This is a genomic window from Pseudomonas sp. IT-P253, from assembly GCF_949768125.1.
Lineage (GTDB): Bacteria > Pseudomonadota > Gammaproteobacteria > Pseudomonadales > Pseudomonadaceae > Aquipseudomonas.
Genome location: NZ_CATKPT010000022.1, coordinates 344,505 through 402,175 on the forward strand (window position 1 = coordinate 344,505; position 57,671 = coordinate 402,175).

The following is a 57,671-nucleotide window of genomic DNA, read 5'->3' on the forward strand; positions in this document are numbered from 1 at the left end:
GCAATACGCCACATGAGCGGGGCCCGGATAAATGCCCCAGACAGATGATGTGTTGACGATTGCGGCGCCCGGGCGATTTTTCATGTGCGGTATCGCGGCACGACAGATGAAGAACACCGCATTCAGGTTTACGCCCATGGCGTCAAACCACATGTCGTCAGTGGTTTCCTCAATCGTGCCGCGAGGAATGATGCCCGCATTGTTCAATACGATGTCGATTCCCGAAAAAATATCGACGGCAGTTTGGACAATCGCTTCGCAATATTCTTTTCGGCGTAAATCGCCGGCCAAGTAGTGCACTTCGGCGCCCAAATCACGAACTTTTTCTGAGATTGATTTGCAACCGGCTTCGTCAAGATCAGATAAAACAAGCTTTGCGCCTTCTCGGGCGAACAATAATGCTAACGCCTGTCCGACACCGCCGGCAGCGCCGGTAATGACCACTACTTTATTATTGAATTTCATATGGCAACCTGCCTGGTAGTTTTTTGGCGTAGCCATTATTTAATTTCAACTGACCGCAGCGTCTAGCAACTTTTTTACTGGGCCAAAGATAACGTGGCGTTATCAAAAAATTCTGAATCGAGCTTTTGGAGTCACGCTCGGCAGGTCGGCGTGGGGCAAAATGTAGTTTCGCCACCAGCCAAAACTTGCGAAAACATTGATCATTTTAATGGGGGGCAGTACGACGGAACGCCAGCCGCTCATAACGTGAAGTCATCATTTATGTATCTAAAATATCATTATGGTCAGGGGGTGCCAGCTGCTAAGGTTTTCTATAAGAGGGAAGCTACAAGTTTGCAGTTTGCAGTTTGCAAGCCTCATTATTATTACTGGTAACACTTGATGCGTTGAATGCCCAGGGTTTAAACGCCTGATGAATAAGAAAAAACAAACGCCAGTGAAACTTTTTCGTTTGCGCGCAGCAAACAATCTATTGGCAAATCCGCCGACAAATAAAAATCGAAGACAGGTTGCATAACTGCCATACGCTGGCGGCGTTTATAAGCTGTCAGGCGGCCGTACTTACACAAGTTTTGACTCCACGATAGTGTGTATTCGCACAGATACTGGCCTTGTAGGCTGGGGGGAGTCGACGCCTTTTGGCCCGAACTACATTGCAGCGCACGCCTTGGGGGGGAGAGCGGGTATCGCGGAAATGGCAGATATGCTCATCGGTCGGGATCCCCGACAGGCGGCATGTTGAAGCTGCTGCCAACCGGGCTGGACTTCGTGCTTGAGGCGCCGTGCGCCACCTGGGCAGAACACATGTCCCTGCGTCAGCGAACCAATGTTCCATTGATCATGGACGAACTGGCGACGGATGGAGCTTCGGTGATGCAACTGATCAGCGAGAAGGCTGCAGACGGTATTGGTCTGAAAGTTTCCAAACTTGGCGGCCTGACCAGAGCCCGACGTCTGCGCGACATGTGCATGACATCCGGCTTGACGATGAGCGTCCAGGAGACCGCTGGCTCACAGGTCGCGTTCGCTGCGCTGACTCACCTCGGGCAATCTATCCCACACCGAAATCTGCGCTGCGTACTTGATACGCGCGATATGTATCCACCGATCACGGCGCACGTCGACATTCCCGTGGTGGATGGCCGTATCCGTGCCCCGCAGACCCCAGGATTAGGCCTCACGATCAATCGGGACGTTATCGGTGAACCCGTAGCGGTATATCGCTGAGTTGATCTCCAGCAGCGCGGCGCATGAAGTACTTCGTGCGCCGCGTTTTTTTGTGTGGAATCTGCTTTTTTGACTAGCGAATTGATTCGGGTCTATTGCTGGTGTGCTCACTTGAGTTGGCGAACGAACGTCTTGAAAATGTACGTTAGTGTACATGCCGTGTACGCCACAGATCCTGGGGTGTACAGTGACGAGGAATTTTCAAAGAAAGGTCAACCCGAATGTCACAGACAGGAAGGGCGAAAACCAAAGCGCAGGACGCAGGCTGGCGAGGCTCCGTCGATGGTTGGCTGGATGCCGCTTACGATGCTCTTAAAGAGTCGGGTGTGGATGCTGTGCGGGTGATGCCGCTGGCCAAACGCTTGAATTTGTCTCGTACCAGCTTCTATTGGTTCTATGAAGATCGGGAACAGCTGCTAGCGGCGCTCCTCGCTCGATGGCGGGACAAGAACACCGGCGGTATGGTCAGCCAATGTGAGAGTTATGCAGAAAGTATTTCTGAAGCGATTCTCAACGTCTTCGAGTGCTGGGTGAACCTTGAGCTGTTCGACTCGCAGTTCGAATTTGCAGTGCGCAGTTGGGCGCTGCAATCGGACGAGGTCAAAGCTGAAATCGCTTTAGCCGATGAGGTGCGGATGAATGCCCTGACCGCGATGTTCCGACGCTTTGGCTACGACGCTGAGGGGGCCGATGTTCGGGCCAGGACCATCTACCTCACGCAGATCGGCTACATCTCCATGAAAACCAATGAAGATATCGTCGTTCGATTTCGACGGATTCCTCAGTACGTGAGTGTGTTTACCGGCAAAGTACCGAAGAGGCGCGAGCTGGATCGCTTTTATGGAAAGTTCGGCTACGCAGAAAAAGAGCCTGGCGTTTTCGTTCCCTTGGTCGAAACATTCGAGGAGTCCACTGCCGATGGAGAATAGAACTCTGGGCATCATCGGAGGCACCGGCTGGCTCGGGCGCGCAATCGCCGAGGCGGTGCTCGATAGCGGGTTCATCGGGCCTGACCGTTTGTTAATCTCGAACCGCTCCGGCTCCAGTACCTTCGAGCCTGGCGTGAGACTGTTGGCCGACAACCAGCAGTTGGTGGACCTCAGCGATATTGTCGTGTTGTCCATCCGGCCAGAGCAGTTTCGCGAACTGCGGATCAACGCCCGCGGCAAGCTGGTGATTTCCCTGATGGCTGGAGTTCCGGCGGCAGCCATCATCGCGGCAACCGGTGCGGATGTAATAGTGCGGGCCATGCCGAATGCGGCCGTGGAAATCAGGCAGTCGTTCACGCCCTGGTACTGTGTCGGAAACCTTGTTGAACGCGACCGCCAGTGGGTGCAGCGACTGTTTGAGCGCGTAGGTTCGGCGGACGAACTGCCTGATGAAGACTGTATTGATTACCTCAGCGCGTTGTCCGGGACTGGGCCGGCCTTCCCGGCAATGCTGCAAATGGCGCTGACTAATCAGGCGGTGGCTGCGGGAATTCCCCTTGCCATCGCGCAGCGCGCTGCACAAGGCGTGGTGGTGGGGGGCGGCCAGATGCTTGCCAGCCGCGATCCGCGGCAAATGATTGAGTCGTTGATGGCTTACCGTGGCGTGACGGCGGCAGCGCTGCAGTCGATGGCCGATCAGAACATCGAATCCATTGTGGGGCGGGCAGTAAAGGCTGGCGCTGAGGTTGCGCGACGGGGAATGTAGTCAGGGCAGGGGATATACAGTGAAGGCCCGCTGAAGGGCCTTCACTGTAAAAGGCGTCAGCCGGTTGCGATTATTCGGCCTTGAAGCAATAGACAGCCAGTTTGTTGCCATCAAGGTCCCGAGCGTAAGCGGCATAGGCATTTTCAGCCCAGTTACGCGAACCCGGTTGGCCTTCACAGATGCCACCAGCCGCGAGAGCGGTTTCGTGGAATGCATGTACCGCAGCGCGATTAGGCGCTTCGAAGCTGACAGTCACGCCATTGCCAACGTTGGCAGGATTGCCATTGGCGGGTTTGAGCACGAAGAACGACGGTTTATCCACGCCCCAGATGGAGCCGGATTCATCGAGGTCGGCAACACGGTTAAGACCAATTTCTTTGAGAACGTCATCATAGAAGGTCCGTGCTTTGGCAAGGTCATTGGTACCGACAGTGACATGGGTAAAAACAGACATTTTGATTTCCTTTGGGTTGTGATGCGGGTGTGCGCGCTGGCCGATATCACGGCAGTGCCTTGGTCAGAAATGAATGACAGTGCGAATGCTTTGCCCGGCATGCATCAATTCGAAAGCCTTGTTGATGTCCTCAAGGCCAAGGTTATGAGTGATGAAGGTTTCCAGCGGAATTTCGCCGGTGCTCGCTTTCTCGACGTAGCTGGGAAGCTCCGTGCGGCCCTTGACCCCGCCAAACGCACTGCCGCGCCAGACGCGCCCGGTCACCAGTTGGAAAGGACGGGTACTGATTTCCTGGCCCGCACCGGCGACACCGATGATGATCGATTCACCCCAGCCTTTGTGGCAGCACTCCAGAGCAGCTCGCATCAATTTGACGTTGCCGACACATTCAAACGAATAGTCCACGCCACCGTCGGAGAGCTCGACAATCACGTCCTGGATAGGTTTGTCATAGTCCATGGGATTTATGAAGTCGGTCGCTCCAAGCGATAGGGCGACGTCCCGCTTGGCCGGGTTGATATCAATGGCGATGACTCGCCCGGCGTTGGCCATTTTCGCGCCGATGATGGCCGCCAGCCCGATCCCGCCGAGCCCGAATATCGCAACGCTTGCCCCAGCCTCGACCTTGGCAGTATTGAGTACGGCACCAATGCCTGTGGTCACGCCACAGCCCAACAAGCACACCTGTTCTAGCGGCGCATCTTTGGGGATTTTGGCCAGGGAGATCTCCGGCAGTACCGTGTACTCGGAGAAGGTCGAACAGCCCATGTAGTGGAACACCGGCTGGCCCTGAAAGGAGAAACGCGATGTTCCGTCAGGCATCAGGCCCTTGCCCTGTGTCGCTCTGACTGCCTGGCACAGGTTGGTCTTGCCCGATAGGCAGAATTTGCATTGCCGGCACTCGGCCGTGTACAGCGGAATCACGTGGTCGCCGACCGACAATGACGTAACGCCTTCGCCGATCGACTCGACGATCCCGCCGCCCTCATGACCCAGCACGGCAGGAAAGATCCCCTCGGGATCGTCGCCCGACAGGGTAAAAGCATCCGTGTGGCAGACACCGGTTGCCACGATTCGTACCCGTACTTCGCCAGCCTTGGGCGGTGCGACATCGATGTCCACCAGCTGTAACGGCTGTCCTGGGCCGAACGCGACTGCCGCCTTCGATTTAATGGTCACTGCTGACATGGTTTCCCTCTTGTTCATGGCCAGCCTCCGTTCCAACAGGAATGGAGGTTGGGATTCAGATTTCTTTCACCAGGCGCAAAGCGTCGTAGATGGCCGCGTGGGTGTTGCGGGCAGACACGGCGTCGCCGATCCGGAACAGCTGGAAGCGGCCCTCGGGATTGGTGACGATGTTCTGTGCCGTGCCGGCGATCAGGTCATGCTGTTCTACCGCGCCGCCATTGGTGGAGAGAGGACGCAGGTCGAAGTACAAGTCGTCCAGGGGAAGGGTGCCGTGGTTGACGACCACCTGATCGACCACGCGCTGCTTGTGAACCTGCCCATAATCGCTACTAAAGGTTGCAACGAGCCCGCCATCACGTTTTTCCACTGTTTCGACCCGGTAGGTGACGGTGAAGGTGACGTCCAGGTCCTGCAGGCTGCGCATGTAGGGCACCAGGTTCATGGCCATGACTTCAGGTGCAAACGAGCGGTCAGGGGTGACGATCTCCACGGTCGCACCGCTTTGCGCGATGACCTCGGCAGCCTGCAGGGCGGCATGATCCCCAGCATCGTCGAAGATCAGTACGTTGCGCCCGGGCTTGATGTCACCGGAAATGATGTCCCAAGTTGAAACCACGAGTTCGTTGCCTTCGCGGAGCACCTCGGTATCAGGGAGGCCGCCGGTCGCAACGATGACCACGTCAGGCTCGAAGGCTTGCACAGTGTCGGCTTCGGCCCAGGTGTTGAAGTGAAACTTCACCCCCAACCGTTCGCATTGCGCCATGCGCCAATCAATGATGCCGATCATCTCGCGACGACGCTCGCTCAACGCAGTCAGACGAATCTGCCCGCCAGGTTGGTCAGCCGCCTCAAGCACCGTTACATCATGGCCGCGCTCACCGGCGACCCGCGCCGCTTCCAGCCCAGCAGGGCCGGTACCGACCACCAGCACTTTGCGCTTGACGGCGGCTTTTGGAATGTCATGAGGCATGGTGGTTTCCCGCCCCGTCGCTGCGTTGTGGATACAGTAGGCCGCGCCGCCCTGGTAGATGCGATCCAGACAATAGTTGGCGCCCACGCACGGGCGAATGTCTTCTTCGCGCTTCTCGATGATTTTGCGCACGATGTGCGGATCGGTCATGTGCGCGCGAGTCATACCCACCATATCCACTTTGCCTGACGCGATCGCGTAGCGCGCCGTGGCTACGTCTGGAATCTTCGCAGCGTGGAAGGTCGGGAAGCCTGTCGACGAGCGGATCTCGCCAGCGAAATCGAGATGGGGCGAGTTGCGCATACCCTGAATCGGGATGACATCGGTCAGCCCTGCATCCGTATCGATGTGACCGCGCACGACGTTCAGGAAGTCGACCAGTCCGCTGTCCTTGAGCATGTGAGAAACCTGCATGCCCTCACTGGCAGTGAAGCCACCGGGCAGTTCTTCATCACCGGTGTAGCGAACCCCGAGCAGAAAATCTTCGCCGACCCGCTGGCGGATGCCACGCAGTATGTCGAAGGTAAATCGCATGCGGTTTTCCAGCGAGCCGCCGTAAGGGCCGTCGAGGTCATTGGTCAACGGCGACCAGAACTGGTCCATCAAATGCCCGTAAGCCTGAAGCTCCAGGCCATCGAGACCTGCCGCCTTCATGCGCTCCGCGGCGTCTACATAGTCCTTGATGATCCGCTCGATGTCCCATTCCTCCATTTTCTTCGGGAAGGAGCGGTGTGAAGCCTCGCGACGGTGTGACGGTGACACCACCGGTAACCAGTCGGCCTTATCCCAGCGGGTGCGACGACCCAGGTGAGTCAACTGGATCATCACTGCCGCGCCATGTTCGTGACATTCATCGGTCAGGTCCTTCAACCATCCGACTACTTCGTCCTTGTAGGCGAGCACATTGTTGAACACCGGCGGGCTGTCTCGGGATACAGCGGCTGAACCGGCAGTCATGGTCAGGGCGACACCGGCTTTGGCGCGCTCCACGTGGTAGGCGCGGTAGAGATCCTTGGGCATGCCGTCCACAGGGTAGGCCGGTTCATGGGAAGTGGTCATGATCCGGTTTCTGAGGGTCAGATTCTTGATTTTATAGGGTTGCAGCAAGGGATCGCTGGACATCGTGGTGCGCTCCAAAGTGGGCTTCATCAGGCTCGGTGACTTAAAACTAGGATAAATGTACACCTGTGTCAATCGTTGACGACATAGGTGTACATTTTGCTTGCGTGCCAAAAAAACCAGGATTAACATCCGTCAAACCCGGGCTGATTTGACTCGTACGCGTCTGGCTTCCATCGCATTGAGTGGTCATTGCCCGCGGCGTAATGAAAGTGCGCGCAGCGGCAAACCGCACTCGTTGAGGCGGACGTGAAAGTGGGTGTTATAGGTGACGGTTCAGGTGTGACTCATTGGAATTGAAGAGGGCACAGTCGTGCTTTTTAATCTTCTGCCTCATTGATATTTTGGAAAGGAGAGAATAGGTGACAGAGTTATTTGATATTCGCTTGGCTAGCAAACAAACAGCTTTCACTGAAATCCCAGTCATAGATATATCGTCGCTCATAAATGGCGAAGATCCGCTGAAGGTGGCAAGCCAAATAGGTGATGCATGCGAAAAAGTGGGTTTTTTTTATATAAAAGACCATGGCATTGACCAGCAGTTAATAGATGAGATGTATGCGCTTACCAAAAGTTTTTTCAAGCTTCCTTATGAGGAGAAGAATAAGCTTAATATCGTGAATTCCGGGCTCACGCTACGTGGTTATATACCGATGTACGCGGAAAACGTCGATCCTGCTAATACCCGAGATTTCAAAGAGTGTTTTGATTGCGGAGCTCATTATGATGAAGTCTCTCCATTTTTTGGTCCTAATCAAATGCCGTCTGTACTGCCGCAATTTGAGAGGGTTGCCGAAGATTACCATTCCTCTGTATTGGCACTCGCGCGAATGCTTATTGGCGGGATCGCGCTGAGCTTGGGTTTACCACAAGATTACTTTGAACATCTTCAGCGTAAGCCCATCACTATTCAGCGAATTTTGCGTTACCCGCCCCAGATCGGAAAGGTTTCCCTAGAGGAGATCGGTATTGGGGCACACACGGACTATGGTTTCTTGACGGTCCTATCCCAAGATGCAGTTGGCGGTTTGCAAGTCAGGAACCGTGCAGGGGAGTGGGTTACCGCCCCACCAGTTGAAGGCACTTTTATCGTCAATATTGGTGATCTAGTTCAAACCCTCACCAACGATCGCTACACCTCGACAATGCATCGCGTCATAAATACTAGCGGTCTAGAGCGCTATTCAATACCTTTCTTTATTGATTTGGATTTCGATGCGGTTGTTGAGCCTGTGCCAACCTGCGTGAGTGAGGCTCTACCTGCGAAGTACGAAGCGTACACTTGTGGTCAACACAAATTTAAGCGTTTCGTAGATAGCTATGCGCATCTGAAAGGCGAATAGGGAGTTTTCGATGTGCATCCTATACATGGCCGACCCAGGACGCGCCGCGCTTGATCGCCTTCAGCCATTGGGATTTCAGCTCAGTGGCTGGAATCGTTCTTCGAAGGAGGTGCCAGGTGGTCGCTGTTACGTCGGCCCGGACGAATTAGAGGAATTTTTAGGGCAGTGCGACATCCATGTGAACATGTTGCCGCTGACTCCCCTTTCTGCGTTGGATAAAGGTCATCTGGGAGGTGCTGTACTGGATGTTTTGGTACAAGAGCCTCCCGCTCAAGACAACCCACTCTGGAAACACCCTCGAGTGCTCCTGACTCCTCATATTGCAAGCGATGTGCAGATTGAAGGTGGTGTGGCGGTGAGTGTTGAGAATCTCCAAAGAGAGTGTGAGGGAATTTTCGAATGGAAGTGAGGGAAACGCTCTGTGGCTGGTAGTGCGGTTGCGATAGCGCGCTCAAAGGGGGACGAGATGATTAGGTCGGGCGCGGACGTGATGGATTCGGCAAACGCTCGAGCTTGAAGCTGGCCTTTTTCAGTCAGCGGTATTGAGTCCGGTGCTGTCGTGGCGAGACCCGCATTTGCGGCGCTCTCAGCATGGCGGATCAACCTTACGCGTTTCATTGCGGGCCCTCCGTAGATGTGAAGGAAATTCCTCATTTGTCCTGGGCGCTTCCATGCTGTTCGCCATTCCACGCGTCAGTGAGTTCGTCTATACGATCTGCAATCTGAGGAGTTTTTGATAGGACTAGGCATCGCGTGTTACCGACAAATTCTTCAATCAGATACACGGCGTCGCCGACATCCAATTCCAGCTCTTGCAGTGCCTCATCGGGAATCCGGATTGCACCGTCACCATCCCATTCTTCGATGATGATTTTCATGGGTGGCTGTCTCACGTGTGGTCTCCATTGCTTTGAGTTGGCAATGGTAACGTGCTTTTGCTTAAAGGCTCAGAGCGCTGCGAGCAAACGTTCGAGCTGTTCACGCTCCCAGGCACCCAACAGTTCAACAGGATCGGCTCCGTCACTTTGGCATAACCCAAGTGTCCCGACTCAGCCATCAGGCGACCTGCAGTACTCGCAGTAGCCCAGGGTGTCACAGTCATTGAAGAGTGTGAGCTGCCAGCCATCAATCTCTACGGGTAGGCTGCATCCGGGGCATTGTGAAGAGGCGCCCAACCACGGCTGGGCGCCATTTGACTCAGCCAGTGTGGTGACTCTCGGCAAGGCCATAGACGGATGTGTCGATGCCTTCGAAGCGCGCTTTTAGCTGCAGCGCCAGATACAGCGAATAATGCCGTGACTGATGCAGGTTGCCACCGTGGAACCAGAGGTTTTCCTGCTGTGTTGGCTTCCACATGTTCCGCAGTTCGCCCTCGTACGGGCCAGGATCATTCGTGGTTCCAGAACCCAAGCCCCAGCAGCGGCCGACCTTGTCAGCTACTTCCTGGGAAATCAGCTTCGCCGCCCAACCATTCATTGAGCCATAGCCCGTGGCATAGACGATCAGATCCGCCGGTAGTCGGCTGCCATCGTTGAGTACGACGGCATCTGCTTCGATGCGTTCGACACCCAGGCCAGGCGCGCTCTTGAGCTTGATCGTGCCGTTAGCGATCAGTTCGGAGGCGCCGACGTCGATGTAGTAACCAGAACCACGGCGTACATACTTCATGAAAAGGCCAGACTCGTCGTCACCGAAATCGAGCATGAAGCCGGCCTTGGCCAAGCGCTCGTAGAAGTCCTTGTCACGCTCCTTGATCGCGTCAAAGATGGGTTGATGAAAGCTTGGCATAACCTTGTAGGGGATCGAGGCGAACAGCATGTCGGCCTTGTCCGTGGTCAAACCCGTCTCCAGGGCGTCTTCAGAGTAGAGCCCGCCGAAGACGAGATCCATTAAACTGTCGGAACGCACGATGTGGGTGCTGGAGCGTTGCACCATGGTCACCTCGGCGCCGTTCTCCACCAAGTCGGCGCAGATATCGTGAGCCGAATTGTTCGCACCGATGACCACCGCGCGCTTGCCGCTCCAGGCGTCTCCTCCGGGATGGCGGCTGGAATGATGCTGCTGGCCATTGAAAACCTCGGCACCCGGATAACTGGGAACATTGGGTACGCCAGACATGCCGGTGGCCAGGATCAACTGGGTAGGCTGTAAAGTCACACGCTCGCCCTCGCGCTGCACTTCAACCTTCCAGGTGCCACTTTGCTCGTCAAAGCTGGCGCTCACGCATTCTGTACGCGGCCAATAATTGAGCTCCATGACTTTGGTGTACATTTCCAGCCAGTCGCCAATTTGGTCTTTTGGGGTGAAGACAGGCCAGTGATCGGGGAAGGGCAGGTAGGGCATATGGTCGTACCAGACAGGGTCGTGCAGGCACAGCGACTTGTAGCGACCGCGCCACTGATCGCCAGGACGTTCGGCTTTGTCGACGATCAAAGTTGGCACGCCCATTCGCTTGAGCCGCGCAGCGAGCCCCAGCCCACCCTGGCCGCCGCCCACGATCAGGCAGTAAGGTTGGGTGGTGATGCCTAGCGAAGCTTCTTCATCGCGACGGCGCTCTAGCCAGTTGCGTTTGTCGGCGTGGGCGTGACCATGACTGGCACCCATTGGACGACGGCGGCCACGGGGTTCTTCAAAGCCTTTGAGCTCGCGCATGGTCGTCAACAGCGTCCAGCACAGGCCCTCCTTTAGGCGCACGTAGCCTTTACCTCGCGCCGCATCGGTTTCCAGGCTGATCCAGCCTTCGAGCACACCATTATTCAGCGTCGCCTCACCTTCCAGTTTCCATAGCTCAGGACGAGTCTGGTCTAGGCGTGTTTCAAGCATGTCTCGGATGGCAGGCTTGCCTTCCAAGGTCACTAAGTTCCAGCTGAAAAGTAGTAGGTCACGCCAGTGACACTCTTCGGCAAACAGTTCCAGTGCGCCGTTCAAATCACGTTGGGCGAGACGCTCGCCGAGGTTTTCGATCCAAGCCGCGAGCTGAGCAGTTGGCGTGTGCAGGGGTGTTTCAACAGCGATGTTCATGGGGCTTCTCCGATCTTGTTGTTTTTGTACAATTTGCCCCAGAGCAAGGCTCGGGCCACCTTCGCGAAAGCCCCATTGCAGAGCGGCTGCTGCAGTATTGCTCAGGCCTGGATTCGGAGATCTGTCACTATTCTGGAAATGGTGGATGACAGAGTGTCACTCGGTGCAAAAAGCGCTGGTTGCGATCTTTTCATATAAGCTGCGAACAGACCCGTGTCCTGACCGTAACGGAGAACAAGAATAATGAAGCCGGCCTTGATCAACGCCCATGCACAGCAAGTGCTGCAAGCCGTGCAGGGCACTGACGCCAATCACGGCCCTATTACTGACCGTGCCATCACACGATCTTGGCGCCGGTGCCTGGATCAGTATCAGCTCGATCCTGCCAGTCGCCGCGCACCTAACGTGGTTGAGCATCCACGCTTGCAGGATCACCGCGCGCCACTGGAACACATCATCGCTGTAGCGCATTGGCAGATGAGTAACTTGCACCAACAACTCGGACGTGATGGCCACGTGGTGCTACTCACCGATGCTTTCGGTGTGGCGATCGACAGTGTGTTTAACGAATCCGAACGAGCCGAATTTCAGCGTTCCGGGCTGTGGCTCGGCTCGGTATGGAGTGAAGATTGCGAAGGTACCAACGGTGTCGGCACCTGCTTGGTCGAGCGACAGCACGTAACCATCCGTCGTGATGAGCATTTCCGTGGCAAGCACGTCGGTCTGACCTGTTCGGCTAGCCCGATATTTGATGCGAGTGGAGAGTTACTAGCCGTGCTCAACCTCTCTTCTGTAAGGGATGACCAGAGCCTTCAGCAACACTTCCAGGCCATGGCATTGACCAACCTGTCAGCCAAGTTAATAGAGAGCTGTTTTTTCTTGGGACATGATCCGCAGCGATATTTGCTGCGCTTCCACCCAGAGGCAGGCTTCGTTGGGCTGCTGGGTGAAGGTCTGCTCAGTTTCGACGAGAGTGCCCGTATTTGCTCAGTCAATCATGCTGCGCTGGATCTGTTTGGCCTCAGCCGTGATCAAGTGATCGGCCAGTCTCTAACAATGCTGTTGGAAACACCTATTGAGCAGGTGATGAGTCAGGCCAGTTCTCAGCCGAGTGTCTGTTGGCCAGTGCGGCTGGTGGACGGACGCCAGTTCTACGGGCAACTGCGAGAACCCGCGCACCAGGCGCCCTTGGTCATTCCCGCGACTCCCAAAATCAACGACGTGCACGTGTGCTTGGAAGACCCACGCCTGCAACGCGGCTTTGCTCGCGCATTACGTGTTTTGGAGCGTGACGTTCCGGTGTTTTTACAGGGCGAAACCGGTACCGGCAAAGAAGCTTTTGCTGCGGCTCTGCACCGCGCCAGCACCCGAGCGAACCAGCCGTTTGTGGCGATCAATTGCGCAGCCATTCCAGAAACGCTGATCGAAAGCGAGCTGTTCGGCTATCGCGGCGGCAGCTTCACCGGTGCACGTAAAGACGGGATGATCGGTAAGCTGGAACAGGCCCACGGCGGCATACTATTTCTTGATGAGATCGCCGATATGCCACTGGCTTTACAGACTCGCCTGCTGCGCGTGTTGGAGGAGCGTCAGGTGGTGCCCTTAGGCGGCTCGACGACACGTCCGCTCGATGTTCGCCTCATCAGTGCCAGCCACCAGGATCTGCACGCCTGCGTGGCCGAAGGGCGCTTGCGCGAGGATCTGTTCTACCGCGTTGCCGGGTTCGCCGTGCAGCTCCCACCGCTGCGTGAACGATCAGACAAGGGGCATTTGCTCGACCTATTGCTGCGCGAGGAGGCAGCAGGGATCAGGATTCGGCTAGAGGCGGGCGTCAGAGAGCGCTTGCTGGCGCAGCCTTGGCCGGGCAATGTCCGGCAGCTGCGTACGTGTCTGCGCACACTGGTAGCGTTGGCGTTGGAGGGGCGTGTCACTTTAGACGACTTGACGGAGTTGCTGCCGGCAGCGCCAGCGACAGCCGCGCTGGCCGAAAATCCGTTGGGCGTATCCGAGCGGCAGACGCTGCTCACGTTGATTGAGGCGGAACACTGGCATATCGCCCATGTTGCCGCTCGCCTGGGGATCAGCCGCAATACCCTCTATCGCAAACTGCGTCATCACGGTATTTCACGACCTGGTTGAATGCAGAATGACATCGTCGCGTTTCCTGCCTCTGTGGACTTGGACTGAGGGTAGACACGACAAGTGTTCTCGACCTTATCGGTTGACCGGAGAGGGAAGGGCTCGCTTGAGCTTCGTTGCGTGCCTCAGTCAGCGGTAGCACCTGATGTTGATTGTTGTAATCGCTCATTCGGGCAAGGCCCGGCTTGATGGTAGCGCTTTAGCTTCATACGGATCGGCGCTACAAGCATAAAACCAGCCCCAGCCGGTGATTTAAAACCAGTTCGTGCAACTGAAACACTGACGAAACATTCCGGCCATATGATTCGCGTCGTCATAGAGCTAAACAGAAAGGACTTGTACCAAGGCGCGCCAAACCGCCCGCGCGCGAGTCAACCTCGAGCCATGCTAGCGGGGCAAGTGGCTATGCGCCGCACTGCGACTAAAGATACGGTCACTGGCTGCGTAGCGGTGCCGGCTACCCAACGGTGGCGAGCTCTTCGGTTTGACAAGGCTGGAGGCCGGCTGCAGAAAGCTGAGTAAGGCCTGCTGGGTATCGTGCCAGGCCGTCTGGTGCTCCATATCGAGGAAGTGCCCGGCGTTCTTGATTGTATGGAACTGGGACTGACGGGCATGACCGGCAAAAAGGCGGGCATCTTCCACCGAGGTGTACTCATCCCATTCGCCGTTGACAAACAGCAGCGGGACTTCGATAGCTGCGGCACAGGCGACGTAGCAGTGGGTGTCCTGGGTCAGCACCTCATTGACGTGGAAATGCATCTGCCTGTATTCGTGTTCGGCCAGGCTGCTGACATGGCGGTAATTAAAACGTTTGAACAACGATGGCAGGTGCTTGCCGATAGTGCTGTTGATCAAGCGTCCGACATTGAGGCGATCGCAGGCCTGGAGAAAATTCAGGCCGCTCTCCAGATAATCGCGCATCGGCGTATTGATCCGCGCTGCGAATGAATTGATCACCGCCTTCTCGATTCGTCGTGGCCGCTGGGCCAGTGCCAGCAAGGTAGCCGCCCCGCCCCAGGAAAAGGACAGCACATGGTGCACGGAAAAGTGTTCGATCAATTCCAGCAGTATCTCTGCTTCGTCTTCCTTTCGGATCGGTTTGCCATGGAGGTTGTGTAGTCTCGACTCACCGGCGTAGGGCTGGTCGTAGAGAACCACATTGAATCGAGGCTGCAGGTAACGCACCGTTTGGGCAAAGGATGCGGTAGTTGCCAGCGAGCCGTTGACCAGAATGATGGTCTTGTCAGCGGCGGCGTTGAGATAGTGCTCGGTATAAACCTTGTACTTTTTGCATATCTCGACGATGGCAGTTTTCGGCATCATGTCATTTTCTTCCTTGAAAAAATTGGACTAAGCGCACAGCGCGAGCGACTGCCCATAGGGCTTTATCGCAGAAAGCAGAACACGTGGGCCTGACAGTGAAGTGCCAGGCAAATACCTTAATAACTTAAGGCGATTTTCATGCGTCAACGCACAAGGTTCCTCCGGTACAGCCTGCTGACAGCACAGACAATAATGGTGCGAGGACGCCAATACGGGTGCAGTGACTAATGAGTCACTGACTGACCAGAGGTTCAGAGTTAAGCAGGTGATCTCCCACATGCAAGTGCGCAAACGTGCTATTCCGACGAGCTGTGACTATGCCCATGAGGTTGGACTGCGAGCCATCGATCTCAACCGGCATAAGGCCGTTGTAGATCTCACCACGAACATTGCCAGTAACCTTCGCTGAACCACGTTGTTCGACCCACGGCGTGAGCTCCCACAATCGCAGTTTCGAGGGCTAGCTGGTTCTGATTGATCTTGAAGAGAGGGGAACGGAGTAAGTCTGCATTCGACATAGTGATTCGTCCGTGGAGGAGGGCAGCGTATGGTCTGACACAGGCGGGCACCGCTTTCCACCATTCGTTCAGTCGATAGTTATCATCAAGGAATGCAAGTTCTGTTTTGCCGGAAAAGGCGGAGGATGGCGCTATACCGAAGCCGCTTCTGAAGGAACTGCGCGATGAGAATTTCAACCTGGCTTGCCCTTGTCGCGGTATTGACCGCCGGTTTTGCCGTCACCGCACCGGCCTATGCTGGCGACCCGCAGTCCTGCCATTTTTTGCCGATGGCGGATAGCACCACTGGCCTGCAGCATGCCCAATCGGTGGGCGTGCTCTACAGCGAAAACACCGTCAACACTCTCGAATACCTGGAGCAGTACCACTCTGTAGCGCTTAACGGCGCGAAGAACCCCGCACTGGATTCGCGCATCGGCAACGCCTTCGTCAACAGCTCCGATCCGAAACTGGCGATCAACTGGCTCATGGGTTCGCTACAGAAAGAGTTCGCCTCGGTGACCGTCTACAACAACCTCGATGCGCTGGTGCAAGCGCATCCTGACGTGGTGGTGATGTTGGACACGTACAGCCGTCTGGTGTCGAAGCGCAACAACCAGGTTGAAGCGCGATTCATGGCCAAGTTCTACGACTCGAACCTGCAATACATCGGCAAGGCTGAAGGTTCGCGTGAACAACAAATGCCTTCGGTCTGGGTTCATGGCAAAGCGGCTCCGGAGATTGCCGCACAAATTGACCAGCAACGTGACTTGCAAGTAGATGCCCTGAAACAATTCGATGCGTCGCTGAAAACGCTAGTTACGTCCAGCGAAGTGGCTCAGCTCGCAACCAACTGATGGCGTGGCCCCTAGGCGGCCGCATCCGAGAAATACATGAGCCGACGTCAACGAGTCCAAGTCGCTGTGAGAAATACCTGATTATACAAGTGGGCGATGTCAGATGTTCATAGGCAGCTCACGAGGCGGAGATTACCGGCTCAGTGTTCCCGAAATGAACGCAACTGTTCATAGATTGATGTTCATAGATCTAGTTTCCCCGCGGTCCTCAGTTGCCTCATCCCCCGACCTGTGACGGTCCCAGTCCAGAAGGTGATGGATGCTGGTTTTCAAAAATCCATGCTTTGGGATCTGGTTGGAAATCGGGTAGAACCTGACAGGCTCAGAATTGAACAGTGTGGTTTGTCCCGGAGCTGGTTGCTCATGGCACCTTCTAATAGCCTCAATTGTGAAGCTCGGAGGTCTCTAGGGAAGCGGGGTCTGTTCAATCTGGCAGCTTCGGAGGCGCTGAGAGCGTGTCTCTGTATGGCTGTACTGTGATGAGCTACTGCCTTTGGTAGTAGGGATCTCCTGAACCGACTGAGCATGATGGTACGTGGCTATGCGGCTAGGCGACTTGTTGGGCTGCGGAGCTAAAGCTACTTTGCCTATCGCTCCTTCGGGCTTAAGCCCGGTTCGACTCCAAGTATTCACATGCCCTGGGCGAGTCACTCCACAGTCGGCCCGCCACGATTGATTCAAGAACATGACCTGTATCAAAAGGCGCCCCTATCGCCACGTTACTATCCGTGCGAGACCCATTCCAAGGCGCGCAACATGACCAATCCCTATCAACTGCTCGGTGGCGCAGCCGGCGTACGCGCGCTGTGCGAGGCGTTCTACGCAATCATGGACACGCAGCCAGAGGCTGCCGATATCCGCCGCATGCACGGCAGCGATCTCGGGCCCATCAAGGAAAAGCTGTACGAATACCTGTCCGGCTGGATGGGCGGGCCGCCTTTGTATCAGCTGCGTCACGGCACAATGTGCATGACCAAGTCGCACCAACCCTATGCCATCGGTTCGCGCGAGCGCGATCAATGGCTACTGTGTATGGATCTTGCCCTGGAGCACATCGGCGCCAGCGCAGAAGTCAAGGCGATGTTGCAAGGCCCGATGGCGCGCATTGCCGATGCTGTGCGCAACCGCAACAGCAGCGCGATCGAACCCGAGGCTGCCCAAGCCAGCGGGTGATCCAGCGAGGCATCCAGGTTGATGGAGAAGGTATGAGTTATCTGTTGTTGAAGTTCATTCATTTGACGGCGGCGGCTTTCTTCATTGGCGGCGTGTTCTTCGAGGTGATGATCCTCTATCCTGCAGCCCGCCAGCTGGATCAGGCGCCTCGCGAGCTGCTGTCGAAGGCTTTGGGCGTACGGGCGCGCCGTGTCATGCACTGGGTAGTGCTGGCGCTATTCGGCGCAGGCTTGGGATTGGCATGGCAGTATCGAGCGGTGCTGCACGATCCTTTGGCCAGCAGCTTTGGCACCTTGCTGGCGCTGAAAATCGGCCTGGCCCTGAGTATTCTCGGCCAATTCAGCTATGTGGTTTACCTGATGCGAACGGGGCGCATGACGGCGCTGCGATCACGGCGGATTCACATCAGTGTGCTGGTGCACGTGCTCGGCATCCTGTTTCTGGCCAAGGCGATGGTCTTGCTGTCCTGGTGACGCGTTGCAACGTAGACTTCGACGCATTAGGCAATTCAGTACGCATTTTGTAGGGATAGTACGAGCAAACATCTCGGCGCGGGCGATCCGCTTTGGCCTCCAATGAAGGCTACGTTGATCAATGTCGCTTACGAAGTAATGGTGATTGAGTCCTGGAGGCTGCGATGCTGTTGTTGATCACCCATGCCCAAGGTTCAATGCCGGCACGGCGCAGATCCGTCTTCGTACTGTTGGCCGCCCTGATTTCTATCGCCTAACCGAGGCATACCGAAGCGATACGAAGCTGTCAACATAACGGTGGGGGCTCCACGCCCCTTGTCACCACCACGCGGCTGCTAAGCTAATTCGCAATTGCTGATGCAAATCCAGCAATCCGCCCTGGGTCAAATTTCCATCGGCAAGGTGGGGCAGTTTTCAAGCAGCGCCAACAGGCCAGGAGGTCTGGCGGATCAACCTCGAGGTGAAGCGCGTTGATGAGGTAGTGATTCCGGTTGTGGCCGGTCACCAGACTTTCACTGACCGTGGACTGGCGCAGGATGCTGGGCGGGAGCTTGGGGCGCGGATGGTGGCGGAGCGTTCAGCACAATAGGTGTAAATCAGGAGTAAATACCCCTCGGCATGCGTTAGTGAATGACCGCTTTTGCCGATTCCTGCCGTCACGACTGACCGAAATCGACCCAGCGTTGGGAAATACGCAGCACCGGCGCCAAGCTATCCGACATCGGCGCCCGACCCTGCAGCCCTGAACGAGCAAAACGACCGAATGGAGTAGTGGGACTAAACCAAAATGAGCAGGACGGTGCCCAAGGTGTAACGCATTCCTTAGCCGGCTAGACGGGTCTTGGTTTCCCTGGCCTCAAGTGACGAATCGTTGGCTCGATACTGACCTGGCGTCATGCCGAACCAGCGCAGGCAAGCCTTGTGGAAACTGCTGTGGTCGTGAAAGCCGAGCAGGTAAGTCACGTGCTTCATATTGAAATGGGAATGACGTAGGTAGAAGTCGGCCAACTCCCGACGCACATCGTTCAGGACATCCTTGAATTGCGTGCCATCCTTCTCCAGTGCCCGTTGCAGCGTTCGCTTGCTGATATTCAGCGCGGCCGCAATCGATTCCATATCACACTGGCCCTGCGCTTGCGGCTGACTCAGGCGCTCGGTGATCAGCGCACGAATCCTGCATACGATGGTGATGCCGTACAACAGCTCCAGCTGAGCTTTGGCAAAGCTGTCATGGAGCATGGCCAGCGCCTCGTTGGCCATGCTCAATGGACGCAGCAGCTCCTGGCCATCGAACAGGATGCTGTCATAGGCCGCCCCGAAACGCAGCTCATAGCCAAACAGCCGTTGATGCTCGCAGATGTCTTCCGGTTGGGGATAGCTGAACTCCACACTCAGCGGTTGCAGCGATTTGCCACCGCTCAGCCAGCGACAGATACCCAGCAGCGATCCGAGGCTGGCATCGGTGTACTGTCGGGGCTTGATCGAACCGCGCTGATGATGATCGAGCGCGGCCAGGCGGTAATGCTGTTGTTCCTGGACAAAAAACAGGCTGAATCCAGTGCTGATCAACGGGCTGAAATGAACCAGTCGTTCGAATGCCTTTTTCAGGTTCAAGCTGGACATCATGGTGTAGCCAACGATCTGAAAAATGTCCGGATGGAAATTCTCGTAGGCCTTCAAACCAATGTTCGGATCGCTGGAGGCCTGAGCCGCCAGATCCCATAGGCGGTAGACAGTGCTTCGTTCGTAGAATGATCCCGGTATATCTGCGCGCTTTATATCAAGTCCAGCCTCCTGGCACAGACTGTCGACATCCAGTCCTTGCGCCGAAAGCGTATTCACCAGCACCCTGGCATAGCCTGAACTCATTCTGTACATGACGACCCCATCTCCCTGTTAAACCAGACATCCTTTACCGCTCCAGCGAAATCGGCGGCCTTATGTGTTGGGAATGTTGGGTGGCCGGGGGGATGTGGTATTGCGTCATGAGCAATCGCAAGTGCTCGATGGCGTCATGGAATTTAAGATCGGCATGTCGTCGCTTTTCTTGGTACTGGCTGAAAGCTTCCGCATCCAGGTAGGGCCGATCAAGAATATTCAGGGCGGCGCAGCTCAAGCTATGGGCTTCGCTGAAAAGCTGGTTGTTACGCTCAAGAGCCAGGTTTAGACAGGCTATGGGTTGATGGGACACTCGCATGTCGTTCATTGCAGTACCCTTTTTATTGATCTGTTGTTATTTTTTTTGGCTCAACCTGCGCTGTTGTGTTGGCAGGCCGGCTCGGGCAAGAAACGTCGCCGCACTCGTAGGTGAAAATGCTCTTCTGGCATGCCTTCAGGGCAGGCATCGAGTATCAAAAATCGCTCAAGCGCTAAAACGAACGTGACGAAGGCGGTATATCCGGATTTGGAATGGAGTATTACGCGGATCACCGGTAGCGATCCGCGAGAATGCTTACTCTGGCATTGTCCAGGATTGCAGCTTGTAGCCCTCCTGGCTCAACTCGGCGCGCACCTCTTCCAGCAGGCTTTCCAGCTGCGCCGGGTCGGAATAGGCACTGCTTGGAATCTGTTTGCGGCCAATACGAGTGTTGGCCCGGTCGATGACGGTCAGGCTCAGTTCGCCATTACCGTCTTGCGGAGCCCAAGCGACGCATTGAAAAGGTTCGAATGCGTGGCCGGCAATCAAAAGTGCTTCGTTGATGCGGAGCGGGGTGCTCATGGGTCTTCTCTCCTTGTACCCAAACAAATGATGTGCTGTCGGTTGGGATTACCAGTCGGCTGGTTATTAGTACTGATGCGCTAACGGGTGCCCGACCTGATCAGGTCGGACGAGGTGAATCAGTATTCCCAGAACATCCGTTGCAGTTCTTTGCTGTCCTGAGTCTTGGTCAGAGCAACCATCGCCAGGATGCGCGCTTTTTGCGGGTTCAGGTCATGGGCAACGACCCAGTCGTATTTGTCATCAGGCTGCTCTGCGTTACGCAGTACAAAACCACCGGCATTGACGTGGGAAGAACGAATGATCTGTACGCCATCCTTACGCAACGCCTGCAAGGATGGGACGACGCGCGAAGAGACCGAGCCATTGCCAGTGCCGGCATGGATGATGGCTTTAGCGCCAGATTGAGCCAGGGCCTTGTAAGCGGTGTCGCTGACATTGCCATAGGAGTAAGCAATTTCGACGTCAGGCAGGCTCTTGATGGTTTTGATGTCGAATTCAGAGTCCATGGTGTGGCGCTTGGCTGGCAGGCGGAACCAATAGGATTTGCCTTCGACCACCATACCCAGCGGGCCCCAGGCGCTTTTGAAGGCTTCAGTCTTGATGTTGATCATCTTGCTCACATCACGACCCGACTGGATCTCGTCGTTCATGGTGACCAGTACACCTTTGCCATGCGCATCTTTGCTGCTGGCGACCGCGACGGCGTTGTACAGGTTCAGCATACCGTCGGCAGACATGGCGGTGCCAGGGCGCATCGAGCCAACGACCACGATTGGCTTGTCGGTTTTTTCCACCAGGTTAAGGAAGTATGCAGTCTCCTCCAGGGTGTCGGTACCGTGAGTAATCACGATGCCATCGACGTCTTTACTGTCGGCCAGTTCCGCGACGCGGCGACCCAGTTGCAGCAGGTTTTCGTTGGTGATGCTTTCCGACGCGATTTGCATGACTTGTTCGCCACGCACATTGGCCAATTGACTCAGCTCGGGAACGCCAGCAATCAACTGATCGATACCCACTTTGGCCGCTTGATAAGTGGCGCTGTTGGCGGCACTGGCGCCTGCGCCGGCGATAGTCCCGCCGGTAGCGAGGATCACAACGTTAGCCAGTTTTTGTTTGGTTTCGACTTCTTTTGCTTGAAGTGCGGTAGGGAGTAGCAGCAGGAGGGCCAAGGCGCCCGGAACAAAGGTATTGAAAGCAGATTTCATTATTGTTCTCTCTAGTTGTAATGACGATGCTGATGCAGGTTCATCTAGAAACACCCCGGGCAGATCTGAATGCCGTGGGGTCTTGAAGGAGAGCAGGATCTGTACCAACTGCATTTTTGTCTGGATAATTATTGTAACTATTTGATATATAACAATTATTTATAAGTTTTTATAAATTTTTTGTTTCGCAATACAGATCGACGCCCGGTTTTCCGACGATGTGGAGGCTTTGTGTTCGGCAGTCCGAAAATGATCACGATAAAAACCGCTTGGCCCTACGAAAGAGGGAGGAGGCCAGCCTTAAAGAAATTCGCATGAGGGCGTGGGATGAAAAAGAGAGTGGCAAGGTCTGTAGTGGTCTAATGAAACCAGACACCCATTTAGGCGAGAATGCTCGCCAGATCGAGGTGTCAGATGACCAAACAACGCCGTTCCTTTTCTGCTGAATTCAAACGCGAGGCTGCCGACCTCGTGTTCAAGCAAAACTACAGCTACATCGAAGCCAGCCGTTCACTCGGCGTCGGCGAGTCGGCCCTGCGCCGCTGGGTCGATCAGGTTCAGCAGGAGCGCCAAGGGTCACTCCGCAGAGCAAAGCGCTGACTCCCGAACAGCAGAAAATCCAGGAGCTGGAAGTCCGGATCGCCCGCCTTGAACGGGAAAAATCAATATTAAAATAGGCTACCGCGCTCTTGATGTCGGAAGATCACGAGCGTACTCGCTGATCAATCAGCTGAGCGTCCATGAGCCGATTGATTGGCTGTGCAAGGTGTTTAAAGTCACCCGTTCGTGCTACTACGCCCAGCGCCATAGGCGCCGAACGCCTGATGTGGAACGGCTTCGGTTGCGCAGCCGGGTGAGCGAGCTGTTCTCGCAAAGTCGCAGTGCTGCCGGCAGTCGTAGCATTCTTTCATTGATGCGTGACGACGGTGAGCAGCTCGGTCGATTCAAAGTGCGCAGCCTGATGCGCGAGCTTGACCTCGTCAGTAAACAGCCCGGATCACATGCCTATAAATGAGCGACGGTTGAACGGTTGGATATCCCGAACATCTTGAATCGGGAGTTCGATGTTCCGGCACCCAACCAGGTGTGGTGCGGCGACATCACCTACATCTGGGCCCAGGGGAAATGGCATTACCTGGCTGTCGTGCTGGATCTTTGCACGCGCCGGGTGGTGGGCTGGGCGTTGTCGGAAAGCCGGACGCCGATCTGGTTATCAAGGCGCTGGATATGGCTTACGAGCAACGAGGAAGACCTCAGGGACTGCTGTTTCACTCGGATCAAGGGTCGCAGGGCGGATTCAACCGGTCGTCGCAACACCTTTGATCGAGGTGTTTATGGGACGACCTGCAGGCTGGATGCAGAAGTTGACGGGACGAGGAGCGATGCGTTCGCCAGGTGCGCCGTCACTTCGCAGTGAGATCGTCCAGGACGAAGTTGGTTGCGTATTCAGCCTCCCAAGCGACTCATCCTTCGGCGCGATGTAGCTAGCTCCGAAAACGTCACCCCGACTCATATGAACCATCAGTTACGGTCAATCACGACTGCAAATCAAAATCGTCGCTACCCAGGTCGAAAATCTACCGCACGATGCGGAATGCTCTGTCCGAAGCGATGCCAGCTACACCGGTGTCGAAAAGCGTGCTGAGTATGATGGTCGTCAGGCCATGTTGCAGATCGGGCCCAGCGCAGCATCTACGCGAGGAAGTATATGCGTCGAGCCCACTCATGCTTGGACATCAGAGGCTTCATTCGTAAGGAAAGAGCCCAATATTGTGTCAGCTAGCCAGCTACGCAGTCGGATTTGAATGACAGTTTTGAGCTCTAAACACTGAATCCATTGGCTCGTAACCCACTTTTCTCATGTGTAACGCAGCAATTGTTACGATGCACAAAATTACGTTACACCGAAGCTTTCGGGCTTGCTGGCGAGACAGCGATGCTTGGCTAAAACCGTGCCGCCGAAAACGCTATTTTGTGCAGAACTCGTCGATAAATTTCTCTTGGCCAGATGAGTCGATCAGGCCTTCAACTGCCCATCCACCGCAGCTCAACACAAGTTGATAACTCGAACAATTTCTAAACGGTTCCCTCACATCGAGGGCTCGGAATTCACGCATTAGGTCGTATGAACTAGCGTGGCCTCCATGCTTGATCAGCCAAGCTACTGCTCTGATGAATTGGCCATGGCTAAAGACCAGTATTTCCTGGGCATCATGATCAGCAATCCTGGTCAGCATCGCATCTGCGCGCCCGAGTAGATGATCGAACGACTCAGCGCCAGGCCCATGAATAATCTCTGCGTCACCGTTCCCCCAGTAGCTTACTGCATGTGGTTTTCGGTCGGCCTGTGTAGTGCCGGCGAAGCGGTTTTGGCTCAAATACGTAAATTCTTCAACGGGCCAGATTTCGAATGTAGCTTGAGAGAAGCGTTCGGTGGTTGTTAGGGCGGTTGCGATGGCGCGTTCGAAGGGGGAGGAGATGATCAGGTCGGGTGCGGAAGTGATGGAGTCAGCAAACGCTCGAGCTTGAAACTGGCCTTTTTCAGTCAGTGGAATTGAATCCGGCGCTGAAGTGGCAAGGCCCGCGTTTGCAGCGCTCTCCGCGTGCCGGATCAACCTTACGACTTTCATCGCGGGCCCTCGGTTTGATGTGGAGGATGCTCTTCATTTGTCCTCGGCGCCACCATGCTGTTCGCCATTCCAAGCTTCAGTGAGCTCGTCTATTCGATTTGCGATTTGAGCCGTTTTTGATAGAACTAGGCATCGAGTGTTCCCGACAAATTCTTCAATCAGATACACAGCGTCGCCGACATCCAGCTCCAGCTCTTGCAGCGCCTCATCGGGAATCCGGATTGCACCGTCACCATCCCATTCTTCGATGATGATTTTCATGGGTGGCTTTCTCACGTGTGGGCTCCATTGCTTTGAGTCGGCAATGGTAACGTGCTTTTGCGTACCGGCTTAGGGCGCAGCGAGCAAATGTTCGAGCTGTTGACGCTCCCAGTTGGGGCGCTCAAGGGTCATCCATCTTATGGGATACCTCCTGCCTAGCTCAGTAGGCTGGGTGATCTGGCGGGCCCGATGCCCGCCAGAGACTTCAGCGCATCAGCTGTATTGGCTTGCAGAATCAGCAGCGATTTTAGACTTCCTGGAATGGCTCAGCTGATAAGCAATTGCCAACCATATGAACCAACCCGGCATGACCATCAAGGCAATACGGGTGTCAGGTCTCAGTGCCAGCAGACATAGAACAAAGCCCAGAAACGCTAGAGAGAACCAGGCCATTGGCACGCCGCCAGGCATTTTGTAGACCGATTGCGCATGCAGGTCGGGCCGGCTTCTGCGATAGGCAATGTACGACGCCAGGATGGTCGACCAAGTGAAAATCACCAGGATTGCCGACACGGTAGAGACGATGGTAAACGCTGTCATGACCTCCGGAACGATGAACAGCAACAGTACACCCACCAGCATCAACAGTGTGGTGAACGCCAGGCTCAGCAGAGGCACGCTATTACCCGACAAACGCCGAAAAATCCCGGGGGCATTGTCGTGACTGGCCAGTCCAAACAGCATGCGACTGGATGAAAATACGCCACTGTTTGCCGATGAGGCGGCAGACGTCAGCACCACAAAGTTGACGATGCCTGCTGCTGCGGGAAACCCTGCAACCAGAAACAGTTCGACGAAAGGGCTCTTGTTGGGTGAAACCTGTTGCCAGGAAGTCACTGCGATAATGCAGGCCAGTGCCAGCACATAAAACAGGATGATTCTCAGCGGAATCGAGTTGATGGCTTTAGGCAGGGTCTTCTCGGGGGAGCGAGTTTCGGCGGCTGCAGTACCAATCAGTTCGGTGCCGGCAAAGGAGAAGATTGCCATCTGGAATCCGGCAAAGAAACCAAACAGGCCGTTGGGGAAGGCTGCCTGTTTATCCAGCAGGTGGTTGAGGGATGCGGTAACGCCACTGGGAGATACAAAGGAGCTGGCAATCATCACCATGCTGACGCCAATCAGGGTGACCACGGCAATGATCTTGATGATCGCGAACCAGAACTCCACTTCACCGAAAAGTCTGACGGTCAGCACGTTTAAGGCGAACAGTGTCATTAACATACCGATGGCCGGGATCCAGGCGGGTACATCGGGGAACCAGTACTGAAAGAATCCGCCGACCACTACGGCATCGCCCACCACCGCGACGCTCCAACTCAGCCAGTACGACCAGCCGAGGAAGAATGCCGCTCGCGGGCCAAGGTAGGCACCGGCAAAATCCGCGAAGGTTTTGAAGTTCAAGTTGGAGAGCAACAGTTCGCCCATAGCGCGCATGACGAAGTAGACGAACAGACCGATGATCATGTAAATGAGGATGATCGACGTGCCGGAGAGGGCGATGATCTTCCCGGAGCCCATGAACAGGCCGGTACCGATGGCGCCTCCCATGGCCATTAACTGAATGTGACGATTGCTGAGCGTGCGCTGCAGCACGGGCTGTTCAACCAGCCCGGACGGGGTCGATTTCATTACAAAACCTCTTGATTTTATGTTTTTGAGTTTTGGCAGAAAAGTGGGTGTCTAGCGTTTTTGTTGGAGATGCAACGGCTACTGACGGTGGTGGTTTTCGGGTGGCAGGATTTGTCGTCCGCTCACACGGTGAGTAGCCCCTTGGCACTTTGCTCAGGGGCATCAACTAGGGCTAGCAGCTCACTGTACGCAGGCGCGAGGGGACGATCGCTGGCTGCTGATCAAGCAGTTGGTACAGGTTTTTTATGTTGGCAGGCGTCGGTACCAGATGGATGCGCTCACCGATGGCATGCTCCCGCGCCAGGTCGTGCACGTAGCGCAGTGACGAAAAGTCTTCGAGGGCAAAACCCACCGAATCGAACACGGTGACCTGTGCGTCGTTCTCGCGGCCCGGGACTTCGCCCTGAACAATCCGGAAGAATTCAACGACGGGAAAGTCGGGCTCCAATTGTTGAATATCGCCTTCAATCCGGGTTTGAGCATCAAGCTCAACGATGACCCGGGCATTGCGCAGGATGTCGGCGTGCAGTTCGGTTTTCCCCGGGCAGTCACCACCGACAGCATTGATGTGCATGCCGGGCTCGATCATCTCGGGGGTCAGAATCGTTGCATAGGCTTTGTCTGCGGTGACGGTGGTGACGATGTGCGCACCCTTGACCGCTTCCTGTATCGAGTTGGCCATAATCACCTCAATCCCGGGGAATGCGGCCAGGTTGTGCTTCAACTTGAGTGAAGCATCGCGATCGGTATCGAAAATGCGTATTTCCTTGATGGACAGCATTTCGTGGAACGCGAGGGCCTGAAATTCGCTCTGGGCGCCATTGCCGATGATTGCCATGATGCTTGCACCGGGTCGCGCCAGGGACTGCGCAACCAAGGCAGAGGTTGCGGCAGTGCGCACGGCTGTGGTCAGCGTCAGTTCACTGAGCAAGGTTGGATAGCCACTGTGGACATCGGCCAGGACACCGAAGGCCATGACCGTCAGCAAATCCCTTTGACCGTTGTTCGGGTGGCCATTCACGTATTTGAACGAGTACTGTTGGCCATCGTCGGTCGGCATCAACTCGATCACACCGTCGGCCGAATGATTGGCGGTGCGGGGCGACTTATCAAACTGTGCCCAACGTGAATAGTCAGCTTCGATGTAAGCCGCCATTTCGCGGATTACGCGGCGGATTCCCACCTTGGCGAACAGGCGTGCGGCATGATCGACGTCTATAAAAAGAGTCATGTTTTTATTCTCCGATTCAGTCGTTAAAACGCTGCGATTCAGGGGCTGACTCAGGCGCGTTTGCTCTCGTAACCATGCAGCACGTTGACCGCATTGATCCCGATTTCATCGACCATGTAGCCACCTTCCATCACGAACAGGGTGGGGCAACCCACGCCCGCTATCAGCTCGCCGATGCCGATGAAGTCCTCGCTTTCCAGCAAAAAATGGCTGATGGGGTCGTCTTTGAACGTGTCGACGCCCAGTGAAATAACCAGCACTTCAGGGGCAAATTGCTGGAGTTTCTTGCAGGCGTGGAGCAAGGCGTTGCGGTAACTTTCCCAAGTGGTGTTTTTCGGCAGCGGATAGTTGAGGTTGTAACCCTCGCCGTACCCAGCGCCGACTTCGTGGCTGAAGCCTGAGTAGTACGGATAGGACACCGCAGGTTCGCCGTGCAGCGAGACAAACATGACGTCACTGCGCTCGTAGAAAATGTTCTGGGTGCCGTTGCCATGATGAAAGTCGACGTCCAGTACCGCGACACGTTTGGCGCCTTGGGTAATGGCCTGCTGTGCGGCAATGGCGGCGTTGTTCAGATAGCAGTAGCCGCCCATGTATTCGCGCGCTGCGTGATGGCCGGGTGGTCGGCATAGGGCAAAGGCACTGTCGTGGCCTTCATCAATCAGCGCCAGTCCGGTCAGCGCGATATCAGCGCTGGTTTTTACCGCTTGCCATGTGGTGGCGGTGATGGGGGAGCCAGCGTCCATGGCATAGAAACCCAGCTTGCCGTCGATAAAACTCGGCACTTGCTCGTTGGCCAGGTCGCGCACCGGCCATACCAACGGCAGGGCATCGTGGGTACGTCCGGTCGCGCACCATTCTGTCCAAGCATTTTCCAGAAAGCTGACGTAGCGCTCGCTGTGCGCGTTGACGTAGCACGTGCGGTCAAATGCGCGCGGTTCGATGATTTGGCCAAGGCCTACCTGCTTGACGCGGTTATGGACGGTATCGGCCCGACTGGGCTGTTCGAACGACGGCTTGAGCACGCCGTCTTTCAATTCGGTGCCGTGGTGCAAACGGTGGGAATCACTGAAAACTGTAAACATTCTGCGCATCCGTTAATGTGAGCCAGTGCAAATATTCTGTTCCGGCTGGGATGCGCTTTCTTTGCTTTGTTTTCGTGGTTTACTAGATTCTTCGGGCGTTTTTACTCAGGAATGGCGTAATGCAGAAAAAATTATCCAAACGCATCAGTCTCGACGAGACTGACTTGGCGATACTCACGTTGCTGCAAGAGGATGCGAGCATTTCCAACGCCGAGCTCAGCGAGCGCCTGTCGTTAAGCCTTACACCTTGCTGGCGGCGGCGAAAGAGAATGGAGGAGGCGGGCGTGATTAAGGGCTATCAGGCAAACCTTGATCGACGGATGCTGGGGCTGGACATCATGGCGTTCGTGCACATCCGTTTTTCCACCCACGCTGATCACGCTCCCGACGCCTTCGAGGCGGTGATTGCGCAATTGCCCGAAGTGTTGTCCTGTCACAAGATCACCGGGGATGCCGATTACGTGCTGCAAGTGTTGGCAGAGGATCTTGATAGCTATAGTGACTTTATCGAGCAGGTGCTCAGGCGTCAGGTGGGTATTGCATCCATCCAGTCCAGCCTGGCTTTACGCGAGGTCAAGACCAGTAGCCGTATTGCGATACCCAAATCGGGCAAAGACTGAATGGGCAGGGAATAGATCACCTTTTAAAAGCCGTGTTATAGGCTGTCTTTTTTCGACCCACAGGACACGCGCCAATGATTACGAAAGGCTGACAATGTGAAAGTCCCATCCAGACACATCATTTAACATAATATACATTACACGTAACATGATGTTTCGAGATTAGGTCGATTGCACGCGAATCTCGATGAGCTGATTCTCTCTCCAGGCCCTCATTCCCACGTCAGCTGTTCAATCAACTCAGCATGCTCGGGAAATTCCTCGCTGAGTTTCTGTCTGTTGCCCAATGTCATATCCGCGAAATCAAATCCTGGCGTCACCGCTTCACTGATCAAACCATATCCAGCCGATCCATCTGCAAGCTGCGAAGCTTTCCAGACGCCGCCCGGTACATGCAGCTGCAAGCGCTGTCCGGCCACAATGTCACTGCCCATCACCACAGTTTTCAGTGTGCCGTCAGGAAAAATCAGGCGGTACTGAATGGCGTCGCCCAAATGATAGTAATGGACGATGTCCGACTGGTTGAGATGGAAATGTCCAATCGGTGATTCTTGGGTCAGCAAGTAGTAAATGGACGTCATCAGGTAACGCTCGCCACCGTCGGTCTCGACCATGGCGCGTGCATCTGATTGAAAAGTCCTGCGGTAATAACCGCCTTCAATGTGGCGCTCCAAATCAAGTGCATTGACTATGCTTTGGATACTGAGGCTGTGGTCGTTGTTCGGGTGACGAGTCATGAGATTCGGCTCCTCTATCAAGATTCTATACGGCGATAGAATATAACTATACTAAATAGCTGTTTAGTTTATCTAAATCTACATTTTCTACTGGTTAGATTTGTGCGGTATTAGTAGCTACGCTTCGTTGATCGAGTTTCATGGAGCACGGGGATGGGCATGAACATTGCCGAATGGATCGAAGGAAACTGGGGGCTTTCGCTTTTCGTTGCCAGTGGCAATAGAAGCGTCAAGTATTCGAGCCGTTTCGGCCTGCCAATGACCTGTCTGATGGGAATTGCCATCTTGCTGGCCGGCTGCGGAAACGAACCGGATTCCCCGGCGCGTCGGCCTCCGGATGTGACGGTCATGACCGTCACCGCCCAAAATACCCCCGTCACTTTCGAATTTGTTGCCCAGACACAGAGTTCTCGCGAGGTAGAGATCCGCGCGCGAGTTGCCGGCTTCCTGGAGAAGCGGCTGTACACCGAAGGCGATTTGGTGAAGGCCGGGCAAACGCTGTTCCAAATGGACCGCAAACCCTTTGAAGCCTCGTTACTGTCGGCCCAGGGGCAATTGGCTCAACAGCAGGCACGCTGGGAAGTGGCCAAGTCTACGCTGGCCCGCGTCCGTCCCTTGGCAGCGCAGAATGCAGTCAGCAAGATGGATCTGGACAACGCCGTCGGCGATGAACGTCAGACACGGGCCGCTGTACTTGCTGCCGAGGGTACGGTTCGCACCGAGCAGTTGAACCTCAGTTACACCACCATCGCCTCTCCCCTTACCGGTCTTTCAAGTTTTGCCAAAAAACAGGAAGGCAGTTACGTCACTCCAGGTGAATCCGGGCTGCTGACCACCGTGTCACAGATGGACCCCATCTATGTCAACTTCAGTCTTTCGGAAAACGAGAACCTCAAATACCGCGACGAGATTGCCAAGGGACATCTCATATTCCCCCTGCGCAGTGAGTTTGTCGTAGAGGTGGTGCTGGCCGACGGTTCGGTGGTTCCTGAGCATGGTCGCCTGAACTTTGCTGCGCCCTCTTATAGTCAGGATACGGGCACCTTTCAGGTCCGCGCCGTGCTGGCCAACCCGAATGGCTTGTTGCGGCCTGGACAATTCGTGCGGGCGCGAGCAATAGGCGCTACCAGGCCTAACGCCATTGTGGTGCCGCAGAAGGCGGTTCTGGAGGGTGCCAAAAGCCATTTCGTGTGGGTGGTCAATTCAGAGGGCAAGCCCGAACAACGCGTTGTCGACGTGGGTGACTGGCATGGCGATGACTGGTTCATTACCGATGGGTTGCGAGCCGGCGAGCGCATCGTGGTCGATGGCGCGATCAGGGTTACGCCTGGAGGGGCATTGAATATCATCGGCCCTCCTCCCCCGGCGCAGGCAGACAAGACGACTGCGAAACCGAAAGCCGGTACGTCGGCGCAAGACGGGAATACTCCATGAGCATTTCTCACTATTGCATTGATCGTCCCATCTTCGCCTCGGTGATCTCTATCATCATTACCTTGGCCGGCGCAGTGGCCATGCTCAAGCTGCCGGTCGCCCAGTACCCGGATATCACGCCACCGCAAATTACGGTCGCCGCGACGTATCCGGGCGCCGATGCACAGGTCGTGGCCAATAACGTGGCAGCGCCCATCGAGCAACAGGTCAACGGCGCCGACAACATGATCTACATGAACTCGTCGAGCTCCGCGACGGGCAACATGACCCTCAACGTCTTCTTCGAGATTGGCACCGACCCTTCTCTTGCACAGGTGGACGTGCAAAACCGGGTAAATCTGGCATTGCCGCAACTGCCCTCGGCAGTTCAGAGCCAGGGCATACAGGTGCAGAAGAAATCGTCGGCGTTCATGATGGTGCTCGCCGTATATTCCGCTGGCGATCGCTATGACAGCACCTACGTCGCCAACTACGCCAACCTCTATATCCTGGATGCGATCAAGCGCATTCCGGGTGCCAACCAGGCCAGCATCTTCGGCACCCCGGACTACGCCATGCGGATCTGGCTCAAGCCTGACCGAATGGCCCAGTTGGGAATCACCGCCGCCGACGTGCAGAAAGCCGTGGCCAATCAGAACCAGCAGTTCGCGGTAGGCCGCGTGGGCCAATCCCCCACGGGGCAAGCGGTTGAACAGTCCTTTGCCGTGACCACCAAGGGACGACTGACCGAACCTGCAGAGTTCGAAAACATCATCTTGCGCGCCAGTAACAATGGGGCCGCCATCGTTCGTCTCAAAGATATCGGCCGGGCCGAGCTTGGACAAAAAGACTACTCACTGCGCAGCACCTATCAGGGCCGTCCGGCGACGCTGATTGCGGTGTATCAGCAACCCGGCGCCAACGCGCTCGACGTTTCCGCGGCGGTGACCAAGACCCTGTCGGACATGAAGGCCACGTTTCCCGAAGGCATCGAATACAAGATCGTGATGGACACCACGGCGTTTACCCGCGCTTCGATTTCCGAGGTGATACACACCTTCTTTGAAGCTCTGGTGCTGGTGGTCATCGTTGTTTACATCTTCTTGCAGAGCCTGCGTGCGACGTTGATCCCTGTGTTGGCGGTGCCGGTATCGATCGTCGGCACCTTCATCGGCATGTCGGCCCTGGGATTTTCGGTGAACATGCTGACGCTGTTCGGCATGGTATTGGCCATCGGTATCGTGGTGGACGATGCCATCGTGGTGATCGAAAACGTCGAACGCAACATGCAAGTCCACAAAATGACGCCCAAGGACGCGGCCAAACGGGCGATGGATGAAGTGGCAGGCCCGGTGGTAGCCATCGTGCTGGTGTTGTGTGCGGTGTTCATTCCTGTGGCATTCATGGGAGGGATCACCGGTCAGCTCTACAAACAGTTCGCGATCACCATCGCCATTTCAGTGGTGATTTCCGGCCTGGTCGCTCTGACGCTGTCGCCGGCTCTGGCAGCGCTGCTGCTCAAACCCCAGCACGGCGATAAAAACGCTTTTTTCCGCTGGTTCGAGCGCAGCTTCGAGCGCATGACCGAGGGCTACTCGCGCTCGGTGGCCTTCATCATCAAACGCTTCGTGCTGGCGCTGTTGCTGTTTGTCGGCATGATCGTGCTGATCCTGTTGATGGCGCAGCGCATACCCAGCGCCTTCCTGCCACCGGAAGATCAGGGCTACTTGCTCGGCGCGGTGATCATGCCCGATGCCGCGAGCCTGGATCGCACCGGCGACGTGGGCAAAGTGGCCAGTGACTTCTTCATGAACGATGAGGCCGTCGAAGGCGTCGCCATCGTTAACGGCTACAGCCTGCTGGACGGCCAGAACAAGAACAACGCCGGTGCCTTCTTCGTCGGGTTCAAGGATTTCGAGGGACGCTACAAGAACTCGGAAACGATCAAGCAACAAAGCGCCCCGGCGGTGATTCAGAAAGCCGCCCGCGCTTTTTCCACAGTACAGGGCGGCATCATACTGCCGGTCAACCCGCCGTCGATTCCCGGCCTGGGTACCACCGGCGGCATGGAGGTATGGGTCCAAAGCAAGGGCGACGCCAACGTCGATCAACTGGCGGAAATGGTCGGCAATCTTGTCGCGAAGGCCAGACAGCGCCCGGAACTCGGCGCCATTACCTCCACCTTCAACGTGTTTTCACGGCAATTGCTGGTCGACGTAGACCGGGAAAAAGCCGAGACCCTGGGCGTACCGGTGGAAGATGTCTACAGCACCATGCAGACCATGTTCGGCTCGCTGTATGTCTCGCAGTTCAACAAATTCAGCCGTCTGTGGCAGGTCATCCTGCAGGCCGAACCCGCCTATCGCCTCAAGGCCGAGGATCTGCAACAGATCTACGTGCGCAACAAAAACCTTGAGATGGTGCCGCTCAAAGCCCTGCTGACCACTCGCTATGTTACCGGGCCTGACCTGCTGACCCGGTTCAACAACTTCCCGGCAGTCAAACTCACCGCCAACCCGGCCCCCGGCTACAGTTCCGGCCAGGCACTCAAGGCGTTGGAAGAAGTCAGCGCTGAAATCATGACCAACGACTACGCACTGGCATTGAGTGGCGAGGCGTTCGAGGAGAAAAAAAGCGGCGGTGCCTCCTCCCAGGTGTTCATTTTTGGTCTGGTGATGGTGTTCCTGATCCTGGCGGCCCAGTACGAAAAATGGTCCCTGCCCATCGGCGTACTGCTGGCGGTGCCCTTTGCATTGTTCGGCGCGCTCGTTGCCGTACTGATGCGGGGGTTGAGCAATGACGTCTACTTCCAGATCGGCTTGACGATGCTGGTGGCCCTGGCTGCCAAGAACGCCATCCTGATTTTCGAGTTTGCGGTACTGAACCGGGAAAACGGCATGTCCGCCTACGATGCCGCGATGACGGCGGCGAAGGAACGTTTGCGGCCTATCGTGATGACGTCCCTGGCGTTCATTCTGGGGTGTGTCCCGCTGGCCATTGCCGTTGGCGCCTCCGAAAACAGTCGCCACTCCATCGGTACAGGGGTGATTGGCGGGATGCTCGCAGCGACGGTGATCGCAGTCTTTTTCATCCCCTTGTTCTACTACCTGGCGGAGCGGATGTTCGGGGAAAAGGACGGCGCCAAAAAGGCTGCTCAACCGGGACAACCCGCATTGCCTGCGCAGATTCCCGACGGTGCGGCGCAAAACAGACATGAGGGGGATTGAGATGCGTAAGCCCCCTCTCCCACTGTTGCTGTGCGTGGTCCTGACAGGGTGCATGGTCGGCCCGGACTACCACCGCCCTGAAACCGTGACGCCAGCGGCCTATCGTTATGCGGAAAAGGAAGCGCGGAATCTATCCAATACGCTCTGGTGGGAGCAGTTCCAGGACCCCGTCCTGAATGACCTGATCCGAACCGCATTGCTCGAGAACAAAGACATCAAGATTGCCGCCGCACGGGTCGAAGAATTCCAGGGTCGTTACGGCGTAGTGCATTCCGGGTTGTTTCCACAAGTCGGACTCAACGCGCAAGGCCAGCGCAACCGAGCGCCCCGAGACAACGGACCTGTGCCTCTGGACCCGTCCGTGGACCCGGTGTCCAACAACTACCAGGCGCTCCTCAGTGTGAACTGGGAGCTGGATATCTGGGGTCGCTTGCGGCGTCTCAGCGAATCCGCCCGTGCCGATCTGCTGGCTTCGGAAGAGGGTCGCCGTGGCGTGATTCTGACCCTGGTTTCGTCGGTGGCATCGAGTTACGTGAACCTGCGCGATCTTGACCGGCAACTGGAAATTGCCCGCACCACTGCGAAGGCGCGGGGTGATTCATTTGAAATATTCAAACAGCGCTATGGCGCCGGCATCATCTCCGAAATGGAATTGGCCCAGAACCAATCAGAATACGAACGGACCCGAGCGGCGGTGGCGGCGTTAGAACCCCAGGTTGCGGAACAGGAGAACGCGCTGGCCGTACTGCTGGGTCGCAACCCGGGCCCCATTATCAGAGGACGCGATCTGTCGCAGTTGGCCTTGCCGGGTGTGCCCGCCGGTCTGCCGTCAGACTTGCTGGAGCGCCGACCCGACCTGCATCAGGCGGAGCTGAACCTGATCGCGGCCAATGCCCGTATCGGCGCAGCCAAGTCCCTGTACTTCCCGACCATTTCCCTGACCGGGCTTCTTGGTTCCGTCAGCAATCAACTCTCGAACCTGTTCACCGGCCCCGCCGCCACCTGGTCTTATGGCGTCGCGGCGAGCATGCCGATCTTCACGGCTGGTGGTATCGCCGGGGAAGTCCAACAAGCAGAAGCGGTTCAACAGCAAACGCTCCTGATTTACCAGCAAGCGATTCAGTCGGCCTTCCGGGATGTAGAAAATGCCCTGATCGCGTCCAGCAAGTCCCGAGAGCAAATGGCCTACCAGGAACGGCAGGTCGAAGCATTGCGTACTTACGCTCATTACGCGCGGTTGCGCTATGAAAACGGTTACACCAGCTACATTGAAGTCCTCGACGCTGAGCGCACCCAGTTTGACGCCGAGTTGAGTTACACCCAAACCCGCGGCGCGGTGTTCACCACCATGATCGATCTGTACAAGGCAACCGGCGGAGGTTGGGTGACCCAGGCGGACAAACTGACGGCGGCTGACGGGGCGGGAGTACACCCATGATCAAACACTTGATCCCCTTGGCAGGGTTGCCATCGTCATCGTGATCAGCGGGTGGTACCGCCGTTGGCGGCACTGTCGAGCCCGTCGAAGACCGCCATGGAGTTTTTATGTTCGTCAGCCTGTTGATCATCTTCACCGCTTCCCTGGTCATCATCGCTTTGTTTCATCGCCTGCGATTGCCGCCTGTGCTGGGCTACCTCTGTGTGGGGCTGATCGTCGGGCCAACCTCATTCGACTGGGTGAACGACAGTGACGCGTTGCCACTGCTCGCCGAGTTGGGCGTGGTGTTTTTGCTGTTCTCCCTGGGGCTGGAGTTTTCGCTGTCGAAAATGATCGCGCTACGTCAGGTGGTCTTTGGCCTTGGTAGCCTTCAAGTGCTTATATCCGGGGCAGTGCTTGGCGCTTTGCTGATGATGTTTGGCGTAACGACTCCCGCTGCGTGCCTACTCGGTGCCGGCCTGGCGCTCTCTTCCACTGCGATTGTCAGCAAAGAACTTGGCAGCCTCGGCGAGATTTTCAGCAGCCATGGCCAGAATGCCATTGGTGTGTTGCTGTTCCAGGACGTGGTGGCCGTGCTGTTGCTGACCCTGGTGCCAGTGTTCGCCGGCACCAGTGATCAGGCCTGGTATTGGGCGCTTCCCCTGACGCTGGGCAAAACCGTCGTGCTGTTCGTCGGGCTGTCCCTGGCCAGTCGCTGGTTATTGCCCCGCCTGTTTCATGAAGTGGCGACGTCCCGTTCCGCAGAGCTGTTCGTGCTGTTGGCGCTGGTGATCGTCTTGCTGACCGCCGTGTTGACTCACCTGCTTGGCCTCTCCCCTGCTTTGGGTGCCTTTCTCGCCGGCATGCTGCTGGGGGAAAGCCACTACCGACACCAAATCGAGGCCGACATTCGGCCGTTTCGCGACATCCTGCTCGGGCTGTTTTTCGTCAGTATCGGCATGCTGATCGATTTGCGATTGTTTGCCAGCCACGGCCTGCTGATTCTCGGCCTGACCCTGGGGTTGCTGGCAATCAAGGGCTGCGTGGTCGCGTTGCTGGTCAAATGGCGCGGCAGCGACAGTGAAACCGCTTGGCGCAGCGGACTGGCATTGGCCCAGGGCGGAGAATTCTGTTTCGCGCTGATGTCGCAGATGCAACAAAACCAGCTGATGCCCGCCGATCTCGGCGGCCTGCTGCTTGCCGCAACCTTCTGCTCAATGGTGGTCACGCCATCGTTGCTACGCGCGGCCCCTCGAATTGCCGCACGCTTGCACCGCAAGCCCAACGAAGAAACAAGGCTTGAGGAAATCAGTGCACTCAACGCGCAAGTGCAGAGTCACGTGGTGATTTGTGGTTACGGTCGTGTGGGGCAATCCATCGGGCGCATGTTGCTCAATGCCCAGCAGCCCTACATCGCCCTGGATAATGACCCGGTCAGGATTGAAGAAGCAGCGGTTGGCGAAAGCAACATTCACTATGGTGATTCACATCGCGGTGATCTGCTGGTCGCGGTAGGGCTGGAGCGTGCCAGTCTGCTGGTGATCGCCGTGGACAAAACTGACATCGCCCTGCTCATCCTCAAGGAAGCACGCCGAATCAACCCGAGCGTGCCGATCCTTGTGCGTACTCGGGATGACAGTCAGGGGCCCGAGCTGAAGGAGGCCGGCGCCACCGAAGTGGTGCCCGAGTTGCTGGAATCCAGCCTCATGCTCGCCTCTCATGCGCTGGTCCTGCTGGGTTTTCCCGAGCAGCGAGTGCGGGACAGGGTCGACCAGATACGGCATGACCGCTACCGCCTGCTGCACGGCTTTTATGCAGGGGCTGAAGACGAGGAACTCTAATCAGTGGATGTCCAGTTTCTCTCGGCTCAGTTCCTGTTCGCGAATCAACCGTTTGTTTATCTTCCCGACACTGGTTTTAGGGATCTCGGCGACGAATTTGAACTGCTTGGGGATCGCCCATTTGTTAATACGGCCAAGCTCCACAAACTGTTTCAGGTGGGCTTCCAGCATCTGTTTATCGACGTATTTTCCAGGTTCGCAAACCACCAGCGCCATGGGCCGCTCCCCCCACTGCGGATCAGGAATGCCCACGACCGCGACCGAGCTGACTGACGGGTGTTCGCTGATCAGACTCTCCAGTTCCAGCGAGCTGATCCACTCCCCTCCCGTCTTGATCACGTCTTTGATTCGATCCTTGATCTCCACGACACCCAAGGCGTCGATGGAGCCAATGTCACCGGTATGCATCCACCCGTTCTCCCACAGCTGCGCGCCCTGCTCAGGTTCCTTCAGGTAACCCTGGGTCAACCAGGGGGCGCGTACCACGATCTCACCCTGCGCCTCGCCATCCTGAGGCGCCTCGTTGCCGCTGGCATCAATGATTTTCAAGTCCACCATCGGCACCGCCACCCCGGTCTTGATGCGAGCGGCCACCTGTGCCTGCGCCGGTTGTGCAAGCTCGGCCTCAGTCAGGTGGGTCAAACACAGCAATGGACAGGTCTCGGACATCCCGTATCCGCTATGGACACGCATTCCCCGTGTCGTCGCCTGGGCCGCAAGCCCCTGGGTCAATGCACTGCCGCCCAGGAGCATCTTCCAGCCGCTGAAGTTAGTGTCGGTCGCTTCGTCGCACTGCAAGATCATTTGCAGAATCGTGGGCACGCAATGGGAGAAGCTGACCTTTTCCTCACGGTACAACCTGACCAGGCTATTGGGTTCATAGCGACCAGGGTAAACCTGCTTGATCCCCATCAACGTCGCCACATAGGGCACGCCCCAGGCATGCACATGAAACATCGGCGTGATGGGCATGTACACATCGTCGGAACGTAACAAGGGCAAGCCCTGATACACGCCCAGAGTGCCAACCGCATTCAGCGTATGCAGCACCAGCTGGCGGTGAGTAAAGTAAACGCCCTTGGGATTTCCGGTGGTGCCGGTGGTGTAGAAGATCGTCGCCACCGAGTGTTCATCGAAGTCCGGGAAATCGAAGTGAGGCGCAGCGTTCGCCAGCAGACTCTCGTATTCCCCCAGCACCGGCAGCCCGGTCGGTGCGGCGCCGATGTCACTGAGTTGGATGTAGCCTTTGACGGTCGTCAGCTGATCCTGAATCGGCTCGATCAAGGGCAGGAAATCATCGTGCACCAACACCAGGTCATCCTCGGCGTGGTTCATGGTGTAGAGAACCTGCTCCGGGGAGAGACGGATATTGACCGTGTGCAACACGGCACCAATCATCGGTACGGCAAAGAAGCACTCCAGATAGCGATGGCTGTCCCAATCCAGCAACGCCACGGTGTCTCCGGCCTTGACGCCGGCATTCGTCAGCGCGTTGGCCAATCGCCTGATGCGCTCATTGAGTGTTCGATAGCTGTAGCGCAACTTGTCCGCGTAGACAATTTCCTGATCGGGCGCATAGCGCGCGCCCGAGAGCAACAGGCTCTTGATCAACAGTGGGTAGGTGTACGCGCCCTGTGCGGGCGGGATAATTTTTGTTGTTACCACGGGGGGGCTTCCTGAGTCTGTTGTCTGGAGATCATCTCCGGTTCGCTGGGTCAGAACTGCGCGGCATCGAGCAGGTAAAGCGATTCGCTACCGGCCTTGACCGACGCCGCCAACGAATGGACACGCGGCAGCAGGCGGGCAAAGTAGAAGCGTGCGGTGCCCAGTTTGCTGGCGTAGAAATCGTCTTGAGTCTCCTTGCCCATGGCCGCCTTGGCCATCAACGCCCACATGTAGGCATAGGCGGTGTAACCAAACACATGAAGGTACTCGACCGACGCCGCGCCGATTTCATTGGGGTTGTTTTTTGCGCGATCCAGCACCCAGGCGGTGAGTTCGTCGAGGTTATCCAGCGCAGTGTTCAGAGGTTTGGTGAACTCAGCCAGATCAGCGCTGGCGGTTGCGACGAAATGGCGGATCTCGTCAGCGAACAGCCGGTACAACTCGCCGCCTGTGCCGACGACCTTGCGCCCAACCAGATCCAGCGCCTGAATGCCGTTGGTGCCTTCGTAGATCTGGGTGATGCGCACGTCGCGCACCAGTTGCTCCTGCCCCCACTCGCGAATGTAACCATGGCCGCCCAACACCTGCTGGCCATGCACAGTGGACTCCAGGCCAAGGTCAGTGAGGAATGCCTTGGCGACGGGGGTCAACAGTGACACCAGTGCCTCGGCGCGTTTGCGCGTGGCGGCCACCTCGTCGAATTTGGCGATGTCGAGCTGCATCGCCACGTAGGTGGAAAACGCCCGCCCGCCTTCATTCGTGGCTTTCATGGTCAGCAACATGCGACGCACGTCCGGGTGGACGATGATAGGGTCAGCGACCTTGTCCGTGCTTTGCGGACCGGTTGGTGAACGGCTTTGAAGACGATCACGGGCGTACTCGACGGCGCTTTGATAGGAGCGTTCAGCGCAGGCCAGCCCCTGGATGCCGACACCCAGGCGCTCATAGTTCATCATGGTAAACATCGCTGCCAGGCCCTTGTTCGGCGCATCGACAATCCAGCCTGTGGCGCCGTCGAAGTTCATCACGCAGGTGGCCGAGCCCTTGATGCCCATCTTGTGTTCGATTGAGCCGCAAGACACTGCGTTGTTCTTGCCCAGACTGCCATCGGCGTTGACCATGACTTTCGGTACCAGGAACAGCGAGATGCCTTTCGGGCCTGCCGGTGCATCAGGCAGTCTGGCCAGTACCAGGTGAATGATGTTCTCGGTCAGGTCCTGCTCGCCACCGGTGATGAAAATCTTGGTACCGCTGACCGTGTAGGATCCGTCGGCTTGCGGTTCGGCCTTGGTGCGAATGATGCCCAGATCGGTACCGGCATGAGGCTCGGTCAGGCACATGGAACCGGTCCAGACGCCGGCATACATGTTTGGCAAGTACGCGGCTTTCAGCGCTTCGCTGGCGTGAGCGTTGATGGCCAGGCAGGCACCGGCGGTCAACATCGGGTAGAGGCCAAATGAAAGGTTGGCCGAGTTGACCATTTCCTCGACCTGGGCTCCGATCACCTTGGGCATACCCATGCCCCCGTACGCCGGATCTCCGCCGACGCCGCCCCAGCCGCCTTCGGCAAAGGCACGGTAGGCAGCAGGGAAACCAGCCGGGGTGTTCACCACACCATTTTTCCAGGAACAGCCCTGCTCGTCTGCGCTCTGATTGAGCGGTGCAATGACCTGCGCGGCGATCTTGCCGGCTTCCTCGAGCACGGCATGAGCGGTCTCTTCATCGACCACTTCGGCCATGGCCGGCATCGTGGCCCACAGCCTGGATACTTCGAACACTTCGTTGAGTACGAAACGAATGTCACGTAGAGGGGCTTTGTAATCAGACATGATTAAAATACTCAGGCAATGTCAGGGCATTGAACATGCCCTGGTCAGTGGAAATGTCACCCTCGCGGGTGCGTGCTAAAAAAATTGAAGGGGGTTATCCGTGGGCTTCCTCTAATGCGTGCACCTTGATTGACCGGGTGCCGACGCTCCGCAGCAGGAACCAGGACAGCGCTGGAATCAGGATCAATGCGCCGAGCATGTTCCAGATGAACATGAAGGTCAGCAGGATGCCCATGTCGGCCTGGAACTTGATGGGTGACCAGGCCCAGCACACCACACCGGCCGCCAACGTGATGCCGACCAGACCGACCACACGCCCAGTGAAGGCCACCGCATTGCGATAGGCCTCAGACAGCGACATGCCCTGGCGCTGGTAGTGCAGCTGTACGCTGAGCAGGTATAGCGCGTAGTCCACGCCGATCCCCACGCCCAGCGCGATCACCGGCAGGGTCGCCACCTTCACGCCAATGCCCATGACCACCATCAACGCCTCGCAGAGGATTGAGGTCAGCACCAGTGGCAACAGCGCCACCAGCGTCGCGCGCACGCTGCGGAAGGTGATCAGGCAGAACAGCGTCACCGCCGCATAGACGTAGAGCAGCATGGTGTGATTGGCGTCGCGCACCGCGATGTTGGTCGCCGCCTCGATGCCGGCAGTGCCCGCAGCCAGCAGGAACTGACGATCCTCATTGCTGTTTTCCTTGGCGAACCTGTCGGCGATGGCGACCACTGCATCCAGCGTTTCAGCCTTGTGGTCCTTGAGGTAGGCGATCACCGGCATCACGGAACAGTCAGTATTGAACAGTTCCGGCGCATTGACCGAGGCCTGCTGCGCGGCGTAGTTCAGTACGTTCTGGTTGCGCTGGATGCTGTTCAGCTTAGGGTTGCCTTCGTAGGAGCCAACGGTGATCTGGCGTACCGCATTGACCAACGAGGAAGTCGCTTGCACGCCCGGGTATTGCTGCAGCTCCCAGGCCAGGCGGTCGGCCAGGATCAGTGTCTTGTAGTTCAGGCAGCCTTCGGGTGCCGTCTTGATCATCACCGCGAACAGGTCGCTGGACAGCGCATAGTGGCTGGTGATGTAGGCGTTGTCGCGGTTGTAACGCGAGTCCGCGCGAAGCTCCGGGGCCCCACTGTCGAGATCGCCAATCTGCAGCCGTTGGCTGACCACGAAGCCACCGATCCCCAGCATTACCGCAACCAGTAAGGTGCCGATAGCCCACTTGGGGGTCGTGAAGCGGTCGAGCAGGTTCCACAATTGGCCGAAGCCTCGATTATGGGCCGCCCGTGTGTCGATCTTCAGTGCTCGTTCGGCCGCCTTGCGCCCGACGCCGATGTAGGACAGCGTCACCGGCATCATCAGCAGCGAGGTGAATATCAACACCGCCACACCAATGCTGGCGGTAATGGCCAAGTCCTGAATCACCGGAATGTCGATCAGCATCAGCACCGCGAAACCCACCGCATCGGCCAGCAGCGCGGTGACACCGGCGATAAACAAGCGACGGAAGGTGTAGCGCGCCGCCACCAATTTATTCGTACCGCGGGCGATGTCCTGCATGATGCCGTTCATCTTCTGCGCCGCGTGAGAGACGCCGATGGCGAAGATCAGGAACGGCACCAGTACCGAGTACGGATCAATGGCATAACCCAGCCAGGCCACGATGCCCAGCTGCCAGACCACCGCCGTCAGTGAGCAGAAGATCACCAGCAGTGTGCTGCGGATGCAACGGGTGTACAGATAAATGATGACAAACGAGGTGACCACGGCCAGGCCGAAGAACATCATCACCTGGATCAGGCCGTCGATCAGATCACCGATCAACTTGGCGAAACCGATCACATGCACCTTGTACTTGCCGGTGCCTTCTTTTCCGGCCTTGCGCGCGGCGCTGTCACCGGCGAACTCAACCTTGTCGCGCAGTTGCTGCTCGAGGGTCTGGGCGAATTGGTAGTAGTTGATGCCTTGGCCGGTGGACGAGGCGACGTCCAGTAATGGCACCACCATCATGCTCGACTTGAAGTCGCTGGCCACCAGACTCCCGACGAGGCCTGCACGGTTGATATTCTGGCGCAGCGTCTCAATGTCCGACGGCGAGCCCTTGTAGTCATCGGGCATTACCGGGCCACCCTGAAAACCCTGCTCGGTGACTTCAGTCCAGCGTACCGACGGGCTCCACAAAGACTTCATCCAGGCGCGATCGACGCCCTCGGTGAGGAACAACTCATCGTTGACCTGTTTGAGCACACTCAGATATTCAGGGTCGAAAATGTCGCCCTGGGTGTTTTCCACCACCACCCGCACCGAGTTACCCAGCCCCCGCAGCGACTTGCGGTTCTCCAGGAAGTTTTTGATATACGGCTGGCTCTGCGGGATCATTTTCTCAAAGCTGGGACGCAGCTCCAGACGGGTCAGCGCCATATAACCCAGCAGCAGGGTGACGATCACCATGAACAGCATGAACAGCGGACGGTGATTGAACACCCAGCGTTCCAGCCGGTTGCCGGAGCGCTGATCGAAGTCACGCAAGTGGCGGATCACCGGCATGGTGTCTTGCTTGATGTTGCCCATGTCAGGGTACTCGCTCTAATTGATCCAGTTCTTATTCGACGCGAAGTGCACGCACACCACGACTACCCACCAACACCAGCGAACCATCGGCGGCCAGCGTGGCACCTGCCACGGGTGATTGGCCCTGCTGCGGTACCAATTGCAACGTCGTACTGCCTGCCTGCTCCACCAACATGTGACCGGCCTGAGTGAACAACCGGTAGTTGCCTTTCGCGTCCAGCGTGGCGGCGGTGATATTGACTGGCAGCCCCGCGCTCAACTCGCTCCAGCTCTTGCCGGCATCGACGCTGCGAAACACATGTCCGCGCAGGCCGTAAGCCAGCACCTCGCCAGGCTTGCCGATGACGCCGAAAAAGCTGCCTTGATAAGGCGTTTGTACGGCCATGAAATGCTGGCTGGACTCATCCCACTTGAGCAGCAAGCCCTGTTCTCCAGCGATGTAGAGCGCGTCACCGGTAGAAGCGATGGCTTCCAGGTGCAAGCCTTGCGGGTTTTCAGTGCGGTCCTCGAAGGGAGTCCAGTGTTGGCCACCGTCTTCTGTACGCAAGATCAGGTTGAACACACCGACTACATAACCGAGTCTGGCGTTGGCGAACCAGACGCCCAGCAGTGGCTTGTCGGCGCCCTCCTCGACCAGATGCTGGCCTTCGCTGACGAGCTGCGCCCATCGTTCGTTGCCCGGTTCGGCACTGGCCAACTCACCGTAATGTTTGACCAGCAAGGCACCGATTTGACGACCATCGAGCTGCTTGCTCCACGTCGCACCGGCATCGCCGCTGTGCAGGACCACACCGTCATTGCCGACCGCCCAGCCCTGTGTCGCTGAAGGAAAATTTACCGCTGTCAGATCAGAGCTGACCGGTACAGCCGCTTGCTGCCAACTGTTGCCAGCATCATCGGAATAAAGAATGTGGCCACGCTGGCCGACAGCAACCAGTCGCGCTCCTGCGCGGGCCACATCCAGCAAGGGACTGCGTACCGCCAAGGCACTGGACCTGGCCGGTAAATCCAGCACGTCAACGTAGCCGGTTGCCTGAGCGAAACTCTGCATCAGTGCCAGCGTGGCGCCCAACAACAGCAACACGCACTTCTTGTACGTACACATACTGCGTCCTCGTGACGGAACTTCGCTGGGGCACACGGCATGCAGCCCGGCGTTGATATCAGGCACCCTCGGTTCCACACCGAAAGTTGTCCGGTCACACGGCCGGGGAGGCAGTGGACCGAACAGGTTCTGTGTCACCCTGTGCTTAGCGAATACCGGCGCCCGCCAAGGACTCCGGCGACCACTGCACCTTCGAGAGCGGGTCGATGTACTTGATGCCACCGTACGGGCCTACCACACCATTGATGTTGTAGGAGCCACCGACCAGGTCGTAAATCATGAAGGGCGTGGCGTCCGGGACTTGCTTGTCATAGCTCTGGCTGAGGAAAGCGAAAGAGCCACGGTACAGCTGACCACGCGCGTCGTACTCGTCGGAGGCCAGAGCGGTCCAAGTGTCTTCATCCAGGTAGAAACGGCGCTTCTGGTAGACGTGCCGTGCGCTGGCCTTGAGGTTGCCCTCCACGACCCAGACGCGGTGTTTTTCCCAGCGCACGAAGTCGGGTGCCAGGTGGTTGGGGGTGGTCAGCGACTTGGGATCCTGGGCATAGGTCAGCTTGTAGGTGTTGTACGGCACGATCATTTCTTGCTTGCCCACCAGCTTCCAGTCGTAGCGATCCAGTGCACCGTTGAACACGAAGACATCGTCATAGGTACCTGCGCCGGCAGTACCCGGGTTAGGCGTGTCGTAAGCCAGGTCCGGTGCCAGTTTTACTCGACGCTGGCCAGGCAGGTATTGCCAGGCGCGGCGCGGCTGTTGCAGCGGGTTGGCGGCGTCCTTGAGCATGACCGACTCGCCGGCCCGGCGCGCAGGGCCGGTGTAGTACAGCTTCATCTGATAGTAGATGTCGCTGCTGCTGATGGGCTTCGTCAGGTTTTCGTAAATCGGATAAGCGATGAACGCTTCGCCAGTGATCGCCAGGCTCGGTACGCCTGCCGAGTCGACGTTCCAGGAGTCGTACTTGGAGTTGATGCTGACGCCCTGGTAGCGCAGCAGGAAGTTCCACATCGCCTCGGCACCCGATTGCGGGATCGGGAATGGCACGCCAGGCAGGACGTTGTCGATGGCCAACCCGCCTTCGAGAGACTTGGCTCCGCTGGCATTTTTCAGGCCGTTGTCCAGCACCGCCTGAGGCAGTGCTGCAGTGCGGTGGGTCGGGTACACATTGATGTGATAGCTCGGGAAACGCTTGGCCAACTCCGCGGTGGTGGCCGTCAGCGAACCCTTGTATTGATCGACGTTCTTGCCATCGATCACTTGCAGCGGTTTTTCACTGGCAAAGGGGTCCGGACGCATGCTGTCGCCGGGTTTGAAGTTAGCTGGAGGGGTGGTCAAGCCGCCGGTATACGCCGGAATTGTGCCATCAGCATTAGCGGCCTTTTCGGCCCCGACCAGGGTCAGGCTGGTGCCGAGTTTGGCGGCCTCCTGAGTCGATACGGCGGCCTGCGCATGAGCAGCGAAAGCCATGGCCAGGGAAGCGGCCAGCAACGTGTGCACGAATTTCATCTTGTTATTCTCCTGCTTACTTTGGTAAGCCATTCGTGAATCAGAAAGTGGTTTTCATCGTCAGGTAAACGGCACCACGGTCGGCTGTCGTCGCGCCCGCTCCGGAGAAGGACGAGTAGCCACCGCCATAACACGCGTAGTTTTCGTTACCACTGAAGGCGTTCGGCGTGGAGCCGTCGCCACCGTTTGAACCTGTACTCACGCCACTGACGTTGCACTTGTCAGTCTTGCCGAAGGAGTCCACATACTTCAGATCGACAAAGTATTTGTTGTAAACAATCGCGCCGACGCCGAATGCATAGTTGCCAGTGTCTTTCGCACCCCCACCGTTTACCGGTGACACACCAGCGAGCCCCGCATTGACAGACATCGGCATGTTCAGGTCGACACCAGGGAATACCTGGTACCACGTCGGGGTGAAGTTGACCGCAATACCCCAGTTGTCACGGGTTGGCGCGTCGATACCGTGGTAGCTGCTATTACCCTTGTAGAGCGCGGCATTCTTGCTATCGAGGTGAAGCAAGTTGCTGTAATAGAGTTCGGCGAGCACGGTTGCCTGATCGAACACAGGCGTTTTAGGAAGGGTCATCAGGCCGTTGAGTGTCCAGTGCAACGTCTCACCGGTGGCACTCAAGTTGTTATTGCTTGGGACTTCATTGACAACACCGGTGTCCGCCGTACGTGGAGGCAACAGGCCTAGCCCCTGCCCCAGACCGAACGTGTCGTTATTGACGACGATTGCCGGGATGCTGGCCAGCGGCATGTTTTCGCGGATGTTCAGGTCCGAGCCAACGCTCACACCGCCCACGTCCTTCGACAGGCTCAAACCGAAAATATGAATATCATCGGCATAGGCCATTTGATAGGTGGCGGTGTTCAGCGAGTTAAGCGTATTGGCCACTCCCTGCACCTGCCCCGCCGCAGTCCTGAAATTGGGCACAGTCCCATTGGGGTTAGCCGAAGTAATACCGGTGGCGTTCATCCACACCTGGGGCAAAATATCCGAGGTCTGGCGGTAGTAGACGCCCAGTGTCCCGTCCAGCCAGGCCGGCGACCATTTGGCCATAACGCCCCAGTCCCCGCTGTTATCCGGCGTCAGGTCGTGACCGCGACGCACGTTGGTCAGACCGTTGCACGGCGCCAACCCACATCCCAGCAATGGGGAACCAGAGGGGGAATTGGTGTTGCCCAGCAGAAACGACTGCGCACCAGTACCCAGCAGATCGGAGCCACCATAGTAGGTGCCGGCCTCGGGCAGGCGGGCGGCATCCCAATGCATGAAATACTGAGCGCCTACGGTCAGCTCGGGATTGACGGTGAAGGTCATCGAGAGTTGATTACGCGGAACGAACAGTTCCTTGGCCTCGGTACCCGGCGAAGCCGCCAGCTTGGCAAGGTCCAGGCCCGACTGACCATAGCTGATCGAATGCACCGGGTTCAGAATGGTCTCACCCCAGAACACGTTGTGCTGACCTGCCTTCAGGCTGATCTGCGACTCATCGCCTACTTCATGGTTCCAGAATACAAAGGCGTCGAGGATTTCACCGGACGGACCACTGTAGTAGCGCTGGGCATAGTCGCTCAGGTGGGGACTGCCGTTGCCGACGCCGGGGTTGACGCGACTGCCAATCACAGGGCGCGTGTCATTGTTAACCAGCCCGGAGGTCGAGCCATTGCCATTGACGAAGGGATTGGAACTGGAGCCGATGTCATCATAGGCCTGGTCGTACCAACTCGCGGCACTGACACGAAACCCTTGTTTGCCCTGGTTAACGACATCCAACTCAGTCAGCAGATCGAGGCGGTTGGTAATATTGGTACCGGCCCGGCGGAAGTTATAATCACCGTCATTATTGTTCGGCGTCCCGAGCATGCGCTTGTCAGCGTTTTCGGTACGCACACCGTAGTTGTACTTGACGGTGTTATCAAAGCGCACTGACCAATCGGGATTACCGGTATCCAGTTCAACAGCGTGGGCCGTCGGCATGGATGCGGCCAAGATTGCCGAGGCCAACAGACTTAGACGCAACGGGTTGTAACTGTGACTCTTATTGTTATGCATGTAGTTGGCTCCGCCTTTTTGTATTTTTTTTAAAGCGTAGTAGCCCTCGCACTGGCATCTGATGGAAGAGCCAGTGCTTTCAGGAGTGAGGGCAATTGCCGGCAGCTTTGCGGCCAGGCCGGCTCCTGACTAACGATCCAGCTCCAGAATCAGTGCTTCAGCCTGCGGCCATTGGCCAAAGCCCGAAGCCGGGTTGAGGTGGCCGACTTCGCCGAGGTTGATCAGTTCGCTGCCCCAGCAGTGGGCCATACGGGTGACAGCCTCGAGGCTGGCCAGGTGATCGTTGGTGCTGCCCGCCACGATGCTGCGAAACGGCAGCGCACCGGCTGGCAGAGGGGCCCAGCCATTGATTCGAAGGGTTTCAGGGGGTGGGTAGCCTTGCGGCCAGCTGGCATTGAGGTCCGGCGGCGCGGCCAGCAGAGCGCCCTTGATCAAACCGCTGTGCCGGGCGGCCCAGTGCGCGACCATCAGCACACCGGCGCTGTGAGCGACGAGAATCACCGGCCCATCGATTTGTTCCAGTTCATGCTGAATCGCCCGGACCCGGGCAGCGCAGTCGAGCTTGTCGGTTTCAAGCGGCGGGACGCTGCGCACCTTGGTCAATCGGGCTTGAAGCAGTGTTTGCCAATGCTCGGCAACGTGGTCGCGCAGACCCGGTACGATCAGAACGGTTGCGGTAGTTTGCAGTTTGTCCACTTGAACACCTTCGTCTTCACGATGACTCGACTGACTGTTTCGCCAGAATCTTTTTGTAGTACCGACATTAAAGAGCCCCCTCCCGCAACGCTTTGCATTTGACGTCAGCGACTTTTCTTTTGATGACAAGTTTGCGGTTGTTCGGATGAGCTTCCGAGTCAAAAAGGGACTGGAAGACTCCGTTCAAAACTTTTCATTTCATGACTTGCCGGATGCAGCCGGTCACGTTAAGTTCGGTCGCAATCACTACAAGAAAAAGGTCCTGCATGACCAAGCTCGTACGCGCCGCTGTTTTGACTAACTACCTGGAAGTGGCTCAAAACCAGGGATTGAACGCACAGGCCATGCTGAACGACGTCGGTTTGAACAAAGCCCTGTTGCAAACCCCCGAACACCGGATTCCTATCGATGCGGCGGTGCGCCTGCTGGAAAACTCCTCCAACGCCAGCGGTTGCCAGTACTTCGGCTTGAGCATGGCCGAATCACGCCAGCTCTCCGATTTTGGTGTCGTCAGCTTGTTGCTCACCCATCAGCGAACGCTACGTGATGCGTTACAAGTGCTGGTGCATTACCGACACCTGATGAACGAGTCGTTGGCGATCTTTGTCGAGGAAGCGGGCAGAATGGTGATCATCCGCGAGGAGGTGATCACCGAATCGCCCATGCCCTGTCGGCAAGCCAATGAGCTGGCAATCGGTGTGATGTTTCGTCTCTGCGCTGCCCTGCTCGGTGCCCACTGGCACCCCTACAGCGTCAACTTCACCCACCAGCCCCCCAATAACCTGCAACTGCATCGCCGGCTGTTTGGTTGCAAGCTGGAGTTCGGCAGTGAGTTCAATGGCATCGTCTGCCCTGACGTCAACCTTGACATAACCAATCCCCATGCCGATCCGGGTATGGCACGTTACGCCCAGCGTTATCTCGATTCGCTGCAAAGTAACGAAGGGCCTTCGGCCCTGTTCGAGGTACGTAAAGCCATCTACATGCTGCTGCCTATGGGACGCGCGACCATCGAGCAGATCGCCCAAAGTCAGGGCATGAACGTGCGCACGTTGCAGCGCCGCCTGAAAGAAGACGACTGCACCTTCAATGACCTGATCAACGATGTGCGCCGCGATCTGGTGCTGCGCTACCTGGAAAACCCCACCTATTCGCTGAGCCAGGTTGCCGACATGCTGGGGTACTCCATGGCGAGTTCCTTTACGCGCTGGTTCATCACCCAATTCGGTATGCCGCCCGCGGCTTGGCGCGCTCAGACAAAACTCATCTCAAAAACGCTCTCCGTTTCCAAAGAGCCCTGAACCCGCCGAGCCTTCGATCTGTGGCTGGCGCCGGCAATAAAGCCCGTTCTCGTGAACGTCACCCCGCCTGAATTGCCAAAAAAAACGGCGACTGCTAGTGCAGTCGCCGCAAAGAACCGGAGCTTATGACACCGGTCTCGTGCCACTCTGCGTCGGAGTAAACGCAAAGCAGCGCTGATTGCAAGAAGGGTTTGCGTGCCGCCGGGCTCACATCCCCCAGTGCAACAACAGCAACACAAGAACGGCAAGGAATACGGTTTCCCCGATCATCAACAGGATGGGCTTGATGCCGACAGAAGCCAGCTCCTTGAGCTGGGTTTTCATGCCCAGGGCACTGATCGAAACCACCAGGCACCAGCGTGACAGCTCGTTGATGGAGCCTTGCACCACCGGGGCAATCCACCCGGTACTGTTGATGCAGGCGAGCACCAGGAAACCGACGGCGAACCAAGGCAGCAGCGGCGGCCGCTTGCCCGCCGTGTCGACGCCCTGCATACGCGTGATCAGGGTGGCGCTGAGGATCACTGGTAGCAGCATGGCGACCCGCATCAGCTTGACCACGGTGGCGGTGTCTCCGGTCTCGGTCGACAGGCTGTATCCGGCACCGACCACCTGCGCCACATCGTGGATGGTCCCGCCGAGGAACACTCCTGCCACTTGTGGCGACAACGCCAACCAGTTGGCAATCATCGGGTAAAGGATCATTGCCGAGGTGGACAGCGCCGACACTCCGATAACGGTGAACAGAGTGGCACGCTCCTTCTGCGGATGATTGGGCAACGCCGCCGCCAGCGCCATCGCCGCCGAAGCGCCACAGATTGCCGTAGCGCCGCCGGTTAGCATCCCAAACAAGCGCGAGAAGCCCAGGGCCTTGGCTGCCACCACTGAAACACTGATGGTCACCACCACCAGGATCACAACCAGAGCAAAAGGCTTCCAGCCCAACGCGGCGATCTGTTCCAGGGTGATGCGCATCCCCAGCAGGGCCACGCCGAGGCGCAACACGGTGCGCGCAGTGAATTCGATGCCGGCTTTGCATGGACCCACACCGGAAAGAAAGTTCAGCCCCATGCCGACCAGCAAGGCAAACAGCATGACCGGCGCACCGTAGTGTTCGGAGAGGAAGGACGCCGCTGCAGCAACGATCAAGCTGACGATAAAGCCCGGCGCTAATTCGCGCACGCGGCTGTTGATGCTACTGATAGCGATGGCGCTCATGGCGCGGACTCCTCGGGAACGATAACGATAAATGCGTGGCCGTCGATGACTTCGACCGGGTAGTTGGCAACCTTGAGTGCGGTTGAGTTGAGCAGGTAGCCGCTGCTCAGGTCGAAGCGCAAACCATGGGCGCAACATTGAATCACCCGGCCCTCAAGACGCCCGCCGCACAGCGAGGCGCCCTGATGCGGGCAGCTGTCATCGATGGCAAACAACTGCCCGTCGACGTTGAACAGCGCCAGGCTTTTGTCATCGAATTCAACCAGCGCACGACCACCCGCTTGCGGGAGTTTTCCGGCAGGTACGGAAATGCGCCGAGTCATACCGGTTGCCGCTCGCGATCACTTTCTTTCAGTGCCTGGCTCATGGCCCCGAGTAATACCTCGGCAGGTTGCGCGCCCACTAGCGTCATGCGGTGATCGAACTGAAAGCTGGGCACGCCACCCGCCGCGCCCGGGGGGCTGAAGAAAGGACTGGCGTCACCCTTCAGGCAGTCGGCCAAGGCCTCAGTATCAAAGCCGCAGGAGCGGGCAATCGCAAGCAACGTCTCACGACATCCCAGGTCTTCGCCCTTCTGGAAATAAGCGGCGAACAGTCGCTCAAGCAGGACGTCACGCTGCACAGCATTGCCCAGCGTGCAGACACGCTCGAACAGTCGATGCGCGTCTGCGGTGTTGGGCATCGTCGCGATGCAGCTGAAGTCGATAGCCAACCCGACTGCCGCAGCGGCCTGCCGGACCTGGGCCTGGCGCATGCCCACGGCTTCGGCACTGCCCAGACGTTTACGGTAGAAGTCGGCGAAGGGTTCCCCTTGTACCGGCAACTGAGGCAGCAACTGCACGCCGTGCCACACCGTGGTGATCTGCACATCCGGTTGGCGACTGCGAAACTGTACTTGTGCATGCTCCAATTGGCGCTTGCCGATCAGGCACCAGGGGCAAATGAAATCGAAAAACACATCTACCTGTAAACGACGACTCACAACTTCACCTCAAACACTACTTTTTTACCGACGGTGTCATCGACTGGCTCGCCATTAAGCCGAGCAATGTCGTTGTTGTAATGACACTTGGCATAGAAAAACACTGCCGCCGCCGCGATGCTGATCAGGGGGACCAACTGGAACGCTGCATGGAGGCCGATTAAATCGGAGACCTTGCCAGTAATGAATGGCCCCGGTGCCAGTCCCAGCATGTTGTTGGCCAGGGTCAGCGTGGCGAAAGCCGTGCCGTGGACCGAATAGTGGGTCAAATTGGCAACCATCGCCCCGGCAGGCCCCGTGGTACCGGCAGCAATCAGCATGCCCAGGCAGATCAGCGCCAGTTGGGCAGGCCCGACCGGCAAGGCGAATGCCAATGACAACAGCAGGCAGCTGCCCAGGCAATAAGCGATGGCCAGGGCGATCTTGCGTTCAGGCGATTGGCGGCACAGGCGATCGCTGAGCATCCCGCACAGAATCATCCCGGCGCCGCTGCACATCACGATAATGGCGGCCACTGCACCCGCCTTGTCTGTGCCCATTTCGTAATAACGGTTGAGGTAGCTCGGCATCCACACAATCACCGTGCCACCGACGAATAGCTGCAAGCCGCTGCCAACATAGGCACCGATCACCGAACGACTGGAAAACAACGTACGCAACGGACGCTTGACTGCGGCTGCAGCTTTGTTCGCGGCCTTGGCGGCGCGCTGTGGAGCGATGCGCGCTTCCTTCACGATGATCGGGTAAAGCACCGCCAGCAACAGGCCAAACAGGGCCATGCCGGCGAAGGACCAACGCCAGCCCAACCGGGTGGCAATCACTCCGCCGAAGGCCATGCCCAACACCGAGCCGAACATGCCACCGGCCATAAAGGCACTGGAAAGCGTGGCACGCATGTGCTTGGGAAATACCGAAATCACAACCGCGATGCCGACGCTGCCATAGGCCGCCTCGCCAACGCCGACCATGAACCGGGCAATAAACATCTGCTGATAGTCTTGCGCCAACGCGCAGCCCAGGGTTGCGAGGCTCCACATCAAGGCCATCAAAGCCAGGCTTTTGACCCGCCCGAAACGGTCGGCCAGCAGTGACAGGGGAAACGTCAGCAGTCCGACCATCAAGGCGACGATACCACTGAGCAGGCCGAGCTGGCCGTCGCTCAACGTCCACTCGCTTTTGAGCAGCGGGAACACCGCATTCAGTACCTGACGCGACATATAGTCGGAAATCAACAGGCCGAACGTCAGTGCAAAGACGATCCAGGCATATTTGCGCGCAACGCCGACGCCACTGCAGTCGTCATCGTCCGCGGCGATTGGATGAAAGGCCATGCAGCCTCCTCAAAGCTTCGTTTTATTGTTTTTATCAAGCGTGTTGCATGCAGTGAGCGAGAGGCCGTCGACCTCTCGCCGCCACTGCCGGTCAGCCGCGCTGTGGAACACCCTTTTGCCCAGCCTTGCGGTTGGGAGCCATGCCGTTGGCCAACAGGGTTTCTTCGATGCTCTGGTACTTCACACCGATGCGGTAAATCTCACGGGCTTCTTTGCCGGTGGCAATGTCGCGACCCAGTTCATGAGCGATGCGCACGGTTTGCTTGATCTGCGCAACCGAACCGAAACGATCGCCCTTGTGATCAATGATAGTGTCTTCATTGCCCACACGCGGGTGCATGCCCATGGCCATCGACATGGTGTTGAACGGCATTACATTCTTGAGCAACGACTCGGAGGTCAGGGTGCAGCCGTCCGGCGCGCGGTGGATGAAGTTGAAGAAGTTGAACGGGTTAGGGCCGTCGAAACCGCCACCGATGCCGATCCAGGTCAGGTTCAGCGGGCCTTTATAGACGCCTTTGCGCACCAGGCGCTCAAGGGTTTCCATGGCGTGGATGCCGGTCAGCTGGAAGTGCGGCTGGATGCCGTTGTCCATCAGGCGCTTGAGATGCTCAGCGACCCACGCAGGACCTGCCGGTACAGTCATTTCGCTGTAAGCGGCCTGAAAAGCCGGATTGGCCAGGGACGTGCCTTCCAGGTATTCCGGATACAGCAGTTCCATGATGTTCATTTGGGTGGTGTTGATGGCCACCGTCACCTGATCCGGTTTTGGCGTCAGCTCGGCCAGCATGTGGCGCGTGTCATCGGACAGCCACTTGGCGGCTTCGCCATCGCTTTCAGGGGCGAAGGAAATCGAGCCGCCGACCTGAATGATCATGTCCGGCACGGCTTCACGCACACCTGCGATCAGCTCGTTGAACTTGGACAGGCGCTTGGAGCCTTTGCCATCCAGTTCGCGTACGTGCAGGTGCAAAACGGTGGCACCGGCCTCATAACAATCAACCGCCTTCTGCACCTGTTCATCCATGGTCAGCGGAATGTCTTCCGGAAAGTCTTCCGGCATCCATTCAGGGCCGTATGGGGCTACGGTGATCACCACCTTTTCCATGTTTTCCGGGTGCAGCGAATCGTCGAAGAATTGCATGAGTGACTCCTATTATTATGATTGCCTGCCCGGCGGGCGAAGCCGGGCAGACGGATATGCGAGTACGAACGGGCTGATCAGTAAGTCTTGTCGCCGATGATGCCGGCACGTTCCATCTTGCGATGGCACGGCGGGTAATCCATCACGGCGTAATGTTGGGTACTGCGGTTGTCCCAGATGGCAATGCTGTTGGGTTTCCAGCGCCAGCGCACTTGGTACTCAGGGATGTAGGCCTGACTGATCAGGTAGCGCAACAGCTCGCTGGCACCCGGGTTGGCGTCCTGGCCGAAGCGCACCCGCTCAGGGGTGTGGTAGTTGCTGATGTGGGTGGTGAACGCATTGACGAACAGCACCTTTTCACCGGTTTCCGGGTGGATGCGCACCACCGGGTGCTCGGCATCCGGATACATGGCCTTGAGCGCCAGACGCTTTTCGATCGGCATGGCCGCGCCGAAGCTGGCCTCGATGCTGTGCCGGGCGCGCAGGTCGGCGATCTTCGCCTTTACGTCTTCCGGCAAGCGTGCGTAGGCCTCCACCATGTTGGCCCACATGGTGTCGCCACCCACGGGCGGGCACTCCACGCATCGCAGCACGCAACCCATCGGCGGCGCCTCGCGCCAAGTGGCATCGGTGTGCCAGGCATTTTCGTAGCGGTCCATCGGTTGGTCAGGATTCTTGTAGATGCGCACCAGCCCCGGATGGTCCGGATCACTGCCCGCCACCGGATGATCCTCCAACTCGCCAAAGCGACGGGCGAAAGCGACGTGCTCGGCGCGGCTGATGTCCTGATCACGCAAAAACACCACTCGGTGCTTGAGCAACTGAGCACGAATCTCGGTAAAAAGACCGTCGTCATGGACCGCGTCGGCGAGATTGACGCCGATGAGTTCCGCGCCGATGTTGCAGGTCAATTGTTCGACTTTCATGGAAGGCGGCTCCCTTAAATGACGAAAATCGAGGAGCCAGTGGTCTTGCGCGATTCCAGGTCACGATGGGCCTGCACGGCATCCTGCAAGGCATAGTGCTGGTTGATCTCGATCTTGATTCGACCGCTGCCGACGTGGTCAAACAGTTCGCCTGCCAGGGCGGCTTTTTCTTCCGGGTCGGCGATGTAGTCGGCCAACGCCGGGCGAGTCAGGAACAGCGAACCTTTCATGGCCAACAGCACCGGATCAAAGGCCGGAATCGGGCCGGATGCAGTCCCCACGCACACCATCAGGCCACGGCGTTTAAGCGAGTCCAGGGAACCCATGAAAGTATTCTTGCCGACGCTGTCGAACACCACGTTGACGCCGACGCCGCCAGTCAGTTCGCGAACGCGCTGGGCAACATCTTCATGGCTGTAATTGATCACATGGTCACAGCCATGGGCTCGAGCGATTTCACCCTTGACCTCGGTGGATACCGTGCCGATGACCGTCAGCCCCAACAGCTTGGCCCATTGCGAAACGATCAGGCCGACACCACCGGCAGCGGCATGCAGCAAAATACTGTCGCCGGCCTTGAAATTGTGAATCCGGCGCATCAGGTACGCTGAAGTCAGCCCGCGCATGGTCATGGCGGCGGCAGTCTCGAAACTGATGGTTTCCGGCAGTTTGATCAGCGCCGCGGCTGGAATCAAACGTTCGGTACTGTACGCACCCAGCGTGTTGAGAAATCCGGTGTAGGTGACGCGATCGCCGACCTCTACCTGGGTCACGCCCTCGCCGATCGCCTGTACCACGCCAGAGGCTTCAACACCCATGCCGTTCGCCAGCGGGATCGGGTAGGTGCCATTGCGAAAGTAGGTGTCGGCGTAGTTCAGTCCGACGGCCACATGACGCAGACGAACCTGGCCCGGGCCGGGCTCCCCGACTTCGACGTCTTCATAGCGAAGGACTTCGGGACCACCGGCTTCGTAGAAACGTACGGCTTTAGCCATGCTTTTTATTCTCCAATCAGCCATTTTTTGGCGTTATGCGTTGATTGGACTTTAGGTCGCAAGCGCACTAGCCGCTTCTCATCAGGCGACAATGGCTTTTCATTTGATGACAAAGGTGCATACCCGTGCAGACGTCTATGCTCCCACTCATCATCCTACATGGATTGCCATTGATGCTTTCACGTACCGCCATGCTGAAACGGTCGGCCCCCTTCCTGCTGCTGGGCGTGCTCGCCCTCAACGGCTGCGTGCGGCTGGGGCCGGACTTCCAGCCACCGGGTGAAGAATGGATCAAGCACTGGGACTCCCCTGCCCTTGAGCAATCCAGTCAGCGGGGCCCGACCCCGGACATTCGTCAGTGGTGGAAAGTGTTCGCCGA

Annotated in this window: 49 protein-coding genes and 2 pseudogenes (2 of these 51 cut by a window edge); 19 read left to right on the top strand and 32 right to left on the bottom strand. The window is 57.2% G+C overall.

From position 1 onward, the window contains the following. Nucleotides 1-465: the 5' portion of an SDR family NAD(P)-dependent oxidoreductase gene (locus ACM6IR_RS14310; RefSeq protein WP_414908312.1), read on the bottom strand. The gene continues 303 nt to the left of window position 1, outside the view; the window shows 465 of its 768 coding nt (coding positions 1-465); its start codon is at nt 463-465; the stop codon falls past the left edge of the window. Nucleotides 466-1,051: 586 nt separating this feature from the next. Here ACM6IR_RS14310 and ACM6IR_RS14315 point away from each other — a divergent pair. From ACM6IR_RS14315 to ACM6IR_RS14330, 4 genes are all read left to right on the top strand, one after another. Continuing rightward, nucleotides 1,052-1,207: a hypothetical protein gene (locus ACM6IR_RS14315; RefSeq protein WP_414908313.1), complete on the top strand. Its 156-nt coding sequence runs from the start codon at nt 1,052-1,054 to the stop codon at nt 1,205-1,207. Continuing rightward, nucleotides 1,201-1,692: an enolase C-terminal domain-like protein gene (locus tag ACM6IR_RS14320; RefSeq protein ID WP_414908314.1), complete on the top strand. Its 492-nt coding sequence runs from the start codon at nt 1,201-1,203 to the stop codon at nt 1,690-1,692. Before ACM6IR_RS14315 ends, ACM6IR_RS14320 begins: the two co-directional genes overlap by 7 nt. A gap of 221 nt (nt 1,693-1,913) precedes the next feature. Further along, entirely contained in the window at nt 1,914-2,621 is a 708-nt protein-coding gene (locus ACM6IR_RS14325) for a TetR/AcrR family transcriptional regulator (RefSeq protein WP_414908315.1), read from the top strand. Further along, nucleotides 2,611-3,387 carry a pyrroline-5-carboxylate reductase family protein gene (locus tag ACM6IR_RS14330; protein WP_414908316.1) on the top strand — a complete coding sequence of 259 codons (777 nt, stop codon included), beginning with the start codon at nt 2,611-2,613 and terminating at the stop codon, nt 3,385-3,387. Before ACM6IR_RS14325 ends, ACM6IR_RS14330 begins: the two co-directional genes overlap by 11 nt. Before the next feature lie 70 nt (nt 3,388-3,457). Here ACM6IR_RS14330 and ACM6IR_RS14335 read toward each other — a convergent pair whose 3' ends face one another. The 3 genes from ACM6IR_RS14335 to ACM6IR_RS14345 all read right to left on the bottom strand — a co-directional run bounded on the left by ACM6IR_RS14335 (nt 3,458) and on the right by ACM6IR_RS14345 (nt 7,121). Further along, nucleotides 3,458-3,841, bottom strand: a complete 384-nt coding sequence (locus ACM6IR_RS14335) for a VOC family protein (protein WP_414908317.1) — start codon at nt 3,839-3,841, stop codon at nt 3,458-3,460. A gap of 63 nt (nt 3,842-3,904) precedes the next feature. Further along, the gene (locus ACM6IR_RS14340; protein WP_414908368.1) at nt 3,905-5,029 is read right to left on the bottom strand and encodes an S-(hydroxymethyl)glutathione dehydrogenase/class III alcohol dehydrogenase; all 1,125 of its coding nucleotides are present in this window, start codon (nt 5,027-5,029) and stop codon (nt 3,905-3,907) included. Between the two features lie 55 nt (nt 5,030-5,084). Next, entirely contained in the window at nt 5,085-7,121 is a 2,037-nt protein-coding gene (locus ACM6IR_RS14345) for an FAD-dependent oxidoreductase (RefSeq protein WP_414908369.1), read from the bottom strand. Nucleotides 7,122-7,480: 359 nt separating this feature from the next. Here ACM6IR_RS14345 and ACM6IR_RS14350 point away from each other — a divergent pair, with 359 nt between their 5' ends. After that, nucleotides 7,481-8,461, top strand: coding sequence for an isopenicillin N synthase family dioxygenase (locus ACM6IR_RS14350; RefSeq protein WP_414908318.1), 981 nt, complete (start codon nt 7,481-7,483; stop codon nt 8,459-8,461). Between the two features lie 25 nt (nt 8,462-8,486). Then, the gene (locus ACM6IR_RS14355) at nt 8,487-8,870 is read left to right on the top strand and encodes an NAD(P)-dependent oxidoreductase (protein ID WP_414908319.1); all 384 of its coding nucleotides are present in this window, start codon (nt 8,487-8,489) and stop codon (nt 8,868-8,870) included. On the opposite strand, the gene ACM6IR_RS14360 is transcribed toward ACM6IR_RS14355, so the two are convergent. The 3 genes from ACM6IR_RS14360 to ACM6IR_RS14370 all read right to left on the bottom strand — a co-directional run bounded on the left by ACM6IR_RS14360 (nt 8,777) and on the right by ACM6IR_RS14370 (nt 11,482). Then, nucleotides 8,777-9,115 carry a phosphoglycerate mutase family protein gene (locus ACM6IR_RS14360; protein ID WP_414908320.1) on the bottom strand — a complete coding sequence of 113 codons (339 nt, stop codon included), beginning with the start codon at nt 9,113-9,115 and terminating at the stop codon, nt 8,777-8,779. The genes ACM6IR_RS14355 and ACM6IR_RS14360 overlap by 94 nt on opposite strands. Further along, nucleotides 9,112-9,354 carry an AbrB/MazE/SpoVT family DNA-binding domain-containing protein gene (locus ACM6IR_RS14365; protein ID WP_414908321.1) on the bottom strand — a complete coding sequence of 81 codons (243 nt, stop codon included), beginning with the start codon at nt 9,352-9,354 and terminating at the stop codon, nt 9,112-9,114. Before ACM6IR_RS14365 ends, ACM6IR_RS14360 begins: the two co-directional genes overlap by 4 nt. Nucleotides 9,355-9,658: 304 nt before the next feature. Then, nucleotides 9,659-11,482: an NAD(P)-binding domain-containing protein gene (locus ACM6IR_RS14370; RefSeq protein WP_414908322.1), complete on the bottom strand. Its 1,824-nt coding sequence runs from the start codon at nt 11,480-11,482 to the stop codon at nt 9,659-9,661. Between the two features lie 243 nt (nt 11,483-11,725). On the opposite strand from ACM6IR_RS14370, the gene ACM6IR_RS14375 reads away from it, so the two are divergent. After that, nucleotides 11,726-13,621, top strand: a complete 1,896-nt coding sequence (locus ACM6IR_RS14375) for a sigma-54-dependent Fis family transcriptional regulator (RefSeq protein WP_414908323.1) — start codon at nt 11,726-11,728, stop codon at nt 13,619-13,621. A gap of 387 nt (nt 13,622-14,008) precedes the next feature. On the opposite strand, the gene ACM6IR_RS14380 is transcribed toward ACM6IR_RS14375, so the two are convergent. After that, nucleotides 14,009-14,944, bottom strand: coding sequence for an alpha/beta fold hydrolase (locus ACM6IR_RS14380; RefSeq protein WP_414908324.1), 936 nt, complete (start codon nt 14,942-14,944; stop codon nt 14,009-14,011). A 682-nt stretch (nt 14,945-15,626) separates the two neighbouring features. On the opposite strand from ACM6IR_RS14380, the gene ACM6IR_RS14385 reads away from it, so the two are divergent. The 3 genes from ACM6IR_RS14385 (at nt 15,627) to ACM6IR_RS14395 (ending at nt 17,944) form a co-directional block, all read left to right on the top strand. After that, a complete protein-coding gene (locus ACM6IR_RS14385) occupies nt 15,627-16,298 on the top strand; it encodes an ATPase (protein WP_414908325.1) in 672 nt (223 codons plus the stop codon). A 756-nt stretch (nt 16,299-17,054) separates the two neighbouring features. Further along, complete coding sequence (locus ACM6IR_RS14390) at nt 17,055-17,471, top strand: group II truncated hemoglobin (RefSeq protein ID WP_414908326.1); 417 nt, start codon at nt 17,055-17,057, stop codon at nt 17,469-17,471. A gap of 32 nt (nt 17,472-17,503) precedes the next feature. Further along, a complete protein-coding gene (locus ACM6IR_RS14395) occupies nt 17,504-17,944 on the top strand; it encodes a CopD family copper resistance protein (RefSeq protein ID WP_414908327.1) in 441 nt (146 codons plus the stop codon). 124 nt (nt 17,945-18,068) lie between these two features. Here ACM6IR_RS14395 and ACM6IR_RS14400 read toward each other — a convergent pair. Together ACM6IR_RS14400 and ACM6IR_RS14405 are read right to left on the bottom strand one after the other, a co-directional pair. Then, nucleotides 18,069-18,179, bottom strand: a pseudogene (locus tag ACM6IR_RS14400) (arsenical pump-driving ATPase); the annotation flags it as partial. Nucleotides 18,180-18,766: 587 nt separating this feature from the next. Next, nucleotides 18,767-19,822, bottom strand: coding sequence for an AraC family transcriptional regulator (locus ACM6IR_RS14405; protein WP_414908328.1), 1,056 nt, complete (start codon nt 19,820-19,822; stop codon nt 18,767-18,769). Between the two features lie 136 nt (nt 19,823-19,958). Here ACM6IR_RS14405 and ACM6IR_RS14410 point away from each other — a divergent pair, with 136 nt between their 5' ends. Continuing rightward, entirely contained in the window at nt 19,959-20,111 is a 153-nt protein-coding gene (locus tag ACM6IR_RS14410; protein ID WP_414908329.1) for a hypothetical protein, read from the top strand. Between the two features lie 285 nt (nt 20,112-20,396). Here ACM6IR_RS14410 and ACM6IR_RS14415 read toward each other — a convergent pair whose 3' ends face one another. Beyond that, entirely contained in the window at nt 20,397-20,663 is a 267-nt protein-coding gene (locus tag ACM6IR_RS14415) for a hypothetical protein (RefSeq protein WP_414908330.1), read from the bottom strand. A gap of 119 nt (nt 20,664-20,782) precedes the next feature. Beyond that, nucleotides 20,783-21,871 (bottom strand): asparaginase, encoded by a 1,089-nt coding sequence (locus ACM6IR_RS14420; RefSeq protein ID WP_060540686.1) that lies wholly within the window; start codon nt 21,869-21,871, stop codon nt 20,783-20,785. Between the two features lie 414 nt (nt 21,872-22,285). On the opposite strand from ACM6IR_RS14420, the pseudogene ACM6IR_RS14425 reads away from it, so the two are divergent. Continuing rightward, nucleotides 22,286-23,191 (top strand): annotated as a pseudogene (locus ACM6IR_RS14425) (IS3 family transposase); the annotation flags it as partial. Between the two features lie 647 nt (nt 23,192-23,838). Here ACM6IR_RS14425 and ACM6IR_RS14430 read toward each other — a convergent pair. The 5 genes from ACM6IR_RS14430 to ACM6IR_RS14450 form a co-directional block, all read right to left on the bottom strand. Then, the gene (locus ACM6IR_RS14430; RefSeq protein WP_414908331.1) at nt 23,839-24,501 is read right to left on the bottom strand and encodes a histidine phosphatase family protein; all 663 of its coding nucleotides are present in this window, start codon (nt 24,499-24,501) and stop codon (nt 23,839-23,841) included. A gap of 33 nt (nt 24,502-24,534) precedes the next feature. After that, complete coding sequence (locus ACM6IR_RS14435) at nt 24,535-24,777, bottom strand: AbrB/MazE/SpoVT family DNA-binding domain-containing protein (protein ID WP_414908332.1); 243 nt, start codon at nt 24,775-24,777, stop codon at nt 24,535-24,537. A gap of 198 nt (nt 24,778-24,975) precedes the next feature. After that, entirely contained in the window at nt 24,976-26,391 is a 1,416-nt protein-coding gene (locus ACM6IR_RS14440; protein WP_414908333.1) for an amino acid permease, read from the bottom strand. A 172-nt stretch (nt 26,392-26,563) separates the two neighbouring features. Then, a complete protein-coding gene (locus ACM6IR_RS14445; RefSeq protein ID WP_414908334.1) occupies nt 26,564-27,622 on the bottom strand; it encodes an ornithine cyclodeaminase in 1,059 nt (352 codons plus the stop codon). A 50-nt stretch (nt 27,623-27,672) separates the two neighbouring features. Then, entirely contained in the window at nt 27,673-28,707 is a 1,035-nt protein-coding gene (locus tag ACM6IR_RS14450; protein WP_414908335.1) for a histone deacetylase family protein, read from the bottom strand. A 119-nt stretch (nt 28,708-28,826) separates the two neighbouring features. Here ACM6IR_RS14450 and ACM6IR_RS14455 point away from each other — a divergent pair, with 119 nt between their 5' ends. Beyond that, nucleotides 28,827-29,327, top strand: coding sequence for an Lrp/AsnC family transcriptional regulator (locus ACM6IR_RS14455; RefSeq protein ID WP_414908336.1), 501 nt, complete (start codon nt 28,827-28,829; stop codon nt 29,325-29,327). 212 nt (nt 29,328-29,539) lie between these two features. Here ACM6IR_RS14455 and ACM6IR_RS14460 read toward each other — a convergent pair whose 3' ends face one another. After that, a complete protein-coding gene (locus ACM6IR_RS14460; RefSeq protein WP_414908337.1) occupies nt 29,540-30,064 on the bottom strand; it encodes a cupin domain-containing protein in 525 nt (174 codons plus the stop codon). A gap of 153 nt (nt 30,065-30,217) precedes the next feature. Here ACM6IR_RS14460 and ACM6IR_RS14465 point away from each other — a divergent pair, with 153 nt between their 5' ends. The 4 genes from ACM6IR_RS14465 (at nt 30,218) to ACM6IR_RS14480 (ending at nt 37,962) form a co-directional block, all read left to right on the top strand. Beyond that, entirely contained in the window at nt 30,218-31,498 is a 1,281-nt protein-coding gene (locus ACM6IR_RS14465) for an efflux RND transporter periplasmic adaptor subunit (protein ID WP_414908338.1), read from the top strand. Then, nucleotides 31,495-34,704, top strand: a complete 3,210-nt coding sequence (locus ACM6IR_RS14470) for an efflux RND transporter permease subunit (protein ID WP_414908339.1) — start codon at nt 31,495-31,497, stop codon at nt 34,702-34,704. The genes ACM6IR_RS14465 and ACM6IR_RS14470 overlap by 4 nt, the downstream gene beginning before the upstream one ends. A gap of 1 nt (nt 34,705) precedes the next feature. Then, nucleotides 34,706-36,142 (top strand): efflux transporter outer membrane subunit, encoded by a 1,437-nt coding sequence (locus tag ACM6IR_RS14475; protein WP_414908340.1) that lies wholly within the window; start codon nt 34,706-34,708, stop codon nt 36,140-36,142. Between the two features lie 107 nt (nt 36,143-36,249). Beyond that, on the top strand, nt 36,250-37,962 hold the full coding sequence (locus ACM6IR_RS14480; RefSeq protein WP_414908341.1) for a cation:proton antiporter: 1,713 nt from the start codon (nt 36,250-36,252) through the stop codon (nt 37,960-37,962). Here the strand turns inward: ACM6IR_RS14480 and ACM6IR_RS14485 are convergent, their stop codons facing one another. The 7 genes from ACM6IR_RS14485 to ACM6IR_RS14515 all read right to left on the bottom strand — a co-directional run bounded on the left by ACM6IR_RS14485 (nt 37,963) and on the right by ACM6IR_RS14515 (nt 49,395). Beyond that, nucleotides 37,963-39,627: a fatty acid--CoA ligase gene (locus ACM6IR_RS14485; RefSeq protein WP_414908342.1), complete on the bottom strand. Its 1,665-nt coding sequence runs from the start codon at nt 39,625-39,627 to the stop codon at nt 37,963-37,965. It lies immediately after the preceding gene. Nucleotides 39,628-39,677: 50 nt separating this feature from the next. Continuing rightward, nucleotides 39,678-41,456: an acyl-CoA dehydrogenase C-terminal domain-containing protein gene (locus ACM6IR_RS14490; protein WP_414908343.1), complete on the bottom strand. Its 1,779-nt coding sequence runs from the start codon at nt 41,454-41,456 to the stop codon at nt 39,678-39,680. Between the two features lie 94 nt (nt 41,457-41,550). Further along, nucleotides 41,551-44,028 (bottom strand): efflux RND transporter permease subunit, encoded by a 2,478-nt coding sequence (locus ACM6IR_RS14495; protein ID WP_414908344.1) that lies wholly within the window; start codon nt 44,026-44,028, stop codon nt 41,551-41,553. A gap of 31 nt (nt 44,029-44,059) precedes the next feature. Further along, complete coding sequence (locus tag ACM6IR_RS14500; protein WP_414908345.1) at nt 44,060-45,133, bottom strand: WD40/YVTN/BNR-like repeat-containing protein; 1,074 nt, start codon at nt 45,131-45,133, stop codon at nt 44,060-44,062. Between the two features lie 145 nt (nt 45,134-45,278). After that, nucleotides 45,279-46,637: a DUF1329 domain-containing protein gene (locus tag ACM6IR_RS14505; protein WP_414908346.1), complete on the bottom strand. Its 1,359-nt coding sequence runs from the start codon at nt 46,635-46,637 to the stop codon at nt 45,279-45,281. Between the two features lie 40 nt (nt 46,638-46,677). After that, nucleotides 46,678-48,699 carry a DUF1302 domain-containing protein gene (locus tag ACM6IR_RS14510; protein ID WP_414908347.1) on the bottom strand — a complete coding sequence of 674 codons (2,022 nt, stop codon included), beginning with the start codon at nt 48,697-48,699 and terminating at the stop codon, nt 46,678-46,680. 129 nt (nt 48,700-48,828) lie between these two features. After that, complete coding sequence (locus ACM6IR_RS14515) at nt 48,829-49,395, bottom strand: RBBP9/YdeN family alpha/beta hydrolase (RefSeq protein ID WP_414908348.1); 567 nt, start codon at nt 49,393-49,395, stop codon at nt 48,829-48,831. A gap of 266 nt (nt 49,396-49,661) precedes the next feature. Between ACM6IR_RS14515 and ACM6IR_RS14520 the strand changes: the two genes are divergently transcribed. Continuing rightward, a complete protein-coding gene (locus ACM6IR_RS14520; protein ID WP_414908349.1) occupies nt 49,662-50,696 on the top strand; it encodes an AraC family transcriptional regulator in 1,035 nt (344 codons plus the stop codon). A gap of 207 nt (nt 50,697-50,903) precedes the next feature. Here ACM6IR_RS14520 and ACM6IR_RS14525 read toward each other — a convergent pair whose 3' ends face one another. From ACM6IR_RS14525 to ACM6IR_RS14555, 7 genes are all read right to left on the bottom strand, one after another. Further along, complete coding sequence (locus ACM6IR_RS14525; protein WP_414908350.1) at nt 50,904-51,914, bottom strand: YeiH family protein; 1,011 nt, start codon at nt 51,912-51,914, stop codon at nt 50,904-50,906. After that, nucleotides 51,911-52,237 (bottom strand): Rieske (2Fe-2S) protein, encoded by a 327-nt coding sequence (locus tag ACM6IR_RS14530; RefSeq protein WP_414908351.1) that lies wholly within the window; start codon nt 52,235-52,237, stop codon nt 51,911-51,913. The genes ACM6IR_RS14525 and ACM6IR_RS14530 overlap by 4 nt, the downstream gene beginning before the upstream one ends. Beyond that, nucleotides 52,234-52,896 (bottom strand): DsbA family oxidoreductase, encoded by a 663-nt coding sequence (locus ACM6IR_RS14535; RefSeq protein WP_414908352.1) that lies wholly within the window; start codon nt 52,894-52,896, stop codon nt 52,234-52,236. The genes ACM6IR_RS14530 and ACM6IR_RS14535 overlap by 4 nt, the downstream gene beginning before the upstream one ends. Next, entirely contained in the window at nt 52,893-54,227 is a 1,335-nt protein-coding gene (locus ACM6IR_RS14540; protein WP_414908353.1) for an MFS transporter, read from the bottom strand. The genes ACM6IR_RS14535 and ACM6IR_RS14540 overlap by 4 nt, the downstream gene beginning before the upstream one ends. A gap of 91 nt (nt 54,228-54,318) precedes the next feature. Beyond that, nucleotides 54,319-55,371 carry a 3-keto-5-aminohexanoate cleavage protein gene (locus ACM6IR_RS14545; protein ID WP_414908354.1) on the bottom strand — a complete coding sequence of 351 codons (1,053 nt, stop codon included), beginning with the start codon at nt 55,369-55,371 and terminating at the stop codon, nt 54,319-54,321. 77 nt (nt 55,372-55,448) lie between these two features. Next, complete coding sequence (locus ACM6IR_RS14550; RefSeq protein WP_414908355.1) at nt 55,449-56,297, bottom strand: TauD/TfdA dioxygenase family protein; 849 nt, start codon at nt 56,295-56,297, stop codon at nt 55,449-55,451. 14 nt (nt 56,298-56,311) lie between these two features. Beyond that, nucleotides 56,312-57,292: a quinone oxidoreductase family protein gene (locus tag ACM6IR_RS14555; RefSeq protein ID WP_414908356.1), complete on the bottom strand. Its 981-nt coding sequence runs from the start codon at nt 57,290-57,292 to the stop codon at nt 56,312-56,314. Between the two features lie 191 nt (nt 57,293-57,483). Here ACM6IR_RS14555 and ACM6IR_RS14560 point away from each other — a divergent pair, with 191 nt between their 5' ends. Next, nucleotides 57,484-57,671, top strand: the 5' end (the start) of a protein-coding gene (locus ACM6IR_RS14560) for an efflux transporter outer membrane subunit (RefSeq protein WP_414908370.1). The gene runs 1,348 nt beyond the window's last position; 188 of the gene's 1,536 nt are visible here — the first part of the coding sequence; the start codon lies at nt 57,484-57,486; the stop codon falls past the right edge of the window.

Excerpts from the sequence above, each read along its gene's own strand:
- ACM6IR_RS14320 (WP_414908314.1), top strand. The coding sequence starts at position 1,201 with ATGTTGAAGCTGCTGCCAACCGGGCTGGACTTCGTGCTTGAGGCGCCG.
- ACM6IR_RS14325 (WP_414908315.1), top strand. The coding sequence starts at position 1,914 with ATGTCACAGACAGGAAGGGCGAAAACCAAAGCGCAGGACGCAGGCTGG.
- ACM6IR_RS14330 (WP_414908316.1), top strand. The coding sequence starts at position 2,611 with ATGGAGAATAGAACTCTGGGCATCATCGGAGGCACCGGCTGGCTCGGG.
- ACM6IR_RS14335 (WP_414908317.1), bottom strand. The coding sequence starts at position 3,841 with ATGTCTGTTTTTACCCATGTCACTGTCGGTACCAATGACCTTGCCAAA.
- ACM6IR_RS14340 (WP_414908368.1), bottom strand. The coding sequence starts at position 5,029 with ATGTCAGCAGTGACCATTAAATCGAAGGCGGCAGTCGCGTTCGGCCCA.
- ACM6IR_RS14345 (WP_414908369.1), bottom strand. The coding sequence starts at position 7,121 with ATGTCCAGCGATCCCTTGCTGCAACCCTATAAAATCAAGAATCTGACC.
- ACM6IR_RS14355 (WP_414908319.1), top strand. The coding sequence starts at position 8,487 with ATGGCCGACCCAGGACGCGCCGCGCTTGATCGCCTTCAGCCATTGGGA.
- ACM6IR_RS14360 (WP_414908320.1), bottom strand. The coding sequence starts at position 9,115 with ATGAGGAATTTCCTTCACATCTACGGAGGGCCCGCAATGAAACGCGTA.
- ACM6IR_RS14370 (WP_414908322.1), bottom strand. The coding sequence starts at position 11,482 with ATGAACATCGCTGTTGAAACACCCCTGCACACGCCAACTGCTCAGCTC.
- ACM6IR_RS14375 (WP_414908323.1), top strand. The coding sequence starts at position 11,726 with ATGAAGCCGGCCTTGATCAACGCCCATGCACAGCAAGTGCTGCAAGCC.
- ACM6IR_RS14380 (WP_414908324.1), bottom strand. The coding sequence starts at position 14,944 with ATGATGCCGAAAACTGCCATCGTCGAGATATGCAAAAAGTACAAGGTT.
- ACM6IR_RS14385 (WP_414908325.1), top strand. The coding sequence starts at position 15,627 with ATGAGAATTTCAACCTGGCTTGCCCTTGTCGCGGTATTGACCGCCGGT.
- ACM6IR_RS14390 (WP_414908326.1), top strand. The coding sequence starts at position 17,055 with ATGACCAATCCCTATCAACTGCTCGGTGGCGCAGCCGGCGTACGCGCG.
- ACM6IR_RS14395 (WP_414908327.1), top strand. The coding sequence starts at position 17,504 with ATGAGTTATCTGTTGTTGAAGTTCATTCATTTGACGGCGGCGGCTTTC.
- ACM6IR_RS14405 (WP_414908328.1), bottom strand. The coding sequence starts at position 19,822 with ATGTACAGAATGAGTTCAGGCTATGCCAGGGTGCTGGTGAATACGCTT.
- ACM6IR_RS14410 (WP_414908329.1), top strand. The coding sequence starts at position 19,959 with ATGGAATTTAAGATCGGCATGTCGTCGCTTTTCTTGGTACTGGCTGAA.
- ACM6IR_RS14415 (WP_414908330.1), bottom strand. The coding sequence starts at position 20,663 with ATGAGCACCCCGCTCCGCATCAACGAAGCACTTTTGATTGCCGGCCAC.
- ACM6IR_RS14420 (WP_060540686.1), bottom strand. The coding sequence starts at position 21,871 with ATGAAATCTGCTTTCAATACCTTTGTTCCGGGCGCCTTGGCCCTCCTG.
- ACM6IR_RS14430 (WP_414908331.1), bottom strand. The coding sequence starts at position 24,501 with ATGAAAGTCGTAAGGTTGATCCGGCACGCGGAGAGCGCTGCAAACGCG.
- ACM6IR_RS14440 (WP_414908333.1), bottom strand. The coding sequence starts at position 26,391 with ATGAAATCGACCCCGTCCGGGCTGGTTGAACAGCCCGTGCTGCAGCGC.
- ACM6IR_RS14445 (WP_414908334.1), bottom strand. The coding sequence starts at position 27,622 with ATGACTCTTTTTATAGACGTCGATCATGCCGCACGCCTGTTCGCCAAG.
- ACM6IR_RS14450 (WP_414908335.1), bottom strand. The coding sequence starts at position 28,707 with ATGTTTACAGTTTTCAGTGATTCCCACCGTTTGCACCACGGCACCGAA.
- ACM6IR_RS14455 (WP_414908336.1), top strand. The coding sequence starts at position 28,827 with ATGCAGAAAAAATTATCCAAACGCATCAGTCTCGACGAGACTGACTTG.
- ACM6IR_RS14460 (WP_414908337.1), bottom strand. The coding sequence starts at position 30,064 with ATGACTCGTCACCCGAACAACGACCACAGCCTCAGTATCCAAAGCATA.
- ACM6IR_RS14465 (WP_414908338.1), top strand. The coding sequence starts at position 30,218 with ATGGGCATGAACATTGCCGAATGGATCGAAGGAAACTGGGGGCTTTCG.
- ACM6IR_RS14470 (WP_414908339.1), top strand. The coding sequence starts at position 31,495 with ATGAGCATTTCTCACTATTGCATTGATCGTCCCATCTTCGCCTCGGTG.
- ACM6IR_RS14475 (WP_414908340.1), top strand. The coding sequence starts at position 34,706 with ATGCGTAAGCCCCCTCTCCCACTGTTGCTGTGCGTGGTCCTGACAGGG.
- ACM6IR_RS14480 (WP_414908341.1), top strand. The coding sequence starts at position 36,250 with ATGTTCGTCAGCCTGTTGATCATCTTCACCGCTTCCCTGGTCATCATC.
- ACM6IR_RS14490 (WP_414908343.1), bottom strand. The coding sequence starts at position 41,456 with ATGTCTGATTACAAAGCCCCTCTACGTGACATTCGTTTCGTACTCAAC.
- ACM6IR_RS14495 (WP_414908344.1), bottom strand. The coding sequence starts at position 44,028 with ATGGGCAACATCAAGCAAGACACCATGCCGGTGATCCGCCACTTGCGT.
- ACM6IR_RS14500 (WP_414908345.1), bottom strand. The coding sequence starts at position 45,133 with ATGTGTACGTACAAGAAGTGCGTGTTGCTGTTGTTGGGCGCCACGCTG.
- ACM6IR_RS14505 (WP_414908346.1), bottom strand. The coding sequence starts at position 46,637 with ATGAAATTCGTGCACACGTTGCTGGCCGCTTCCCTGGCCATGGCTTTC.
- ACM6IR_RS14510 (WP_414908347.1), bottom strand. The coding sequence starts at position 48,699 with ATGCATAACAATAAGAGTCACAGTTACAACCCGTTGCGTCTAAGTCTG.
- ACM6IR_RS14520 (WP_414908349.1), top strand. The coding sequence starts at position 49,662 with ATGACCAAGCTCGTACGCGCCGCTGTTTTGACTAACTACCTGGAAGTG.
- ACM6IR_RS14525 (WP_414908350.1), bottom strand. The coding sequence starts at position 51,914 with ATGAGCGCCATCGCTATCAGTAGCATCAACAGCCGCGTGCGCGAATTA.
- ACM6IR_RS14530 (WP_414908351.1), bottom strand. The coding sequence starts at position 52,237 with ATGACTCGGCGCATTTCCGTACCTGCCGGAAAACTCCCGCAAGCGGGT.
- ACM6IR_RS14540 (WP_414908353.1), bottom strand. The coding sequence starts at position 54,227 with ATGGCCTTTCATCCAATCGCCGCGGACGATGACGACTGCAGTGGCGTC.
- ACM6IR_RS14545 (WP_414908354.1), bottom strand. The coding sequence starts at position 55,371 with ATGCAATTCTTCGACGATTCGCTGCACCCGGAAAACATGGAAAAGGTG.
- ACM6IR_RS14550 (WP_414908355.1), bottom strand. The coding sequence starts at position 56,297 with ATGAAAGTCGAACAATTGACCTGCAACATCGGCGCGGAACTCATCGGC.
- ACM6IR_RS14555 (WP_414908356.1), bottom strand. The coding sequence starts at position 57,292 with ATGGCTAAAGCCGTACGTTTCTACGAAGCCGGTGGTCCCGAAGTCCTT.